Genomic DNA, 55,242 nt, shown 5'->3' on the forward strand with positions numbered 1-55,242 from the left:
CTGCTGCGGCTCCGGCCCGCCCCACTGCGGCCCCGACCCGGCGCCAGCCCGGCCCGGCTCGGCCCACTGCGACGGCGGCTCGCCGCCGGGGCGACCAGGCTGCTCGTACGGCGATGGTGGCTGCTCGTACGACGACGCAGGCTGCTTGTACGGCGATGGTGGCTGGTCCGAGGCCGGGTGCCACGGGTCGGGCTGATCGGACGACGGTGGTTGGCTCACGCCTCTCGCCCTCCTCGACGCGTAGTGACCTCCCCCCGCGGACGTTACCGCCAGCCCGGTAAGGAAGGGCCCCTTCTTATCGCTTTCGGTGTAGGAAGGGCCCCTGCTTAACGCACCCCGCTCGTTGATCGACTCGGTTGGGCTGTAATGGCGGTGTCAAACGGCCCACGACACCGCCATTACAGCCCAACCGAGTCGATCATCAGTGACACCGCCATTACGGGCGGATCGGCGGTCAGCGGTCAGCGGTCAGCCGAGGCGGGTCAACCCGCCGGCGGCGCGTTCGACGATGAGGCAGCGGTCCTCGACGTAGTCGATGCCGGCCTCCTCGGCGATCTGCCGGGCCGGCGGCGACACGATCCCGAGTTGCAACCAGACCGCCGGGGCGCCGATCGCCACCGCCGCCCGGACCACCTCGACGGCGTCGGTGGCCGGTCGGAACACGTTGACCAGGTCGACCGGGTACGGGATGTCGGCCAGTGACGCGTACGCCTGCTCACCGAACAACTCGTCGACCGAGGGGTTGACCGGGATGATCCGCCAGCCGTACCGCTGCATTTCCGCCGGCACCCGGTGTGCGGCCTTGCCGGGATCCCGGGAGGCGCCCACCACGGCGATCACAGCGGCGTCGGCGAGGATCTGCTGAGCGGTACGCATCCCGCGACTGTACCGCCGGCCTACTCCGCCGTCCGCTTGCTCAACCCGCCGAGTGCCGGCATACCTCGACCCCGCCGGTCCCAGCCCATCCGCCGGGCTCAGCCCGCCGTTCGCTGGCTCGGCGGCAGCTCACCTCCGGCCGGCCCAACTCAGAGGAGGGTGAGCTGTTCGGCAGGTGGCGGGGCGGGGATCGGCGACCCACGCCGGTCGTCGACAGCGGAGGACCGGGGCAGGCCGTGCCGCCGGGCGGCGATGCGCACCCGGGCGGTCAGCTCCCGCTGGTACGCCTGCGGCGCGTAGGCCCCCGCCCGGTACAGCTCCCGGTAGTGGGGCACCAGGTGCGGGTGCTCCCGGGCCAGCCAGTGTGCGTACCACTCGCGGGCGCCGGGGCGCAGGTGCAGGGCCAGCGGCGTCACGCTGGCTGCCCCGGCGGCGGCGATGGCCGCGACAGTGGCCTCGATCGACTCTTCGTCGTCGCTCAATCCGGGCAGGATCGGTGCCATCAGCACCCCGACGGCGAACCCGGCGTCGGTGAGCGTCCGGACGGCGTCCAGCCGACGGCGGGGGCTGGGCGTGCCGGGCTCCACCGACCGCCACAGCGCCTCGTCGACGAATCCCACCGAGTACGACACGCCGATCCGGGTCACCTCGGCGGCCTGACGCAGCAACGGCAGGTCCCGCAGGAGCAACGTGCCCTTGGTGAGAATCGAGAACGGGTTGGCGAAGTCCCGGAGCGCCTCGATGATCGGCGGCATGAGCGCGTGCCGGCCCTCGGCCCGCTGGTAGCAGTCCACATTGGTGCCCATCGCGATGTGCGCACCCCGCCACTTCGGCGCGGCCAGCTCCCGCCGGACCAGCTCACCCGCGTTGACCTTGACGATCACCTTGCGGTCGAAGTCCGGGCCGGCGTCCAGGTCCAGGTAGGTGTGGGTGTTGCGGGCGAAGCAGTAGACACAGGCGTGACCACAGCCCCGGTACGGGTTGATGGTCTGTTCGAAGGGCACCCGGGAGGTGCCGGGCACCCGGTTGATGATCGACTTCGCGCGTACCTCGTAGAAGGTCATCCCGGCGAAGCCGGGGGTGTCGAAGGTGCGCACGACCGCGTCGGGCAGGGCCAGCGGCAGCGGCGATGCCGACGGCCGGGGCGGTGCCGACGGGGGAGCGCCCGTGGGCCGGGCGAGGCCTTCCTCGTCCGGTGCGGCGGAGAGGTTGTTCCAGCGCATGGCCACAATTCGAACACGTGTACGACAACGGCGCAAGTGGGTTCGCTCACCTGCCTGATGACGTCGCGCCGCCCGGGTGCAGGATGAAGCCATGGCCACGTCCACCTTCGTCTACGACGGCGACTGCGCGTTCTGCACCCGGTGCGCGCAGTTCGTCGAGCGACGGATTCCCACCGGTGCCCAGGTGGTGCCCTGGCAGTTCGCCGACCTGGCGGCGCTGCGGTTGACCGCCGACGAGTGCGCGGAGGCGGTGCAGTGGGCCGGTGCGGACGGCTCCCGTGCCGCCGGCCCGGACGCCATCGCCCGGCTGCTGGCCGGCAGTTCCGCACCCTGGCGGCTGGCCGGTGCCGTGCTGCGGCTCCCGCCGGTGCGCGCCGCCGCCTGGCCGCTCTACCGCTGGGTGGCCCGCAACCGGCACCGGATGCCCGGCGGCACCGCCGCCTGCGCGGTCCCCACCGCGCCCCGGGACTGACCCACCCGGCCCACCGGGACGCTGCGGGTCGGGCGTCAGTTCGACAGGCCGGCGCAGGCCACGCCGTCGATGGTGCAGGCGGTCGGCGCGGAACTTCCCCACGTCCCGCTGACCCGGAACGTCACCCGGACGGACTGGTTGCCCGGCACCTGCCCGTTGCTGTCGTCGGGGGCGAAGGTCCAGGTCGCCCCGGAGCGGGTGGCGCGGGCCCCGGTGACCGAGGTGACGTTGAGGGAGTCCCGCGGCAGGGTGACGACCAGGCTCCAGCCCGTCACCGCGGTCGACGCGGGGTTGTCGATCGTGACGGCGGCGCCGTAGCTGAACACGCCGGCACCGTCCAGGGCGAAGGTGGCGGCGAGCGGGATCACCGAGGGCTGCGGCACCGGTGCCGAGGTGGTCTTGGCCTTGGGCCTGGTGGACGGCGCGGTACTGGACGGGACGATGGACGCGGCCGGTACCGAGGGCGGGGTGTCGGGCCGGTTCGACGGGGTGGAGCTGGGCGAGGTCTTCCGTGGTGTCGGTGTCGGGCTGGACCGGGTCGACGGGTCCGGGTCGGCGGCGGTCACGCTCTGCCCGGCGGCGGTGCCGGCCTGCGACGGGGCGGCGATGCCGGGGCCCGGGGGCGGATCGACGGCCGAGGACCGGCCGGGGCCCCAGAGCGACACGACGACCGAGACCGCGGTCGCGGCGAGCACCCCGACCGCTGCGGTCAGGACGAGCCAGGTGGAGCGGGAACCGTCGCCCCGGCCGCCGGCCAGCCGCCGCAGCGCCGGCCGGGCGACCAGGAGGCGGCGAAGAAGGACGACGGGCGTGGTCCGTCGGGACTGGTGCGGTGGTGCCGGCACGGCTTCCCCCAGGGATCACGTCGAGTACTCCGGACGGTACCAACAGGACCTCCGGTCGCGCACCGGCCTCCGGTGCCGGTGGACCGGGCTGTGCGCGGTGGACCGGGCGGTGCCGGCGGACCGGGCTAGTCGTGGCGTGGCGGCGACGCCGGTTGGACCGCGCGTGCGTCGGCTCCGGCGGATGGGCCGTCGGCGACTCCGGACAGTTGCCGGCCGGCACCACCACCGCCGGCACCACCACCGCCGGCACCGGCACCACTACCACCGACGACGTCACCGCCACCGCCACCGACGCCGCGCGACCATGGTCGCTGACGCAGCCAGTGCAGCGGGCGGACCCGCTCCAACGGCAGGAAGCTCGCCATCGCCACCAGGTGCGGGGCGAACGAGATGGTGATCGTGGCCATGGTCACCGCGTGGAACGAGTAGAAGAAGCCGACCATGGCCAGCCGCCACCGTTCCCGGAGCACGAAGACCACCGGGCTGAGCAGTTCGAACGCGACGATGCCGAACTGGGCGACGATCAACAGGTGAGGCACCTGCGCGACCAGGTCGGCCAGTTCGGTTCCGCGCCGGATGATCGCCCGGGCCAGCACCGAGCCGGTCAGCCAGTCCAACCCGCCGAAGCGTAGTTTCGCCCAGGCGGCCAGGAAGTAGGTGCAGACCACGGCGATCTGGGTGACCCGCAGCGCCCAGCCGCCGGCCTCGGTGCGGGTCGGGTCGCCGTGCCGGGCGCGACCCACCGTGGGCAGCACGGCCAGTGCGACGAGCAGCCCGAACCGGTCGTGGTCGACCTTGCCGTAGCTCATCGCGACGATCATCCACTCCAGGTAGAGCAGGCAGACCGCCCAGCCGAGCAACCGGGGCAGGCGCCCGGTGGCGGCGAGCAGGGCCAATCCCAGCAGCGCCCAGAAGAGCACGGTCACCAGGGCCGCCGTCGGGGTGGGCAGCGGCAACAGCCGGCCGACGAACAGCGGCTGGTACAGGTCCCCCGGCACGCTGACCCGGGTGCGCACCCAGGGAGTGAAGAAGACCAGGTCCGCGGCGACGAAGAGATAGACCAGGGTACGGAAGGCAGCCACCCGGCCCTTCGGCACCGGCTCGGTCAACCAGCGGATCACTGGCTCGCCTGCCAACGGACGACCGTCTCGTCGGTGTGCCGGCCGGTCGGGCGACCCGCCTCGATGCCGTGCCAGCGGATCACGATCCGGACCTCGGCCAGCTCCGGCGCGTCGGGGTGCCGTTGCGCGTAGGCGTCGGCCACCTCGCGCAGGCGGGCGGGCTCGGCGACGTACCGGCTCTGCTGGCCCTCGATCTCGGCCCGGCGGATCCCGGTGGCGTCCTGGTCGAGGTCGACCAGGGCGCCGGTGCGGTCGACGCCCTCGACCCGGGTGTCCGGCGCCGGCCGGTCCGGCGGGTTGGACGTGGCGTACATCCGGAACGGGCCGAACGGGAAGTGGTCGTCGCTGCCCCAGATGGTGCCGGCCAACAGGATGCCGAGGCCGAGCGCGGTGGCGCCCAGTCGGATCGCGCGGCCCCGGCTGGTCAGTGTCTCCATCGGCGGAGACCATACGCGTTATGCACCCCGTCGGGTACGTCCGTTCGGTCGGTTCGTCCCACTCGACCAGCAGATGTGGTGCTTCGGGTGGCCACGGGGACGTGCGGCGGAGACGGCTCGGGCCGGACCCCGTCGTGGGGTCCGGCCCGAAGCGCAGCGGTTGGTCCGCTCAGTGCTTGTGCTCGGCGAGCTGCTTGCGTACGTCGTCCATGTCGAGCGCCTCGACCTGCTCGATCAGGTTCTCCAGGGCCGACTCGGGCAGGGCACCCGGCTGGGCGAAGACGATGACACCGTCCCGGATCGCCATGATCGTGGGGATCGAGCGGATGTCGAACTTCGCGCCGAGCTCCTGCTGGGCCTCGGTGTCCACCTTGCCGAAGACGATGTTCGGGTGCTTCTCCGAGGAGCGCTCGTAGACCGGCGCGAAGCGCTTGCACGGTCCACACCACTCGGCCCAGAAGTCGACAAGCACGACGCCGTCCTGGCCGGTCACCTCGTCGAAGTTCGCCGTGGTCAGCTCAACGGTTGCCATTGCACTCTCTCCGATCACCGCGGATTGCCTACGTGCCGTGGAACGACGGACAGGTCGGTAGGAATTCCCGGCCCGGCGGGGGCGAAACCCCGACGGGCTGCCCAACGACCGTAAGGCATCGATGCACATCGGTTAATGAGGCTTTGGCTGTTTGCAAGTGCAGGACGCATTTGCGTGACCGGCCGTGATGGGAGCGTTTCCATCACGACACCGCCCCCGACCTGCCGCGACGGGGCGACTCGCATGCTGACGAGCAACTATCTGGGCAGTGGAGATCGCCCGAGAGGTGGATCTTAGCTACTCAGAGTATTGTTACGAAATGATAAATGTGACCCGGGTCTCTGTTGGTTCGGTGGTCGGGTGGGGCAGAATCTTCCCCATCAGAGCGTGGGCGGCGGGTGCCGGGGAGGGCCCCGCCGCTCATTGCGTCCGCAGTAGGAACGCCGGCCTGACGTGACAATTCCTCGGCCGCTCCGCCTGGTCGGCCGCACCCCGGTCACCCCGACGCCTATGCTGGCCTCGGAGGTCATCATGAGCCACCCCGTCGCCGGAGAGCCGCCCGCCACGGGCAGCCGGGTCGCCCCGCCTCCCGGTGGCTACTCCCGCACCGAGTGGGGTCTGCTCACCACCCTGCCCGGGCAGGTCGTGGTGGCCGCCGCGAGCCCAGGGCCGGGCCGTGCCGGTCGGGGTGTCGCCGCGGGGCTGGCCGGCCTGGATGCGGTTGCCGCCGGCCGGGCCTTCGACAGTGACCTGGTACGGGCCGTGGTCGCCACCATCTACGCCCGGCCCGACGAGTCCCCGGCCCGCGTCGGGCACCCGACCGACCCGGCCGACCCGACCGACCCGACCGACCCGACCGACCTGGCCGACCAGGCCAACCCGGCCGACCAGGCCGACCTGCTGGCCGCCTGCCGGGCGGCGGTACGGGTGCTCGACCGGTGGGCTGATCCCGCCGACTCGGCCGCGTACCGGCAGTGGGTGCAGTCGGTCGCGGCCCGGGTCTGCCGGGTGCCGCCGGCCGGTGCCGGCGGGTCCGGGCCCGGCCCCCTTCCGCACCCTGCCGACCTGCGCCTGCTGGACCGGCTGGGCAGGGCTCTGCGACTGCGCTGAGCCAGGCTGCGTACGCTTCTGTGACCGTGACCGGTGAGCAGCTCGAAGTCGGCGTCGGCCCCTGGCCGGGCGACCCGCCGCAGGACCCCCGCTACGACCCCGAGCTGCTCGCCGAGGGCGACCGGCGCAACGTCGTCGACAGGTACCGGTACTGGCGGCGGGAGGCCGTGGTGGCCGACCTGGACGGGCGCCGGCACGACTTCCACGTGGCCATCGAGAACTGGCAGCACGACTTCAACATCGGCACGGTGGTCCGCAACGCCAACGCGTTCCTCGCCGCCGAGGTGCACATCGTCGGTCGACGTCGGTGGAACCGGCGGGGTGCCATGGTGACCGACCGGTACCAGCACGTCCGGCACCACGACACGATCGAGGGATTCGTCGGCTGGGCGGCCGGTCAGCGGCTGCCCGTGGTCGGTATCGATAACCTGCCCGGCTGTCGGCCACTGGAGAGCAGTGTGCTGCCCCGCCGGTGCGTCCTGCTCTTCGGTCAGGAGGGCCCGGGGCTCTCCGCGGCGGCCCGGGACGGCTGTGACGCGCTCTTCTCCATCGCCCAGTACGGCTCGACCCGCTCGATCAACGCGGGGGTGGCCAGCGGTATCGCGATGCACGCCTGGATCCGCGCGCACGCCGGTCCGCCGCCGGCCTGACGGCTGGTCGGTCGAACGGGATCGAGGCGATTCGCGCGCTTGACTTGACGTCGCGTCCCAACGGGACGACGGTGGAGATGTGAGTGTCGCGGTGAGTTGTCCCAGATGCGGCGGGTCGGTACGGCCGCCTGACCTGATGCACGCCGAGTCGCGTTGCGCCAGGTGCGGGCCGGTCCCCCCGTTGCACGTGCCGGAGCGCATCGGCGCCGAGATCGTGGCCAGCGTCGTCGACCGGCTGCGCGCCGACGTCGATCCGCCGCAGCGCCCCGGCGTGCCGCTCTGGTGCCCGTGGCCGTTGCCGCCCGGCTGGACGATCACCGGTGTCGCGTACGCCGGTGACGACCGGGCCGGGATCCGGGCCACCGCGGTGGCCTGCGCCGGACCCGCCCCGCTGACCGGTGGCCCGGCCGATCTGGTCTTCGTCGCCGAGGAGCCCGGCACCGGCCTGGGCACCGGGTTGGCCGGGGTGTCCGGCCCCGACCCGGGTCCGCAGGTGGTCGAGGCGCTGTCGGATCCCGGACCCCGCCATCCCGAGCACCACAGCACCGCGAAGATCAAAGTGGCCGGTCACCCGACTCCACTGTGGGTTGTGGAGTCCGCCACGGACCGAAGCGCGTACGCCGGTGAGGCTCGGGGAATGTGGCTTCATGCGATAGCCTGGCCGGCGAGCGCGGGTCATCTGCTCGCAGAGGACATCGCGCTCTGCGATCTCACCGAGTGGACTCCACCCGAGATCGTGTACGGCGCACCATCTCCCTATCTGCGGGGCGGGGCTTGACAAACCTCCCCCAGTGCCGGAGAAAGGACGCAGATTCACTGTACGACACCTCAATGATACTCTGGGTGCCGCTGCGGTAATGGACCCGGCGCCGCGCGAGAGGATGGCCCGCCATGGTCAAGAAGGTCCTCACCTGGGCCGGAATCGCGTTCCTGGTCTTCTTCGTTGCCTATCGGCCCAACTCGGCGGCAGACGTGTTCAAGTCGCTGGGTGGCGGGATCGTGGACATCGCTGAAGGCTTCGGCGACTTTTTCACCAGCATCGTGGCCTAGCCACCGATGGGTAGCCCCTCGGGTCCACCCTTCGACCCGGACGACCCCGATCGGGAACGCCGCGAGCGGGAGCGCGACACCGAGCCGATCCCTCGCTACCGGGACGACGGCCCGGCACGCGGGTCCGGCGACGGCCCGGTCTTCTCCGACGACATCGGCTACGGAGACGGGCCGCCGCACGCCGGTGAGGCCCGGTCCGGGCAGACCGGGGTCCGCGACCCCGAAGCCGAGTACCAGCGACCGACCATCTCCGAGGAGGAGTTGGCCGGGTTGCGGGTCGACGCCTCCGGCATGCCACTCGGCCCGCGCCGGGTGCTGCCGCTGGAGGATGAGCCCAGCTCGCTGGTGGCGCGTTACCTCTTCCCCACCGAGCGGTACCGGGGCGAGTGGAAGCGGCACTGGATCCACCTCACCACCCCCGTCCTGATCGGGGTGGGCGCCACCTTCATCCTCGGCTACCTCTCCGGGTTCCTCGCCGGGCAGGACGTCAGCGCACTCACCACGGTGGCCGTGCTGCTCTGGTTCGCGGTGATGGGCTGGGTCGCCTGGCGGGTCGCCGACTGGTGGTACGACCGGTTCATCCTGACCAACAAGCGGGTGATGGTGGTCAACGGCATCATCACCCGCAAGGTCGCGATGATGCCGCTGGCCCGGGTCACCGACATGAAGTACGAGCAGAGCCCGACCGGTCGGGCCTTCAACTACGGCACCTTCGTGCTGGAGTCCGCCGGCCAGGACCAGGCGCTCCGCGAGATCAAGAACCTGCCCAACCCGAACGAGCTGTATCTCCGCGTGGTCGAGGAGATGTACGAGCCGCAGGCGGTCGAGGCGCGGCTGGGCAAGGAAGCCGACGAGGCCAAGGCCGACGACGGCGCCTGACGAAACCGGTCCGAACATCCGAGCGGCGGCGGAACCTTCCGCCGTCGCCCGGACCGTCCTGACGTGACAGCCTCAGTGGAACGTGGGGGCGGGGGGAACCGGGTGGCGAGCAGGGACCCGCTGGAGGACGAGTTCCGCGATTTCGTCGCGGCCCGCTCCGGTGCGCTGCTACGCACCGCGTACCTGCTCGCCGGGGACTGGGCCACCGCCGAGGACCTGCTGCAGACCGCGTTGACCAAGACCTACCTGGCCTGGAAACGCCTCGGTGGGATCGACGCGATCGAGCCGTACGCGCGTCGGGTCCTGGTCAACACCTCCACGAGCTGGTGGCGGCGGCGCTGGCACGGTGAGCGCCCCACCGACGTGCTGCCGGAGGCCGCCGCGGTCGACGAGATGGAGCGCCAACTCGACCGGGACGTGCTCTGGCAGCACCTACGGGCGCTGCCCACCCGCCAACGTGCCGTGCTGGTGCTGCGCTACTACGAGGACATGTCGGAGTCGCAGACCGCCGCCATGCTCGGCATCTCCGTCGGCACGGTGAAGAGCCAGACCTCCCGGGCGCTGACCACGTTGCGCCGGCGGCTGGGTGACCAGGCCGTCCCCGACCCCGCCTCCGGGCGCCCGCGCGCGGCGCAACCCACCGGGCAGAGCACCGCCGGGCGCCCGCGCGCGGAGCAGCAGCCCACCGGGCAGACCACCGCCGGGCAACCCGCCACCGGGCAGCCCACCAGCGGGCAGAAACGCGCCGAGCAGCCCGGTGCCGCGCGGGCGGCCCGGGAGCGGTTGCGGGCGGCCACTCAGCCGGCGGTGGCCCGACCGCTGGCCGGGCGACCCGCGACCGTACCGGTGGAGAGCCGATGAGTGGCGTGCCGCAGCGTCCCGCCGTCCCGGCCGGCGAGCGGGAGCCCTCCGTACCGGTGGGCCAGGACGAGCTGGAACGGGCGCTGCGGGAGTCGTTCGCCCGGCAGGCCGACCTGCCCCGCCCGCTGTCCTTCGACCCGGCCGGGGTGGCCATCCGGCGGGCCAACCGGACGTTGCGCCGGCGCACCGTGGCCGGGGTGGCGTTGGCCGCGGTCGCCACGGCGGTGGTCAGCACCGGGGTGGCGCAGCTCGGCGGCACGGCCGGCCCGCCGGACACCCCCGTCGTGGTGCTCGGCGACCCGCCCGGTCCGTCCTCGGCCGCCTCCGCCGGGCCCGTCCGGCCGGCCCCACCGGCGGTCGGCGCGGTACGCGCCGAGACGGACCTGATCGTGGGCACCTCCCTGGGGACCTTCGACGGCGGCCAGATCGAGCTGACCGGTGTCGGCCCGATCGAGCGGGCGCAACGGATGGCCGACGGGGGCTGGTTGGTCGTCGGGGCGCCGACCGCCGCCGGCCGGGCCCTCTGGGCGGTGCAGCCCAGCGGCACCGCCCAGGTGCTGCTCGCCGGGGCCGAGGCGATCGTGGTCGGCGCCGACGGGCGGCGGGTCGCCTGGCGGGACGGCGCGGAGATCTTCACCGCCGGCGTCGTCGGTGGGCAGCTGGTCGCCACCGCCCGGACGGTGGCCGAGGGCGCTGCCACCCCGGTCCGGGTGGTCGGCGACGCCGTGCTGCTCCGCCGGGCCCCGGACCGGCCCGGCCACGCCCTGTGGCGACCGGGCAGCCAGCCGTCGGACGCCGACCGGGCCACCCGGCACATCTACGGGGTACGGCCGGACGGTCGCCTGGTCGGGCAGGTCACCGACGCCTCGACCGGCCGGGGTTGCCTGGCCCTGCTCGATCCCGCACGGGCGCTGGCCGCGCAACGGCTCAGCTGCGTACCCGGGCTCGGTGCCGACGGCCACGGCGCGGTGTCGGCCGACGGGCGTTGGCTGCTCGTCAACGGCGACTCCGACAGCGGTCCGGAGGCCAGGCTGGTGGACCTGGACACCCTCGGGGCGTCGCCCACCGTGCGGGTGGCCGGGCCGGCGCTGACCGGAGCGGTCGCCTGGGCCTCGCCCCAGCTCGCGCTCTACGCCGACGCCACCGGCGCGTTGGTGCGGGTCCGGGTCGACCGGGCGCTGGCCTACCAGCCGGCGACCTCGACCACGCTGGCCGGGACGAGCCCACAGCAACGCCCGGTGGTGGTCACCCCGAGCGTCCCCTGACCTGCCGGGCCCACCGCGCCGGGTAGCGTCGGGCGATGGCCCCACCCACCGCCCGGATCGACCTGCACACCCACTCGACGGCAAGTGACGGCACGCTGAGCCCGGCCGAGCTGGTCCGGTCCGCCGCCGGGGCCGGCCTCGACGTGGTGGCGATCACCGACCACGACACCACGGCCGGCTGGGCACCGGCGGTGGCGGCCCTACCGGCCGGGCTCAGCCTGGTCCGGGGAGCGGAACTCTCCTGCCGTTGGCACGGCGAGGTGCCGGCGGCCCCGCTGCACCTGCTCGCGTACCTCTTCGATCCGGCGGAGCCGGAGCTTTCGGCCGAGCTGGCCCGGGTGCGCGCCGCCCGGCTGACCCGGGCCGAGCGGACCGTGGAGCTGCTGCGGGCCGACGGCGTCGAGGTGAGCTGGGCGGAGGTGCTGGCCGGCGCGGCCGGCGGCACGGTGGGCCGGCCGCACCTCGCGCAGGCGTTGATCCGGGCCGGCCTGGTGGCCACCACCACCGAGGCGTTCGGGGCGCGTTGGCTCGGTGAGCGGTACCGGCTGCCCAAGGAGGACATCGACGTCTTTCGGGCCGTCGCGCTGGTCCGCGCGGCCGGCGGGGTTCCGGTGTTCGCCCACCCCCGGGCCACCCGGCGGGGGCGGACCGTGCCGGACACGCTCATCGCCGAGCTGGCCGCGGCGGGCCTGGCCGGGCTGGAGGCCGACCACGAGGACCACTCGCCGGCCGAGCGCGCGCACGTGCGGGGCCTCGCCGCCGAACTCGGCCTGCTGGTCACCGGCGCGTCCGACTTCCACGGCACCCACAAGACGGTCCGGCTCGGCGCGTTCACCACCGACCCGCAGGCGTACGAGCGGATAGTGGCCGACGGGGTGACGCCGGTCGCTTCCGGCTGACCCGGATCGGTGGCCCCACCGGCGGGACTACGGTGATCGCGTGGACGTCAAGCTCTTCGGTGAGGTCTTCGTGACCCTGCTGGTGATCACCGATCCGCCGGGCATGATGCCGATCTTCCTCGCGCTGACCGGCCCGCTGCCGGCCCGGGAACGCAACCGGGCCGCCTGGCAGGCGGTGGCGCTGGCCCTCGGCGTCATCGTGATCTTCGCGGTGGCCGGGCAGACCCTGCTGGCCTACCTGCACGTCGACCTGCCGGCGTTGCAGGCCGCCGGTGGCCTCCTGTTGGTGCTGGTCGCGCTGGAACTGCTCACCGGCAAGGCCGATGACCCGAGCCAACAGGTCACCTCCAACATCGCCCTGGTGCCGTTGGGCACCCCGTTGCTGGCCGGTCCGGGTGCCATCGTGGCGACCATGCTCTTCGTCCAGCAGGGCGACAACCTGGCCGACTACACGGCGATCGGCGCGGCGATCGTGGCCGTGATGGTGACCGTCTGGATCGTGTTGCGGTTCTCCGGTGGGATCGTGAAGATCCTGCGGCCGGGGGGCATCGAGGTGCTGACCCGGATCGCCGGCCTGCTGCTGGCGGCCATCGCCGTGCAGCTCATCGCGGACGCGGTGGCCGCCTTCGTGACCCAGTACCGCAACCTGGGCTGACCCCGGCGAGCGCGGCGGCGGCAGGACGGTCGTACCCGGATGGCAGGATCGACGAGGTGCGACCACCATCCCCCTCCTCCGGCTCCTCCGGTCCTGCCGGCTCCTCCGGCCGGACCCCCCGTCCCCGGGCCGGGCAGGCCAGGCAGTCCAAGCAGGCCGGGCAGGCCGAGCAGCTCGGCTTCGCGGGCATGCCGGAACGGCTCTTCGTCTGCACCCCCAGCAAGCTCGGCACGTACCTCGACTGTCCCCGGCGCTACCGGTACGCCTACCTCGACCGGCCGGCACCGCAGAAGGGGCCGCCCTGGGCGCACAACTCGCTCGGCGCGAGCGTGCACACCGCGCTGAAGAACTGGTACGCCCTGCCCGCCGACCGGCGTCGCCCCGAGGCGCTCGGCCGGCTGCTCAAGGGCACCTGGGTCCGCGAGGGCTACCGCGACGAGGAGCAGGAGCGGGCGGTGTTCACCCAGGCGCTGGGCTGGCTGGAGTCCTACGTCGGCACCCTGGAGGCGGGCGAGGAGCCGCTCGGGGTGGAACGGGTGGTGGCGGTCAAGACGGCGGTGCTGGCCTTCAACGGCCGGGCCGACCGGATCGACTCCCGACCCGGCCCGAACGGGCCGGAACTGGCCATCGTCGACTACAAGACCGGCCGCACCGGGCTGGACGCCGACGACGCCCGGGGCTCGGCGGCCCTCGCCCTCTACGCGTACGCCGCCGAACGGGTCTTCCGCCGGCCCTGCCGCCGGGTGGAGCTGCACCACCTGCCCACCGGTACGGTGGCCGCCCACGACCACACCCCCGAGTCGCTGGCTCGGCAGGTCACCCGGGCGGAGGAGACGGCCCGGGACATCGTCGCCGCCGAACGGGCGGTGGCCGACGGGTCCGACCCCGACGAGGCCTTCCCGACCACCGCCGGCCCGCGCTGCGGCTGGTGCGACTTCCGGCGGGTCTGCCCGACCGGTTCGCAGGTCGAGGGGCGGGAGCCGTGGGCGGCGGTCGACCGGCTGACCGAGGCCGACAGCTCCCGCTCCTGAGGCCCGGCTCAGCCGGGAGCTGAGGCCTGGTTCCCCCGGTCGCGGCGGCTAGCCGGTCGCGGCGGCGAGGCGGGCCAGCCGCTCCCGGGCGGCCTGGCGGTTCGGGCCCTCGCGCAGGTGGCGCGGTAACGCACCGAGCACTACCCGCAGGGTACGCACGCTGAGGTCAGCCGACCAGGCCGTGGTCGGCAGCCCCAACCCGCCGTACATCCGGCGGGCCCAGGCCGGCAGCAGGCTGATCGCGGTGCCGGCGATGCCGAAGTACGCCCACCGGGGCGGCCCGAGGCTGAGCCCGAGCCGGGCCGGCAGGCTGAGCCGCCACGGGATCGGTGGCGCGGTGAGGAACAGGGCCGTCTCGGCCGCCTCCCGGGTCATCCGAAGCTCACCACGAACCTGCCGGTAGTACTCGGCGATCTCGGCCGCGGTGCCGGGGACGGTTGCCGGATCCAGGCCGACCAGGGCCGCCGCCCGACGTTGCTCGGTGTAGTACCCGTCGACCTCGGCGTCGGTCAGGGCCAGCCCGGCCCGGCGGGCCGTGGTCACGAACGACTCGACCTCGGTCACGTGCACCCACCGCAGCAGGTCGGGCTGGTCGACCCGGAACTCCTCGCCGGTGGACAGGTCCCGGCCACGCAGCCGGGCGTGCCGGGCCCGGACCCGTCGCCCGGCCGCCTCCGCCTGCGCGGTGGTACCCCAGACGACCGTTTCCACGTACTCGGAGGTGCGCACCAGCCGCCCCCACGCGTCGCTGCGGTAGCTGCTGTTCTGCGCCACCCCGGCCATCGCCCGGGGGTGCAGGGTCTGGAGGTAGAGCGAGCGCAGGCCGGCGACGATCAGGATCGGCTCCTCGTGCACCTGCCACGTGACCGAACCCGGACCGAAGAGGCCGAAGTCATCGGAGTCCACCCGACCAAGAGTGCCACGACGCCGGAGGGTGAACCGGGTTGAACCGGACCGGCTCCGCCCGCGTGTACGGCAGTGTCAGGGGCAGCCGGCGGCACGACCACGTACGCTGGGCTGCCGTTACCGCATCCATTGCCGGAGGTGTCGGTGTTCAGGGAGTTTCTCGGTCTGCCGTTGCACGCGCTCGTCGTCCACGCCGCCGTGACGGCCATCCCCGCGTTGGCGCTCCTCGCCGCGGTGTACGTGCTGCGCCCCCGCTGGCGGTCCCGCATGGACTGGGCGGTGGCGCTGCTCGCGGTCGGGTCGCCGATCGTGGCGTTCGTGGCGACCCAGTCCGGTGAGGAGTTGAGCGACGCCCTGGCCGCCAAGGGCTACCCGCAGGACGCCCTCGACCAGATCTACTACCACTCCCAGCAGGGGGACTGGTTGTTCCGCTTCACCGTGGCGCTGGCCCTGGTGACGTTGGCGAAGCTGGTGCTGGACCGGGGCCACGACCGGGTGCGCAAGCTGCCCCCGTGGCTCGGCCGGGTGCTGTCGGTGCTGGTGTTGGTGCTGGCGGTGCCGGTGCTGATCTACACCGTCCGGGCCGGGCACACCGGTGCGGAGACGCTCTGGCAGAACACCTTCTGACCCGCTCCCCAGCGGGCGTCAGAGCAGCGGCGGGCGTCAGAGCAGCAGGCGGGAGCAGAACAGGCAGAGCAGCACCAGCAGCACCACCCCGGCCACCGCGCCCACCCCGTAGGTGACCCGCTGGGCCCGCTGCTCGGCGGTGTCCAGACCGGCCATGTCCTGCGGCGGCAGTCGGCGCGGTGCGGCCGGCTCCAGGCGTACCGGTGGCCGCCAGCCCGCCGGGGGCGCGACCGTGGGCGGCGGCCCGGCGTACCCGGCGGTGGTCGGGTCGGGCCGTCCCGGTGGGTGCTCCGGTCCGGGCGGCGGTGGGTGTCGCCAGTAGTCGTCCTCGGAGCTGGCACCGCTGGGCGTCGTCACGCCGGACGACGCTACCGGAGGTGGTTATGCTTGCGCGGTGAGCACGGTGGATCCGGGGGTACGCGGCGACGACGACCGGGTGGTCGACCTCAGTGAGGACTTCGTCGTGCTGCCCGAGCAGACGGCCGACGACACCGACCGGGGTTGGGGGGAGCGCTCCGGCGGCAACGACGACCGGCTGCTCGCCGACCGGCCGCCGCACTGGGACTGACCCGCCGCGCGCCCGGTTCCGGTCCGACCACGGTCCGACCGTCGTCCGGACGTCGCCCGGGACGCACCTGCCGACCGACACCTGCCGACCGCCCCGGCCGGCAGGGGAGTGCCGGCCGGGGGATCCGGTCAGGACTTGGTGCCGGAGCCGCTGGCCGCCGGGGACTTGCCGGAGCCGCCGCCGTTCGACGACCCACCCGACGAGGATCCGCCCGACGAGCCGCTGCCGGACGAGCCGCTGCCCGAGCCGCCGGTGGACCCGCTCGACGACGAGCCGCCCGTCGACGAGCCGGTGGACGAGTCCGACGAGCCGGACGAGCCGCCGGACGACTCGGACTTGCTCTTGCCGTTGCCGCCGGTCTTGCCCTCCGAGCCGGCGGCGCGGGAGTCCGTGCGGTAGAAACCGGACCCCTTGAACACCACCCCGACGGAGTTGAACACCTTGCGCAGGCGTCCCTCGCACGCCGGGCACTCGGTAAGCGGCTCGTCGGCGAAGGACTGCACCGCCTCGAGTTGGTGTCCGCACGCGGTGCAGGCGTACTGGTACGTGGGCACGATCTCCTCCGGATCTCCGACGGCCGATTGGCACTCGACGCATTCGAGTGCCAATGGTGCGTCATCGGACCCGGGTTCGTCCAGCGGAAGTGTGGGGTGTGACACCCGACGGGTCGGTCAGGGCGTGCCATCCGCCGCCGGGGGTGATCGCCGCCCGTACCGGTCGGTCGTGCGGCTCGGCCGGCAGAGCGTCCAGCAACTCGCCGTCGTGCAGCAGGGCGACGGTCGGCGTGGCCGCCGGCACCCGGGCCAGCGCCCGGTCGTACGAGCCGCCACCCCGACCCAGCCGACACCCGGCGAGGTCCACCGCCAGGGCGGGCACCACCACCAGGTCCGCCCCGGCGACGGCGGCCACCCCGAGCCGGGGGCCGGTGGGCTCGCGCATCCCCCGCCCGGCCACCGCCAGCGAACCGTCGTACGCCGCCCAGTCCAGGTCCAGGTCGGCCAGGAGCACCGGCAGCAGCAGCACGGAGGTGTCCGGCAGCGCGGCCCGCAGCACCTCCGGTAGGTCCGGCCCGCCCGGTTCGGAGCCCACCGGCACGTACCCGGTCATCAGGCGTGGGCGCAGGCGGCGTACCAGGGCGGTCAGCTCGGCCTGGACGCGACCGGCGGCGGCGGAGCGCTGCGCGGCGGTGAGCGACCGGCGGCGGGCGAGCAGGTCGCCTCGCCGGTGTCGCTTCGCCTCAGGCGTTTCTTCTGCTTCATCAGAAAAATCAGGCACGCAACACTCCTGACGCAACGTTGGTCTAACGGTGGCTCTGTGTCAGCATCGCAGCATCGGGCGCGGAACTTCCGGGGGGAAGCGTGACGCTACGCGGGCGATTGACCGCAGCCTTCCTCGCGGTGGTGCTCGGCCCGGTCCTGCTCGGTGCCGTCTTCGTCGCCACGACCCTGGGGGCGGTCGAGCGTAGCCGGTCGGTCGACCGGCTCGGGGTGGCCGCCGCCTCCGTGCGTACCTCGGTGGACGCGCTCTGCCAGCAGCTGCGGGCGGCGGCCGACGTGGTCGCCCTGGCCGCCGCGCCCGAGCGGGCCGGCACCGCCGGTCAGGTGGTCAGTCGGGGCCTGGCCGCCGCCGTCGAGGTCACCGATGCCACCGGCCGGGTCACCTACGCCACCCCGGGCGCACCGCAGGCGCCCTGGCGGGACTGCGCGCAGGACCGACCGGAGCCCGGGCCGACGGCCGCCCTGACCGCCCGGGTCGAGCTGCGCGACCCCGCCGGTGCCGCGCTCGGCAGCGTCGCCGCCGCCTGGAGGGTCGACCCGGAGTTCGTGGCCCGGCTGGCCGCGGTGACCGGCGTCGCGGTCACCCTGCTCGACGGTGCCGGGATCGCGCACACCACCGACGACACCGGGGTACGCGAGGTGACCCGCGCCGTCGGAGACCGGGTCGTGGCGACCTCGGACGGCCGGTACCTGCGCCGGGTGGGGCCGGCGCCGGGCCAGCCGCTGCCCCTGGTGATCTCGGTGTCCGGCGGGCAACCCGCCGGCCTGTACCCGCTGCTGGCCGCCGCCGTGCTGCTGGCGGCGCTGTTGGCGGTGTTGGTCGGCTGGCGGTTGGCCCGGGTGAGCACCCGACCCCTGGTCGAGTTGGCCGCCGCGGTGGACCGGTTCGCCCACGGCGACCTGACCGCGCGGGTGCCGGTGCGGTCCCGGGACGAGATCGGTCGGCTGGCCACCGCGTTCAACCGGATGACCCGGGAGGCCGAGGCCTACGTGCAGGCGTTGACCACCAGCCGGGACCAGTTGCGCAGCCACCTCGCGGTGCTCGGGGACACCCTGGCCAGCACCCACGACCTGCAACGCATCCTGCGGGTCATCCTGCACAGCGCGATCGTGGCCACCGGGGCCCGGGCCGGCGCGGTGCTGCTGCTGGACGGCACCGGCACCCTCGTCGGGCAGTGCACCGAGGGGCTGGACGGGCGCTGGTCCGCCGGCCGGTCCGGTCCGCCGGTGCTGCGCATCCCGATCGGACACGGGGTGATCGGGACGGTCGCGGCGACCGGTGAGCCACGTCGGGGCCGTACCGACCCGTCGGCGGAGGCGACCGGCGAGCCGTACTGCGAGACGTACCTCGCGGTGCCCTTCGCGGTGCCCGAGCCGGCCGGACCGCCCGCGGAGCCGACCTGGCCCGGTGACTGGCCGGCCCGGCCCGGCTGGTCGACCGGGAACGGTCACCACGGCCCGACCGAGCCGAACGGTCTCGGTGGGGCGACCGAGCCGCACGGTCTCGGCGACCCGACCGAGCCGCACGGGCACCCGGTGGCGGCGGGGCCCGGCTCGGGTGGTGCGGCGTTCGGCGTGCTGGCCCTCTACGACCGGCACGGCAGCGACGAGTTCGACGACGACGACCTGGCCACGCTGCGGACCCTCGCCGGGCACGTGGCGGTGGCGGTGGAGAACGTCCGGATGCACGAGGAGGCGCAGCGGCTCTCGCTCACCGATCCGCTCACCGGCCTGTGGAACTACCGCTACCTACGTGAGTCGATCCGGCGGGAGGTGGAACGGGCCAGCCGGTTCGGTCGGATGCTCAGCGTCCTCGCGCTCGACCTGGACCGGTTCAAGGCCGTCAACGACACCTACGGGCACCCGGCCGGGGACGCGGTGCTTGCCGAGTTCGCCCGTCGGCTGCGCGGCGAGATCCGCGAGGTCGACCTGGCCTTCCGCCAGGGTGGGGAGGAGTTCGTGGTGCTGCTGCCGGAGACCGACGCGCGGGGCGCGGCGATCGTCGCCGAGCGGCTCGCCACGGTGGTCCGGGACAGCCCGATCACGGTGGAGACGTACTCCGGGGTGACGGTGCCGGTGTCGGTGACCGTCTCCATCGGCATCGCCGTGTACCCGGACCACGCCACCACCGGGCAGCAGGTGCTCGACTCGGCCGACAACGCTCTCTACGCGGCCAAGGACGCCGGCCGGGACACCTACCGGGTGGCGCAACCACGCTCGCGACCTCCGATGGAGGAGATCGTCGTTCCGGTCCGGGCGCCCGGCGGAGAGGACGGGCCGCCCCGCGCCGCTACGCCCGGCGGCGCGTCTTCCGGGCCACACCCGCCGAGACAGGGCCATGGCCGATAGTCTCGCGACATGTCGGAGCACTCAGTCAACCCCTCATCGGTGACCTCCCCAACCGGCCGTTCCCGCGCGGTCAAGGCCGTCATCCCCGCCGCTGGCCTGGCCACACGCTTCCTGCCCGCCACCAAGGCGGTGCCGAAGGAACTGCTGCCGGTGATCGACCGCCCGGTTCTGCAGTACATCGTCGAGGAGGCCGCGCACGCCGGTATCGGCGACGTGTTGCTGATCACCGGCCGGGGCAAGACATCGATGGTCGACCACTTCGACCGCCGGCCCGACCTGGAGGCCCGCCTGGAGGCCAAGGGCGACACCGAGCGGCTGGCCGCCGTGCAGCGCCCCAGCGAGCTGGCCGAGATCTACACCTGCCGGCAGCCGGAGCAGCTCGGCCTCGGCCACGCCGTCGGGTACGCCGAGTCACACGTCGGCGACCAGGCCTTCGCGGTGCTGCTCGGCGACGAGTTCGTCAAGCTCGACGAGCCGCTGCTGCCGGCCATGCTGGAGCTGCAGGCCCGCACCGGCGGGGTGGTGCTGGCCTTCTTCGAGGTCGACCCGGCCGAGACCAAGCGGTACGGGATCGCCTCGGTGGAGCCGGCCGAGGCCGAGCTGACCGACATCGGTGAGGTCGTCAAGGTCACCGGCATGGTGGAGAAGCCCAGCCCGGACGAGGCCCCGAGCAACCTCGCGGTGCTCGGCCGGTACGTCCTGCCGGGCAGCATCTTCGAGGCGATCCGCCGCACCGAGCCCGGCAGCGGCGGCGAGATCCAGCTCACCGACGCGATGGAGCTGCTGCGCAGCGAGGGTACGCCGGTGCACGCGATCGTCTACCGGGGCACCCGCTACGACACCGGCATGCCGCTGGGCTACCTGCAGACGGTGGTGCAGATCGCCTGCGACCGCGACGACCTCGGCGCCGAGTTCCGCAAGTGGCTTGCCGAGTTCGTCAACTCCGACGCGTCGGGTGGGCCTAGTACATGACCGCTACGGCCGACGCCGAGGCGGCCGCGAACGAGTTGACGCCGCTCGCCGACTACCTGGGCAGTGTGCTGCGCAGGTTACGCGCGCTGCCGCCACTCGACCTCGACCTGACCCAGGCGTACGGCAACGTCCTCGCCGAGGACGTGGTCGCACCGCACTCCTTCCCCGCCTTCGACCAGGCGGCGGTGGACGGGTACGCGGCGCGCTGGGACGATCTGGCCGGTGCCGGCCGGGGCGGCGGGTACAGCCCCGGCAGCGCCCGGGGGCCGGGCCGGACGGTACGGCTCAATGTGGTCGGTGACCTGGGTGCGGCGAGCTGGCGACCGGTCCGGCTGACCCCGGGCGCCTGTTTCTCGGTGGCGGCCGGCGCGCCGCTGCCGATCGCCGCCGACGTGGTGGTGCCGGTGGAGTGGACCGACCAGGGCATGGCCGCCGTGGAGATCTTCCGGGTGCCCAAGCGCGGGTACGGGGTACGCCGGGCCGGGGAGGAGCTGCCCGCCGGCACGCTGCTCGCCCGGGCCGGCAGCTACGTGTCGCCGGCCCTGGTGGCGGTGCTCGCCGCGACCGGGATCGGGCACGTGGTGGTCCGGCCCAGCCCCCGGGTGGTCGTGGTGGCCACCGGTGACGAGCTGGTCGACGTGGGCCGGGGCAGCCAGCCCGGCCAGGTGGTGGACGCCAACTCGCACGCGTTGACCGCCGCCGCGGCGGAGGCCGGTGCGCTGGCGTACCGGGTGGGAATCTGCGACGACGACCCGGAGGGGCTGCGCGGCCTGCTGGAGGACCAGACCCTGCGGGCCGACCTGATCATCACCACCGGCGGCACCGGCACCGGGCCGGGGGACATGGTGCGCCGGATCCTGTCCCGTCGGGAGGGTGGCCGGGCCGGGCCGGTCACCTTCACCGACGTGGCGCTCTATCCCGGCACGGCGCTCGGCTTCGGCACCGTCGGCGCCGAGGAGGTGCCGGTGGTCTGCCTGCCCGGCGAGCCCGGTGCGGCGCTGATCGGCTTCGAGGTGCTCGCCCGCCCGGCGATCAACCTGCTCTCCGGCACCGAGCCGGTGTTCCGCCCCAGCGTGCGGGCCCATCTACTGGAGACGGTCTCCTCGCCGGGCCGGCTGCGCGAGTTCCGCCCGGCCCATGTCGCCGAGCGCCGCGGCGGTGGGTACACTGTGCAACCACTCAGCGGCGGGCCGTACACCCTCTCCGGGTTGGCCGAGGCCAACGGGCTGCTGGTGCTCGGGGAGCGGGTCACCACGGCGGCGGCCGGCTCCACCGTGGACGTCCTCCTCCTGGACCGCCGCCGATAGGGTGTTCGTCGCGAGGGGAGACTGCTGTGTTCAGGCGGGCGCCGGGCTGGCCGGCGGTGCTGACCGACGGGGCCGTGCTGCTGCGGCCGTACCGGCGCGCTGACGCCCTGGCCTGGTCACAGGTCCGTCGGGCGAACCAGGCGTGGCTGGCCCCCTGGGAGTCGGCCATGCCGGGCACCTGGGACGAGCTGAACTCCCCGGACGCGTTCCGCTGGGTGCACCGCGACCAGCGCCGCTCGGCGCGTACCGGTGAGGGGTTGCCCTTCGCGGTCTGCCTGCGCGAGCAGGGCCAGGAACGACTCGTCGGTCACCTGAACGTCGGCAGCATCGTGCGCCGGGCGTTCTGCTCCGGGTACGTCGGCTACTGGGTGGACTCCCGGGTGGCCGGTCGCGGGGTGATCCCGACCGCGTTGGCGCTCGCGGTCGACCACGCCTTCGGCGCGGCCGGACTGCACCGGGTCGAGGTGAACATCCGCCCGGAGAACAAGCCGTCCCGCCGGGTGGTGGAGAAACTGGGCTTCCGCGAGGAGTCGTACCACGTGCGGTACATGCACATCGACGGTGCCTGGCGTGACCACATCGGATACGCCATGACCAGCGAGGAAGTCGCTCTCGAAGGCGGCCTGCTGGCCCGTTGGCACCGGCTGCAGGCTGCCGACCAGTGACCCCCTCGGTCCCGTCGTTGGGTCTGTCCCGATCGGCGCGGCGCGCAATCTTCCTGGTCGGCGGCCCGTAACCTCAGGTAACTGCAAGCTGCGGCAGATGCTGTCCGGCCGCAGGATCTGCACCGCAGGGGGTTGGTTTCGGTGGAAGATCCGGCGGCGGGCCGGCGGTTGCTTCTTTTCTGGTGACGGGAGGGGTGAGGGTGCCGACCTCGGTGCTCCTCGCCGTCCTCGCCGCCGCCGGCCTGCTCGCCCTCGCCCCGGCGCTGGTCCGCCGGTACGACGCCACCGAGCGGCTGGTGGCGGAGCGGGCGCAGTCGACGGCGCGGGTGCTCCAGCGCCGCCGGCGACGTCGCACTGTCCCGGGCCGGCAACCGGTCAACACCACTCGCGCCCTTGTCGTCACACTCAGTGAAGACCCGGTAACGGGTGCCCTGACCGTCCCGGGCACCCGGCCCGACGGTGCCTCCCCGGTCCCGGACTCCGACCGGGGTGCGGTGGACCATGCCTCCGCCGGGACGCCCGGCTCCGACGCCAGCGGTGCCGGGGCCGGTGACCTGGCTTCCGGCGGGGCCGGGGCCGGCGGCGCGGCTTCCGATGGTGCTTCCGCCGGTCGGCGGCGGCCCGGCGGCGGTGCCACCGGGCGGCGCGGGGCGTCCCGGCGGGCCAAGCGGCTGCGGGTGGTGCCGCCGGCCGCCAAGCGGACCCGTCGCCGACCGCCGCGCCGGCACACCCCGGCCGTATACCGCCGCCGCCGGGTGCTGGCCGCCCTGCTGCTGCTCAACTTCGTCGAGCTGATCGGGGTGGTCGTGGTCGGCCCCGGCTTCTGGATCAGCTTCTCGGTCACCGGCACCCTGCTGCTGGCGTACATGGTGCACCTGCGCAGTCGGGCCCTGGCCGAGCGCCGCCGGCGGCGGCTCCAGGCCCGGGAGGCCGCCTGGTTGGCCGCCCGGCAGGCCGAGGTGCGCCGCGAGCAGGCCCGCCGGGCAGCCGCCCGCCGGGAGGCCCAGCGCCGCCTCGCCGCCCAACGCGAAGGGGTACGCCGGGCCGCGATGGGCCTCGACCGCCCAGCCGACCTGCCGGCAGTGGCCAACGGGGGCGGCTCCGTCTCCTACCGCCGTTCCGGCGGCCTGCGCGGCCGCCCGTACCAGTCCGGCCGCAACCCCCACTGAGGTGTAAGGAAGGGCCCCCTGTTAACGCTTCAGGTCTAGCGGGGCACCCTTCTCACCGCCGGCTGGGCGGGACGTGGCCCTCCCGTCGGGGTCAGCACCGCTGGGCTGGCGGCGAGCGCCCCCTGCCACGGGGTGGGCGTCGCGTGGCCTCCGGCCACCGGGGGACGCTGGCGTCGCGTGGCCTCCGGCCACGGGGTGGGCGTCGCGTGGCCTCCGGCCACCGGGGGACGCGGGCGTCGAGCGCCCCGGTGGCTGGTGGGCTTCGGGGGCGTGGGCTGCCGGGATCGTGGCGTACCGGGGGGTGATTCGCTCTTCGGGGGCCGGCCTGTTAGCCTTGTTGCCGGCCCGCCCGGTGTAAGCCGGGCGGTGCTGATGCCGGTCAGCCGGCGGAGGGGCTGTGGCGCAGACTGGTAGCGCACCTCGTTCGCATCGAGGGGGTCAGGGGTTCAAATCCCCTCAGCTCCACCCAGTTCAAGGCCGTTTCCGATAGTCGGAGACGGCCTTTTTCGATCTTCTGTAGCGGTCAAGTGGCAGCAGTCAACAGAGCTCGACCGGGTCACCGGAGCGGATGACGCCGAATTCCAGCGGGCGCGCGTACACCCCGGCGCACGGCAGGGAGCCGACGGCCGGCAGGCGGTTGTGCCGGCTCAGCACCTGCAGCAGCGCGACATCCGGTTCGCCGTCACCATGCCGCAGCGCCGGAATGACGCACCGGGGGGTCGCGATGACGACCTCGGCGACCACGTCGGTGCCGATTCGCAGTCGACGCCCTGGCCAGAGGTTCTCGACGAAACCGGCGCCGGGGTCGGGCACCTCGACGACGATGTTGGGCCGGAAACGTTGGCTGTGCACCGGCCGACCCAGGTGGTCCGTGAGGGCGGCCAGCGTCGCGGTCGTTATCAGGTGCAGGGGCGCGAAGTCGAAGAACGTGCCCGGTGGAGAGCCGGTAGCCAGTTCGGAGCTGACGGTCTCCGCGCTTCGCAGATCGTCATCCGTGCGTACCTGGTCCGGGTCCATCCGCTCGATGCTCGTGTGCGGCGCGGCCCGGTCGAGCAGGCGAACATCCCGGCCCAGCAGCATGGACAGCGCCGGATCGCGGTAGCCGGTCACCGTCACGGTCTCGGTCGTACCGTCGGCCAAGGTCAGCCGGACCGCCGGGGCGCCGGTGGAGTCGGGGGGTGTCAGCGTGGACCGTACCGTCAGCATCTCGCGCCACAGGCGCGGGTTCTTTGCGCTTGCCACCTTGCCGGTGAGGCAGTCGAGCACGGCGAAGGTCCGATCGCCGGCGATGCCGGCCTCGTCCACGTACGCCTGGTCCAGATCCTCGCCCAGCATCGACTTGACCGGGTAGCGCGACAGCTGCCCGACCCTGCCCACCTGGCGGTCACGGCTCATGCCGGTGACACCTCGCGGACCTGCGCCGGCCCGTCCGGCAGATACACGTAACGCTCGAACATCTCCAGATCCTCCAGAGGTTCGTCTGGGGCTTGGCCCGGGGGGCGTACGTCGACGGGGGCGACGTACCGGAAGCGGATCGGATCAGCGATCCGGGTCGAGCAGGGGGAACAGGCGGGCGACCGCCGCGACCGGCGCGGACCCCTGCGGACGGGTCTCGGGCCGGGTCTCGCGGTGGCGGTAGTCGGCCAGGAGATCGCGGATCTTCGCGCCGAGAGCGGTGAGCTCCCTCGGCGTGAGGTAGATGACCTCGCTGAATGCCTGGTCGTGGCGCCAGCGCGGCGGTGCCTGCTCGCGCAGGGCCAGCCAACCACTGTTTGTGGGTAGCCTCGGCCCGCTCTACCCGTCTGAGGTCCGGGCACAGCGGTCGGCGACATTTTTCTGCGCCTCCGAACCGCTTTTTTCAAAGGGCTCCCGGTGGTAGCTGCGTCCTCATTCCGGAATCGTCGCAGTGGCGGTGACCGACCAGTTCGTCGGCGAGCTGCCAGCCATGCCAAATGCGTGCCGGGGGTGGGTGGCCGTCCGGTCAGAGGCCGGCTGCGGCGTCGTACCGGCGGCGTAGGTCGGCCATCTCCGACTCGGTAAGGGCCTCCTTGAGCGCCAGTTGTTCGTACTTCTCCGGGAACATCTCCCGGAGCCGGTCGACGAAGCGGACCTCGCCGGTCCCCTCCACCACCTGGATGCCGGGCGGCTCGGTGGCCATGTCCATGATCAGCGGTCCGGTCAGCTTGACCGCGACGTCCCAGGGGCGATCCTGTTCGGCGACCCCGCAGAAGTGGTAGCCGTAGACCGTCCGCACGTCGGCCAGGACGGTGGCTGTGTCCGGCTCGTGGCCGTAGACGTGGACCCCGCAGATCACCGGGGTGCGGGCCGGTGCGTCGGCAACCTGCTGGGGCTGGTGTCCGGCGTGGTTGTGCTGCCCCGGGTCGGCCTGTTCGAGGATGGTGCGCATCCGGCTGGTGATCTGCGCCCGCAGATCCGGCGGCTCCGGTTCCGGCGCGGATTTCGCCAGTACGGCTGCGCCTGCCGAGACCGCCAGGAGAACCACGGCCGCCCACACGTAGCGGTTCCGGTGCCACCCCACGAAGAAGTTCCGAACGCTCATGATCACCTCGTTGCCGTTCCAGTGCGGCCGTTCCAGTGCGGCCGTTCCAGTGCGTCGACAGCCGTCAGGTGTCTCCGGCGCCCACCCCGGTCGCCGTGACGCGTGGCGTCGAAGTGCGCGATCGGCGCCGCGCCGGCTGCGGAGATCCCACCGCGTGCGCCCCGCCGAATGGCCGACCATCGCTGCCAATGGCGGTGCTCGGCGCCGTGCTCCCGGCCGGCCGTGCCCAGCGCGGTTGCCCAAGCGCCGCGGTGCTGCCCGTAGCCCGCGCGCCGCGGTGCTGCCCGTAGCCCGCGCGCCGCGGTGCTGCCCGTAGCCCCCGCGCTGCCGGCGACGGGAGTCATTCCAACACGTCTGAACCGGCTGTGCAACATAGGCGTCGATCAGTGTGCGGAACGCTGGGTGGTGCGGCTGTCCAGGTTCGCGCCGTGGCGTGCCGGGTGACCGTGCCGAGGTTATGGTTGCGCTCGACGCGGCTGTTTCGGCGACATCATGGGATTGGCGCGCCCAGCAAGATCGAAGGTGCTTTCGGGGATCTCCTATCTCTGTGATGGGTTTGCTCATAAATCCAGCTCAGAGCAGATATATATAGACGATCATTGAACTCTGGGTCGATTGGTGCAATGCTGGCACGGAAGCGCTCCCACACAAGCCCCAGAACGTCGGAGAACGGAGGATCCACCATGGGTTCAGCCAAGCCCGATCAGTCCGGCCGTCGGTCACGGTCGGCTGTCCGCCAGCCCGTTCGAGCGCTCGTCGTGGTGCTCGCCATGCTGGCCGGCACGTTGACCTTCATCGGCCCGGCCCAGGCCCACGGCACGATCGTCGGCCCGGCCACCCGCGCCTACCAGTGCTGGCAGACCTGGGGGAGCCGGCACATGGATCCGGCCATGCAACAGCAGGACCCCATGTGCTACCGCGCCTTCCAGGCCAACCCGGACACCATGTGGAACTGGATGAGCGCGCTGCGGGACGGTCTGGGCGGGCAGTTCCAGGCCCGTACCCCCGACGGGCAGCTGTGCAGCAACGGCCTTACCCGGAACGACAGCCTGAACCAGCCCGGAGCGTGGAAGACGTCCAACCTCGGCCGTAACTTCTCGATCCAGCTGTACGACCAGGCCAGTCACGGTGCCGACTACTTCCGGGTCTACGTGAGCAAGCAGGGGTTCAACCCCGCCACCCAACGTCTGGGTTGGGGGAACCTCGACTTCATCACGCAGACCGGGCGGTACGCACCGGCACAGAACATCTCGTTCAACGTCTCGACCTCCGGCTACACCGGACACCACATCGTCTTCGTCATCTGGCAGGCCTCGCACGCCGACCAGGCCTACATGTGGTGCAGTGACGTGAACTTCACCTGATCCACCCGACACCGGTCACCCTCTGGTGGTCACCGGCCTTCCGGCCCGGGACGTGGTCCCGGGCCGGAAGGCCGGGTCGAGTGCGTTGGTCCGCAGCCGGCCCGCGGTGGGGTGGAACGGCACGGCTCACGGCGGCCGGCCCACGGCCACGTCGCGGCCAGCCGAGCGGCGTAACCAGCGCCACCTTCCCGGCACGTGCAGTGCGGCAAGCGGGTCAACGGCCGGTCAGCTACCAGGTGGAGCCGGATCACCGACCCCGTACAGGTCCCTGCGTCGGGTTCAGGTTCCGGTAGGGGTTGTTCGAAGCGAGTTCCGGCCTCGTGGGGCGTACCTGCGGAGCGGCGGAGGGCGCCGAGGTCAGGCGGTAACTCGCTGCGGCGTGCCGAGAGCTCTCGTTGGTCGCGGGTGGTTGCCCGGGTGCCGCCGCGCTGGCGGTCTGCTGTGTGGCCCGTACCCGTTCCTGCTGCCACCGGTCGGCCCCACTGACCATCAGGTAGGTCTCCAGCGGTGGGGCGATGCTCCGCCGACCATCCTGAGCCGGGGGGTCGTACCTCGGGTCCGTAGGGGCGACGGCCAGCGTGGCGATCTCCGGCCGCTCCCTACCCCGGGAGTCCAGTACGGGCTCCGGCGTCCACCCCGCCCACTGACGGACCTCGGCCGCGTTGTTTCTCACCCTGCCCGTCGGATCGGGGTAGTAGTAGGCCGAGACGCCGCTGAGTCTGCCGTTCTCGTGGAGCCGGGCGAGGCTCTGGTCGAGGCCGATCCAGCTCTTCAACGTACGGGCGACCGCCAGCCTGACCGCGGCGTCCTGGTGTGCGGAGAACTCCGGGCCGCCGAGCGGAGACCGCATGGCCATCATCGCGTACGGACCGTTCGCGAATCCCGGGTGCGTCCACTGCTGGACGGAGTCCGCAGATCCGGGGAGCTGGCTGCCGTACGGGGGTGGATCGATGCCCGTCCACTCGTGCGGGGCGAAGGTCTTGCCCCGTAGGCGGTGCAGTACATCCCGGCCCCTGATCCGTAGGCCGCCGCGCTTGCGGGTCTCCTTGGGTGCGGTCTGCCGGTGCGCCTCGTCGACGAACCGCATCCCGTTTCTCAGGTCACGGTTGGTCTCGCTCCGGTGTTCCGGGTCCCAGCCCCTCGCAAGGTCCTGTCGCAGGATCCAGAGCGCCAGCCGTTCGACCTTGGTGTCGAAGCCAGGCTCGCCCACAAAGGCGAGCGGGTCGTTCTGATCGCCCATGCGCCTGTCCCTACCGAATCGGTACCTGGTCGGCGGTACTACGGTCGGTCGGGGTGGTCGGTTCACCTCGATCTATGGCGGCGGAGCCGGAGCCGTGGTGCGCCGGCCCCGGCCCGCCGCGTTACGGCCGCCAGGAGCCGGAGGTCCGGAACTTGTGCTGGTACTCCAGGGTGCCCTTGGTGTCGGCGACGTTGAAGACCACCGTTCCGCTGCGCTTGGTGCCCTCCGGCAGGTTGTTGCCGGAGGTGAGCGAGTCGCCGCAGCCGGAGATGATGCCGGCCAGGCCGTTGGTGGTGGTGCCGTCCGCGGCCACCCACTCGAAGTAGATCGGGTTGAGCGAGGACGAACCCTTGGTGACCTCGGCGCTCACGTCGGCGATCAGGTAGAGCCCCTTGCTCGGCTTCGGCGAGTAGCTCCGGCACGGCTCGTCGGTCGTCCGGAACTTCGAGACGGTGATCCGCAGTTCACCGTCGTTGTCGGTGAGGATGAGGGTGTCGCCGGCCTTCATGTTGTAGGTCTCGCCGGTGGGTCGGGGCGCGGCGGTGGTCGGCGCGGCGGTGGTCGGCTCCGGCGTCGGCGGTTGGGTCGGCTCGGTGCTCGGGGCGGCGGTGGTCGGTGCCGCGGTCGGACCGGTGCCGCTGGTCTGCTCGTCGTCACCGCCGGCTGCGATGTAGGCGAGGACGCTGCCGCCACAGCAGAGCAGCGCGATCACCGTGACGATCGCGATGATGATCAGCGCCGCCTTGCCGCCCGAGCCACCTGACGACTTCTGCGGCGGACCCAACGGGTACGCCCCGGGCGGGTACCCGGGCGGCGGGTAGCCGCCACCGGGCGGCAGCGGCCCGGCCGGCGGGTACGGCTGACCGGAGGTCGGGTACTGCGGCGCGCCGGAGACCGGCGGCGGGTACTGCGGGGCACCCGAACCCGGCGCGGGGTACGGCTGCCCCGGGTACTGCGGCGCGCCCGACACCGGCGGGTACGGCTGGCCGGGGTACTGCGGCGCGCCGGAGACCGGCGGGTACGACTGGCCCGGGTACTGCGGCGCGCCGGAGACCGGCGGCTGCGGGTAGGGCTGGCCCGAGGACGGGTACTGCTGCTCACCCGAGCCGGGGTACGGCGACTGCTCGCCCGAGGCGGCGTAGTGCGGCGCGCCCGAGGACGGGTACTGCGGGCCACCGGTGCCACCACCCGGCGGGTACTGCGGGCCAGCGGGGCCGCCACCCGGCGGGTACGGGGCCGTCGGCGGCGTCCAGGAATCGCCGCCGGGCGGCGTGGACCACGCGTCGTCGGGCTGCTGCGGGGAGCCGAAGAGGGACGGTGCGGGAGTGTCCGGTTGAGCCCACGGGTCGTTCGGAGGCGGTGGGGCGGCCGTCGGGTCGGCAGGATACGACGACGGCTGGTTGGGGTCCTGCGGCCCGAACGGGGGCTGGGGGTGGCTCACCATACTCCTCGGCGCCTGGGAACGTCTCGAACAGCCTGGACGCTACCGCGCGCAGGCAACCCCCGAATCCTGGTGGTCCACCCGGTGCCAGGTCGTCGGCTGATCGGTTCGAACAGTCGCCGGGTCAGCGGAGGCCGAGGACGGCGGCGGTGCGGACCAGGTCGGTCTCGACGGCGAACCGTCCGCTGATGGTCCGTGGCGGGTCCAGGTCAGCCGCCGCGTCGAGGCGGGCCGGCGCGATCCACGCGGTGAAGGTGCCCGCCTCCGGGTCCAGGTCGATCCGGGCGTCGTGGAAGTCGAGCCAGCTGCCGACGATCGGATGCCAGACCTTGTAGACGGTCTCCTTGGCGCTGAAGATCACCGCCGGCCAGGACACCCCGGCGGGTAGCCGGGCGCACCGCTGCTCCTCCTCGGGCAGGCAGATCAGTCGGCGTACCCCGGCTTCGAGGACCTTGTGCCGTTCGGCGTCCATGCCTACCGACCGGATCTCGGTGGTCCGGGCCGCCGCCGCCGCGCAGTACCCCCGGGTGTGGGTGATCGTGCCGACCACGCCGGCCGGCCAGACCGGGGCCCGGTCCGCCGCGGGCACCGGGGTCGGCGGCAGGCCGAGGGCGCCCATCGCCCGCCGGGCGCAGACCCGGCCGGCGGTGAAGTCCCGCCGCCGGTTCTCCACCGCCCGCTCGCCGAGGCAGGCCTGCTCGGCCGGCAGCAACGTCCCGGTCCAGTCCGCCGGCCCGGCCACCGCGACCGCCACGGTCGGCGGCAGCAGGTCACGCATCACCCACACCCCCGCCCGGGTACGACCACAGCCGGACCCGGTCGACGGCCTGGTCGGTGCGTGGCGCCGGAGTGGGTGGGCCCTGCCCCGCCCGGCTCGTCGCGTCCGTAGTGGAGGGTCGGTGCCGGGTGCTGCGAGCCATGCGGTGACGGTACTGCAGCCGACCGTGGCGGTGGGGGCGCGCGTCCCTGCCGTACGCGTGGGTGCTGCGCCCCGCGCCGAAGAGATGACTGTCCGTTAGGTGCCGGATGTAAACCATATGGCCGTCAACGCATCCGTCGGAAATCTGAAACAAGTTGACCCGTTGTGCCAGTGGTGCATGGTGGTTAAGCTTCCCTTGCGCGCCCCAATCGCCCGCTTCCCCCGTGGCAGGCGATCGGGGCGCGCGTCTTTGTTGGGGCGGAAGCTGCGTGGGACGGAAGCTGCGTGGGGCGGAAGCTGCGTGGGGCGGAAGCCGGTGGCTGTTCCCGGTGAGAAGGGCACCCCGCTCTACCTGAGGCGTTAAGCGGGGGCCCTTCCTTGCACCGGGGTCAGATCCAGCGGCCGTCGAGCCACATCCGGGCGGACCACTCGGCGTTGGTGAGGATCGTCCCGACGAAGATCGGATAGAAGTACGCGAAGCAGAGCGCGACCAGCAGCACGTACGCGCCCACGATGAACGCACCCACCAGCCGCCGGTCGGCCCGCGCCTGCTCGGCCTCGGCGTCCCGCGCCGTCGCGACCCCACCGGCTGCGCCGACCCCACCGGCGGGATCAGCCCCGCCGGTTGCGCCGGTCTTGCCGAGGGCGCCGGGTGGGTCGGCCGGGGTGACGATCGCGCCGAGCACGTACGTCACCGCCAGGACCAGGAACGGCAGGGCCGGGGCGGTGTAGAAGGAGAACATCGTCCGGCCGTCGAGGGCGTACCAGAACCAGGGCAGCAGGCCGAAGGCGACGCAGAGCAGGATCGCCCCGGCCCGCCAGTCGCGCCGGGCCAGGCCCAGCCACGCGGTACCGGCCAGCGCCGGCAGGAACGACCACCACAGCAGCGGGGTGCCGAGCAGCAGCACCTCGGAGGCGCAGCTCGCCGCCCCGCAGGGGCCGTCGCCGGAGTAGTGGAAGGCCACCGGCCGGCCGAGCAGCAGCCACTGCCACGGCCAGGACTGGTACTTGTGCGGCTCGGAGAGGCCGGCGTGGAAGCTGTACGCCGCCATGTGGTACTCGTAGAGGTTCTTCAGCGGGCCGAGGAACGGGGTGTCGCTGAGGCCGGGGGTGTTCGGGTACCGCTCGGCGAGCCGGTAGTAGCCGTGGTCGGTGAGGAACCAGCCGGACCAGGCGGCCAGGTAGGTCAGGCTCATCACCACCGCGGTCAGCAGCAGCCAGGGCAGCTCGGCGCGGAACGCGTCCCGCCACGGTCGGCGTACCCCGGCGGAGCGGCGGGCCCCGACCTCCCAGAGCAACACCAACAGCACGAACGCCGGTACGAAGTAGAGCGCGCTCCACTTCACCGCGATGCCCATCCCGAGCAGCACCCCGGCGGCCAGCCGCCACCAGGGCCAGCTGCGCCAGCCGCCGGCCGGGCGACCGGCCGCACCCGGGCGGGACGGGTCCAGCCCGGCGTCGAGGGCCTGCTGCCAGCGGCGGCGGCGGGCGTCCCGGTCGAGCACCAGCGCCCCGAAGGCGGCCAGTACGAACAGCAGCAGGAAGATGTCGAGCAGGGCGGTGCGGGAGAGCACCAGGTGGAAGCCGTCGAGGGCGAGCAGCAGCCCGGCGGTGCAGCCCAGCACGGTGGAGCGGAACATCCGCCGGCCGATGCGCACCAGCAGCAGCACCGACAGGATGCCGGCCAGCGCCGCCGAGATCCGCCAGCCGAACTCCGGTGCGGTGGTCATCAGCCGACCGGGGACGTTGAACCCCTGCTCGACGTCGACGTACCCGAAGGCCCACTCGCCGGCGCCGATCAGCCACTTGCCGAGCGGCGGGTGCACGACGTACGCCGGGACGTCGTCCTTGTAGTTCCACTCGACGCCCTTGTCGACGAGCTGCCAGCCCTCCCGGGCGTAGTAGACCTCGTCGAAGATCTTGCCCTTGGGGTACGTGATGCCGACCAGGCGCAGGATCGCGGCGATCGCCACCACCACGGCGGTGGCCAGCCAGGAGTGCAGGTCCAGCCGGGCCTCGACGGTGGCCAGGCGACGCCGGACGATGGTGGGGATGCCACCACCACCGCCACTGGCGGTCGGCGCCTCCGGCGGGTCGGGGACCCTGGTGCCGTTGCCCGGTTCTTCCGATTCGGCCTGGCCGGAGCCCGCGCTCTGCGCTGTCGACGCACTCGTCACCCGGCGATCGTAGGCTGCTGGGGTGCCCGGTGGCGCCGGTCGTCCCCGATATTTGGTACATCCGTCGATGAAGGAGCGCGTCCCGTGGGTGAAATGTCGGAAAGTGGACGCCTGGTGCTGCTCGGCGCGCCGCTGGGCAACCCGGCCGACGCCTCCACCCGGCTCCGCGAGGTCCTCGCCACCGTCGACGTGGTCGCCGCCGAGGACACCCGCCGGCTGACCCGGCTCGCCAAGGACCTCGACGTACGCATCGAGGGCCGGATCGTGTCGTACTTCGAGGGCAACGAGGAACGGCGTACCCCCGAACTGGTCGACGTGCTGCGCGCCGGGCACCACGTCGCCCTGGTCACCGACGGCGGCATGCCCAGCGTGTCGGACCCCGGCTACCGGCTGGTCACCGCCGCGCTGGCGGCGGGCGTGCCGGTCACCGCCGCGCCCGGCCCCAGCGCGGTGACCACCGCGTTGGCGCTGTCCGGGCTGCCCAGCGACCGGTTCTGCTTCGAGGGGTTCCTGCCCCGCGCCCCCGCCGCCCGCCGGGCCCGGCTGCGCTCGCTGGCCGCCGAGGAGCGGACCCTGGTGCTCTTCGAGGCCACCCACCGGATCGTCGGCGCGCTCGCCGACCTGGCCGCCGAGTTCGGCTCCGACCGGCCCGCCGCGCTCTGCCGGGAGCTGACCAAGACCTACGAGGAGGTGGTCCGCCGCCCGCTGGGCGAGTTGGCCCGGTGGGCCGCCGAGGCGACACCGCGCGGCGAGATCACCCTGGTGGTGGCCGGTGCCGTGCCGACCGCCGGGCAGCGGCCGGACGACGGCACGCTGCGCGCCGAGGTGGCCGGACGGGAGGCCGCCGGGCTGTCCCGGCGGGACGCGATCACCGAGGTCGCCGCCGAACACGGCCTGCGCCGCCGGGAGCTCTACACCATCGTGCACAGCCCACAGTGAGCTGACGTCGCTCCGGCGGTGACCTGACGTCGGGGGTCCGGCGGTGCCCTGACGCCGGGCTCCGGCGGTGGCCTGACGTCGGGTCACCAGGCGGCGGCGAGGAAGCCCAGGGTGGTCAGCAGCGGGCCGGCGCAGGTGGCGGCCACCGCCCAGCGCCGCAGCCGGGGGTCGGGCAGTCGGGTCGCGCCGCCGAACCGGACCATGCCGGCGGTGCAGCCGGCCACCGCGAGCAGGCCGAGCAGCCACCGCAGGTGCTGCCCGACGCCGGTGTCGGCGTACGCGGTGGTGCCCTCCGGGCCGGTCATCCGGGCCGGCAGCACCGTACCCGGGTCGGTCTGGTCGGCCGGTACGCCGCTGAGCCGTACCCCGTGGGCGACGAACCGCCCGTCGGCGGCGGCGAAGTTGCCCCGGCAACGCTGCGCCAACCCGCCGCCGGTGCACTCGCCCACCACCACGCTGCCCCGGGTCGCGTGCCCCGCCGCCAGCCACAGCGGCCCGACGCTGACCCAGGCGAAGAACGCGGCCAGCAGGCTGAACAGCACCAGGGCGGAGAGGCCGGGCAGCGGATCGGGCGGATGGTTGCTCCGGCCCTCCCGCCGGCGTCGGGTCGAGCCGCCCGGGGACGCGTCGGCGCGTTTCGCCTTCCGCTCGGCCCGGATCGGGGTGCCGTCCCAGTGCACCTCCTCGATCGGCAGCCAGAACGCCTCCTCGGAGTCCGTCGTACCGGGGTCGGCGGCCGGCGCCCGGCGGTGCTGCCGGACGGGCACCCGGCTCGGCACGGCGTCCATCGGCGCACCGGTCGTCGGCTCCGTCTCGACCACCGTCTCGATCACCTGGGTCACCGCGGTCGGGTCACCGCGGCGCTGGGGGGCGACCGCCGGACCGCGCGGCGCAGTCGGCCCGGTGGGCCCCTCGGGTGCCTCCGGCGGCTGGTCGTCGGACTCACGGGCGGTTCCTCTGCCAGTCACGATGTTCATTGGACACCGCCGGAGGGGAGCACCCGGGCAGCTCAGGCCGCGTGTCGGCGACAATTCGGACAGGGTTGGCCCCGGACGGGCCTATTGGTTCGCGGCCACCCGGGGGCGGTCACTAGGCTTGCTGGTCATGAGTCACGTTCTCGCGGCGGTGGCCTGGCCGTACGCCAACGGCCCACGCCACATCGGCCACGTCTCCGGTTTCGGCGTACCCTCCGACGTCTTCGCCCGGTACATGCGGATGGCCGGCCACGACGTGCTCATGGTCTCCGGCACCGACGAGCACGGCACCCCGATCCAGGTGCAGGCGGACAGCGAGGGCGTCAAGCCGCGCGAGCTGGCCGACCGGTACAACCGGGTGATCGTGGAGGACCTGCTCGGCCTCGGCCTCTCCTACGACCTGTTCACCCGGACCACCACCGGCAACCACTACGCCGTGGTGCAGCAGCTCTTCGAGGGGCTGCACCACAACGGGTACGTCGTCACCAAGACCACGATGGGGGCGATCTCCCCGTCCACCGGCCGGACCCTGCCCGACCGGTACATCGAGGGCACCTGCCCGATCTGCGGGTACGACAGCGCCCGGGGCGACCAGTGCGACAACTGCGGCAACCAGCTCGACCCGGTCGACCTGATCAACCCCCGCTCGAAGATCAACGGGGAGACGCCGCAGTTCGTCGAGACCGAGCACTTCTTCCTCGACCTGCCCGCCCTGGCCGACGTGCTGCGCGGCTGGCTGGACACCCGCGAGGGCTGGCGGCCCAACGTGCTGCGGTTCTCCCGGAACCTCCTCGACGACCTGCAGCCCCGGGCCATCACCCGGGACCTGGAGTGGGGGGTGCCGATCCCGCTCGAAGGCTGGCGGGAGCGCGGCGACAAGCGGATCTACGTCTGGTTCGACGCGGTCATCGGCTACCTGTCGGCCTCCATCGAGTGGGCCCGCCGTTCGGGTGACCCGGAGGCCTGGCGGAGGTGGTGGTCCACCGACGGCGCCGGCAAGGACGCCCGGGCCTACTACTTCATGGGCAAGGACAACATCGTCTTCCACTCGGTGATCTGGCCGGCCCTGCTGGCCGGGTACTCCGGCGAGGGGGCCAAGGACGGCGAGCCGGGCGAGCTGGGCCGGCTCAACCTGCCCACCGAGGTGGTGGCCAGCGAGTTCCTCACCATGGAGGGGCGCAAGTTCTCCTCCTCCCGCAAGGTCGTCATCTACGTCCGGGACTTCCTGGAACGCTACGACGCCGACGCGCTGCGCTACTTCATCTCGGTGGCCGGCCCGGAGAGCAACGACACCGACTTCACCTGGTCGGAGTTCCTCCGCCGCAACAACGACGAGCTGGTGGCCGGCTGGGGCAACCTGGTCAACCGGTCGATCTCGATGGCGGCGAAGAACTTCGGCGCGATCCCGCCGGTCGACCCGGCCGGGCTCACCGAGGCCGACGAGGCGCTGCTCGCGGTGGCCCGCGCCGGCTTCGACACGGTGGGCGACCTGATCGCCCGACACCGGCAGAAGCAGGCCATCGGCGAGGCGATGCGGGTGGTCGCCGAGGCCAACCGGTACCTGTCCGACCAGGCGCCGTGGAAGCTCAAGGCCGAGGCGGACAAGCCCCGGATGGGCACCATCCTGCACACCGTCCTGCAGGTGGTCAGCGACGCCAACACGCTGCTCACCCCGTTCCTGCCGCACTCCGCGCAGCAGGTCCACGAGCTGCTCGGTGGCACCGGCGTGCACGCGCCGATGCCCACCATCGTCGAGGTCGACGATCTCGACGCCGGGCCGGCGTACCCGGTGCTGACCGGTGACTACACGGTCGGGGCGCGGTGGGAGTCCGTACCCGTGGAGGCCGGCCGGGCGCTCGCGGCGCCGAAGCCGGTCTTCCGCAAGCTCGACCCGTCGATCGTCGAGGAGGAGCTGGCCCGCCTCGAAGGCTGAGCCGACGCGGCCCCGGGGGTGGTCCCCGGGGCCGCGCTTCGTGGTGCGGTCGGTCAGGCGCGGGCCATCGCCGGCTGTCCGATGAACTCCATGATCGCCCGGTTCACCTCGGACGCGTTGGTCCACGGGATGCCGTGCGGAGCGCCCTTGAGCGTGACCAGCTCGCTGTTGGGCAGCATCGGCTGCAACCGCTGACCGGTCTTGGCGTACGGCAGCACGTTGTCCTGGTCGCCCTGGACGATCAGCACCGGCACGTCGATCCGGGGCAGGTCACCCCGGAAGTCGGTGAGCCAGGCGTCCACCGAGTTCAGGGTGGCGATCGCCGAGGCCCGCGCGCCGATCTGCCAGTGCCCCTGGTACGCCTCCTCGCTGACCAGCTTGCCCTTGTTCTGCTGGTAGTTGAAGAAGGCGTCGCAGAAGGTGGTCAGGTAGGCGAACCGGTCGTCGACGATCGCCTTCTTGAACCCGTCGAAGAGGCTCTGCTCGACCCCCTCGGGGTTGTCGGCGGTCTTCAACAGGTACGGCGCCAACGGCGCGAGCAGCACCGCCCGGTCCACCCGGTCCGACCCGTACGCGCCCAGGTAGCGGGTCACCTCACCGGTGCCCATCGAGTGCCCGACCAGGATCACGTTGTTCAGGTTCAGCTCGGTCAGCAGCACGTCCAGGTCGGCGGCGAAGGTGTCGTAGTCGTACCCGGTGGCCGGCTGGGCGGAGCTGCCGTAACCACGCCGGTCGTAGGTGATCGTCCGGTATCCCGCCGCGAGCAGCGGCCCGACCTGTTTCTCCCAGGTCGCCCCGTTGAACGGGAACCCGTGGATCAACACGACCGGCTGGCCGGACCCGTGGTCCTCGTAGTACAGGTCGATGGGCGCGAGGTTCTCCGCGCCGACGGTGACGAAGGGCATGCGGATCTCCTGATCAACTGGCGTCTCGGACACCCACGCCTACCCGACCCGCCGCCCGTTATGCCGACCCCTCCGTTTGAACCGAACCCGACCGGTGTCCGTTGGAAGGGACTGGGCCGAGAGCACAGGGGTGAAAATGTCGGATACAGATGGGTTGCGCGAGGCGTGGCTGTTGGCGGAGGGAATGGGGGATTATTCAGCCGAGGAGTTGACTAGGTATTTTGGGGATTACCGGGGTGAGGAATATGACCCCGGTGAGCTGGACGGACTCCTTGAGGAGTCGAGGGACCTTCATCCGGAGGGGGCGGGCGAAGGCTACCCGGAAGGCGGGGATCAGCGAAGTGATCCTCTCTCGGTATCCGGGCGGCTAGCGGCCCCGACGGCTTGCGTCGACATTCCTGAGAAAGTGGCCGGGTCTCGCCGAGTTCGTGCCGATCTCGTCTGGGCCGAGCTTCTGAGAAGCCACGCGAAGGGTGACCTGGATCGGACGAAGAAAAAGGTGGTTGTCCAGCATCTGAGTGAGATCAAGGCGGACAGGGCTCGGCTGGGAAGGGCCCAGCTGAAGTTCTTCGACGATCACCCTAATTATGCGGACAAGTACCTTAAAGTTGGCTCGAAGAATCATTCGCTTCTGCAGGATTTCAGGAAGGGTGACTCGACAGCTCCCGTACCCGTACCCATGCCCGTACCTCATACCGGGCGCTCTCGTACTGATTCCGAGTGGGCTGATCTTCTCCTGCAGCGCGCAGCCGGTGCCCAGGTGGACGCCAGGACGAAGAAGACCGTCACCACGCATCTGGCTGATATCAAAAGAGACAAAATCCGGTTGGGGCCTGAGCAGTTGGCGTTCTTCGCTGCTCACCCCGACAGTGCCGAGAAGTACCTCGTCCCCGGCTCGGTCAACCATGCGGACCTTGAGACGTTCAGGAAAACCGGATTGGCGACCAGGGCGCCGAGAGAGATCAGACATCGCGCCGATGCCGAATGGGCCGGGCTCCTCGAAGCCCACGCCACGGACCAGGTGATGACCCCGAGCGACCTGAAGGCCGCCGACACCTACCTGAGTGACATCAAGAGGGGGAAGATTGTCCTCAAGAGGCAGGTGGCGGAGGTGTTCATCGATCATCCCCATTATGCGAATGCCTATCTGCCGTCCGATCACCGGAAGCGGGAGCCTTACGAGGAGTTGAAGAAGGCTCGCGAAACTGTCGCAGCAGAGGGGACGGTGGCGGTGTATCAGGCGGCGCGAGCGACGGTGCCGGGGGCGGTCGCCGGTGTGCCGCCGCTGCGTCTTCCCAGCCTGTCCGGGCCGCCCCTGCTCAGAGGCGATACGGCAGGTCGACGCCCCGGTCGTCGGTGACCTCGGCGGCCGGGCCCACCTCTCGTGGACACCCTGCCTCCCGAGTGGGGACGATCTCTGGGCGGGGAAGAGGCCGGGAGCCCCGGCCCCGGGGGTGGGTGTGTGATCCTCGCCAGGTGATGAATGAGCCGACTGAGTCCCGCAAGCAGCGCGCCGCCCGCCGGGCCGGCGAGTTCCCGCCCGCGCCCGAGCCGCTGCCGGTGGCCGTACCGGACAGCCACACCCACCTGGACATCACGGTCGCCGAGGCCGGCGTACCCCTGTTCGGGTCGGGCGCGCCCGACGAGGCGGCGGCGACGGTCGACACCGCCGCCACCTCGGCGGTGGCCGGGGCCGCCGTGAACGCGGTGGCCGCGACCGGCGCGCTGGCCGCGGTGGATCCGCTGGCCGCCGCCGACGCGGTCGCCGCCGCCGACTCCGGGCTGGTGACCGATCCGGTCGACGCCATCGTGCGGGTCGCCGCCGCCGCCGGGGTGGACCGGCTGGTCCAGGTAGGGGTGGACGTCGAGTCGTCGCGGTGGGGGGCGCGGCTCGCGGCCCGGCACCCGGCGGTGCTGGCCACCGTCGCGCTGCACCCGAACGAGGCCCCCCGGCTGGCCGACCTGGACGCCGCGCTGCGCGAGATCGAGGCCCTCGCCGCGCTGGACGAGGTACGCGGCATCGGCGAGACCGGGATGGACTTCTTCCGCACCGGCGAGGACGGTCGGGCGGTGCAGGAGGAGAGCTTCCGGGCACACATCGCCATCGCCAAGCGGTACGGCAAGACCCTGGTGATCCACGACCGGGACGCGCACGCCGACGTGCTGCGCATCCTGGACGACGAGGGCGCACCCGACACGGTGGTGCTGCACTGCTTCTCCGGTGACGCCGGGTTCGCCGCCGAGTGCGTCCGCCGGGGCTACCTGCTCAGCTTCGCCGGCACGGTCACCTTCGCCAGCGCCCACGCGCTGCGGGCAGCCGCCGCCGTCACCCCACCGGAGCAGCTGCTGGTGGAGACGGATGCGCCGTACCTGACGCCCACGCCGTACCGGGGGCGGCCGAACGCCTCGTACCTGATCCCGCTGACCGTGCGGTCCCTCGCCGCGACCACCGGTGTCGACCTGGCGACGCTCTGCGGCCACCTGTCGGCCAACGGCGAACGCGCCTTCGGCCCCTGGCTCTGACCTGGACGTTCTCTCGAAGCGGGCCTGAACCGAAGTCTGCGGACCACGTAGAGGATGGTGTCTCGTCGCCGCACCCGCCCGGAGTGGTCCATGGAGTCGTCCGCACAATCCGCTGACACCGCCCGACATTCGTTCGAATACACCGCCTACCGCTATCTCATGGCCGGCAGGCGCTGTTCTTTCGCGCCCAGCGACGAGCACGGCCCGGACTCCGGAATGTTCACTCTGCGCATCAATCTCTACCCCCACGAGCAGATCCACGTCGATACCCGGAGTTGGAGCGGGATCAACGCCCTGGAGGTCTACCGGATCGACTCCAGGACGAATTTCCCTGCTGCCTCGGAGATCCACCACATCGAATTCGCCTCGGCCCGGCGGAATCTCCTCACGGCGAAGCTGGTCCAGGATCTGATCGGTCGGCTCAGAACAGCTGGCCTCGATGTCGGGCAGGAAGCAAATCTCGCCGCGTCCGAGAGGCTGCTGGACGCTACGCGTGAGTACAACAGGGTCTATACCGGCCTTCGAGGTGCCGGTGGTGCTGGCCGGGCGACGGGTGTCGCGTCGGCTGCCGCTCTTCCCGTGCCCGGTGGCAGTTCACCTCCACCGAGGAGTGAGTACTCGTGGCCCTCCCCGTACAACCCGAGAGGTGGGGCCGGAGCCGGGCAGCTCCCGGGCGTCGGCAGGCCGTGAGCTAGCGCCTCGGCTCGTGGCGCTGCCTCGGCTTATGGCGCTGCCTCGGCTTATGGCGCTGCCTCGGCTTATGGCGCTGCCTCGGCTTATGGCGCTGCCTCGGTTCGCGGCGGCGCCTCGGTTCGTGGCGGCGTCCCGGTTCGTGGCGGCGTCCCGGTTCGTTGCGTTGTCTCGGTTCGTGGCGGCGTCCCGGCGGTGGTGAGAGGGGTGCCCTGCTATACCGAAAGCGTTAACAGGGGGCCCTTCCTTACCCCTTGAGGTGGGTGAGGAAGGTGTGCCAGGTGGCGGGGGAGAAGGTGAGGGCGGGCCCGGTCGGGTCCTTGGAGTCGCGTACCGCGACCAGGTCGGGCAGATTGTCGGCCACCTCGACGCAGTTGCCGCCGTTGCCGCTGCTGCGGGTGCTGGTGCGCCACCGTGCTCCGGTCAGGTCCATGTCTCGGCCACCTCGCTGATCAGGTCGACTGACTGCCAGTGGGAGAGCGCCTCGGCCCGCACGTTCTCCCAGACGTTCAGTATCGCCGCGATGTCGTCGGCGTCGCTGACCACAGTGCCCTGCAACTGGTTGTCCAGGTAACCGGCCATCTGGTGGTCGTCGGCGGTCGCCAGCACGAACGGCCCGTTCAGCCCGGCGTAGGCCCCGACCGTGGCGGGCACCACCTGGATCCGGACGTGCTCGGCCTGGGCGGCGGTGACCAGCGCGGTCAACTGCTCGCGCATGGTCGCCCGGCCGCCGACCGGGCGGCGTAGCACCGACTCGTCGACCACGGCGGCCAGCCGCGGCGGGTTCTCCGGCCGGGCGAGGATCGCCTGCCGGGCCAGCCGGTTGGCCACGTGCCGCTCGATGTCCTGGCGGGGCAGCAGACCACCGCCGGTGAGCACGGCGCGGGCGTAGGCCTCGGTCTGGAGCAACCCGGGCAACACCGTCGACTCGTACGACCGCAGCAGCACCGCCTCGCTCTCGATGTCCTGCCAGGGACGAAACCAGATGGGCTCCCGACGTCTGGTGGTGTCCGGCCAGATGTCCACGATGTCCCGGCCGAGCGCCTCGGCTGCCGCCGCCCGGTGCCGGGGATGCGGCACCCGGTCCTCCCGCAGCCACCGGGCGGGCGTCTTCGGGTCGACACCGACTCGCTCCGCGAGGGACTCCAAGGTGTGCCCGGTCTCGTGCAGAGCTGCTCGGAGCAGGTCGTTCATGGCTCTCCCCGGGGGTAGCAACGAATATCCACGCACCATATCGCTACGACCTGTAGTTGTCCGGTGACGTGCCGGAAGGTGGTGTCCAGGACGGCGTGGCCGGTGGAGGTCGATCCCCCTGACCCGGCGGTCACGTACGTCACCGGGAGCCGGCGCGGGCCCGCCCTGCCCACGCCGGCTCCCGTCCACCCCGGACGACCGCTGCAGTGAACGATGTCGCACCGGCCGCCGGGCCGGCCGCTGGGAGGAAACGATGCCGCACCCGTATTCGAACCAGCGTCGGTACCGCCTGGCGCACGAGCCGACCCGGCCGGCCTGGCGGTGTCAGGCGTGCGGGACCAGTTGGCCCTGCTCGGCGGCGAAGCTCCGCCTGCTGGGGCGGTTCCGGGCGGACCGGGCGGGGTTGGTGACCCACCTGACCGGCCTCCGGGAGCAGGCCGCGGCCCAACTCGCCGATCTCGGGCAGCCGATCCCGCCGGCGACCCTCGACGATCGTTTCGTCGACTGGGCCCGCCGCCGTGAGTAGCCCGCTCAGCGCGGGCCGCGCCCGGGGTTCGGCTGATTGGGGACGGGTCGGCGTTGGATGGGTGTGCCGGATGTGTTGGTGCCGAGTGGGGCGTCCGGGCGGACCTGGTTTCGTAGCCGTGCTTCGGCCATGCGGGCCACGTCGGGTGTGGCCGTCGTGGGGTTCGACTGACCGGGGACGGGTCGACGTTGGATGGGTGCGCCGGAGGCGTGGGTGCCGAGGGGTGCGTCCGGGTGGGTCTGGTGGCGTAGTCGCGCTTCGGCCATGCGGGCCACCCCGGCCACGTCTGGCCTGCGGGCCACGCCGGCCACGTCTGGCCTGCGGGCCACGCCGGCCACGTCTGGCCCGCGGGCCACGCCGGGCACCACCGTTGTGGGCAACGCCGGGCCGGGGACGGGTCGGCGCTCGATGGGTGTGCCGGAGGCGCGGGTGCCGAGTGGGGCGTCCGGGCGGACCTGGTTTCGTCGCGGCGCTTCGGCCAGCTGGGCCACGTCGGGCACCGCCGCCTGTCGCGGGCGGTACTCCGGCAGGTTGATCCGGTCGTACTCGGCCTCGGTGATTCGACGTTCCCCCGGGCTGGGGTGCGCCAGGTACGGGGGAGTGCTGGCTACGTGGAACGTGCTGGGCCGGCTCGGACCCGGCACGAACGTCGCCGGATCGCTGCGGTCCGCGGGGCGGATCTCGACACTGCTCAACCAGGCGTACCGCGCGTTCAGTTCGGCGAGGCGCTGATCGGTGTGCAGGTTCCTCGGCGCCCAGCCGGCCCGGTGCCAGGCGTTCAGCTCGTGGTCGTCGATGGCGAACCGGTGTGGTTCGGTCATGCGCCGGCCCACCGCGACGGAGACGTGTCCGCCCCGTTCGATCCGGTAGTTCCGTGGATTCCTCGCCCAGAGCCGACTGAACGTTCGGGGATGGATGATCATCGCCGGGACGCGGATGCGGTCGTTCTTCTGGGGTTGTCGTCCCTGGCTCCGGCATCTGTCCAGGTAGGCCCGGGCGGCGAGGGCGTAGACGTCGGAGCTGTACTCCAGTCTTCGCGTGCCTACCCGGACGAAGCGGGCGCTTCCCTCGGGCAGCAGGCCGTCCGATTCGAGTAGTCGGCGCACCCGGACGGGCATGGTCGTAGGGCCCAGCCACTGGGCGCTCTCCTGGTTGGTCCAGTCACCGAGGGCTCGCAGGGCCCAGTTGTCGGCGGTGGTCGTACGCCAGTCCCGGACGTTGTCGACGGTGAGCCCACTGCGGCGTGCGGTCAGGTAGTGGCCGGTGAAGGCGATCCAGTCGGCATCGTTCCAGGTGTTCACGAGGACCCTCCTGTTGGTGTCATCAGGTGCGCCCGGAACGGGCGGTGCCGGGGCGGGGCAGGGAGGCCGGAGAGGTTGGCCGGCTCGGGGCAGACGACGGTGCGACGGTGGCCGAGCCGGCTGCGCCGTGCTGGGGTGACTGGAGGTTCGCCGCCTGGTCGACCTGGAACGTCGACGTCGGAGTCGGGGCAGTCAGGGCGGGCGGCTGCCGTCGTGGGTAGTCCGGCGGCGTTCCCTGGGTCGACTCCGGATTCTGCTGTCCGGTGGGTGCGTTGAACGCGTACGCCGGCAGGGTCAGCGGTTGGTTGTCGGCGTCCCGGGGCTGCGGGAGCCGCGGGGTGGGCGGGCGGGTCTGCTGGTACGGCGGCGGAGCGTCCGGCGTGCCGAGCGTCACGTACGTGGTCGGTCGATGCGGGCTGGGGACGAACGTCTCCGGACGGTCGGGCTGTGCGGGCACCTGCATCGTGTTCTTCGCCCAGTCATAGCGCAGGGCGAAATCCGAGTCCGGTGGCACGTTCCTCGGTTGCCAGCCGGCGGCGATCCAGGTCCTCAGTTGGTGATCGTCGATGTCGTGGAGGTGGGGCCGCTCCAGCCGGTCGCGGATGTCGATGCTCATCGACTGCCGCTCGACCCGGCGGATCCCGTTCTCGCTGTTCCAGGCGTGGCTGACCGTCCGCGGGTAGACCACTGTGCCCTGGATGCTGATGTTCGTCGGTCCCCGGCTGTCCGGGCGGGAGCCCTGCCCACCCTGCCGGGAACTCTCGCCCGCGGGAACGGCACCCCGGCCCGCCTGGGCCGGACCGTCACCACCCTGGCGGGAACTCTCGCCCGCCTCGGCCGGGCCGTGGCCGTGCGGGGCGGGGGCCCGGGCGCTCTTGTCCCGAGGCCGGTCCGCCGGTGAGGGCTGTGCCGCCGTGGCCGTGGGTGGCGGCGGTGCCGAGTACCGTGCCAGGTGGGCCTTGCCGGCTGCGGCGTAGGCCGCGGAGCTGTACTCGTAACGGTGGGTGTAGTACCGGGCGAAGACGGCTGTTCCCGCCGGTAGGAGGCCGTTGTCTTCGAGACGTTGGCGGATGGCGGCGGGCATCCTCGCCGGGCCGAGCCAGTCCTTGCTCTTCGGGTCGACCCACCCGCGTAGGGCCCGCAGGGCCCACCGGTCCTGCGGGGTCATGAGCCAGTGCGCGCGGTCGCCCCGGAGGCGACCCTCAGCATGGGCAGCCAGGTAGTGCCGGGTGAACGCGATCCACTGCTCGTCGGTCCAGGCGTTCGCCGTCTCGGCGCGGGGGGTGGGATCGACGGGTATCCCGGTCGGTCGGGTGGGCTGGCGGGGTACTCCGGTCGGTGGGGTGGGCTCGACTGGCGTTCCGGTCGGTCGTGGGGGCATCGTGGCTGGTCCTTCCGGCTCTGCGCGCTTCTGCTGACTGACGGGCACGACGAGCGACCGTTCGGAAATGTGACCCGTGTCATACCTTCTCCTGGCCGCCCGCCGACGTCGTGTCGGGGCAGTTCGGGGCGGGCCGGATCCGCTCGGGTCGAGCCGCTCGGGCCGGTGAGAGGGGAACCCCGCTATACCGGATGCGTTAATAGGGGGCCCTTCCTTTCCAGAGGGTGAGCCGTAGGCTGTCGGGTCATGGCCGTAGACCTGCTCGGACCGGCGCAGATCCGGGAACTCGCCGCCCGGTTGGGCGTGGCACCGACGAAGAAGCTCGGCCAGAACTTCGTGCACGACCCGAACACGGTGCGCCGGATCGTCACCGCCGCCGGGCTCACCCCGGACGACGTGGCGCTGGAGGTCGGCCCGGGGCTCGGCTCGCTCACCCTGGCGCTGCTCCCGGTCGCCGCCGGGGTGCACGCCGTGGAGATCGACCCCACGCTGGCCGCCGCGCTGCCCGAGACCGCCGCCCGGCACGCCGGCCCGTACGCCGACCGGCTGACCGTGCACCGGGCCGACGCGCTCCGGGTCACCGCCGCCGACCTGGGCGAACCCGGCCCGACCGCGCTGGTGGCGAACCTGCCGTACAACGTCGCCGTGCCGGTGGTCCTGCACCTGCTGGCCGAGCTGCCCACCCTCCGGCACGGCCTGGTGATGGTGCAGAAGGAGGTGGCCGACCGGCTGGTCGCCGGTCCCGGTTCCAAGGTGTACGGCATCCCGTCGGTCAAACTCGCCTGGTACTCCCGGGCCCGTTCCGCCGGCCGGGTGCCGCCGAACGTGTTCTGGCCGGTGCCGAACGTCGACTCGGGGCTGGTCGCCTTCACCCGACGCGAACCGCCCCGACCCGACGTACCCCGGCAGCGGGTCTTCGCCGTGGTGGACGCGGCGTTCGCGCAGCGCCGTAAGACCCTGCGCGCCGCGTTGGCCGGATGGGCCGGCGGCGCGGACCGGGCCGCCGCCGCGCTCACCGCCGCCGGGGTCGACCCCAGCGCGAGGGGTGAGTCACTCACCGTCGAGCAGTTCGCCGCCATCGCCGCGTCGGCCCCGACCGGTACGCCGGCGGCCCACTAGGCTGTCGCGGTGCCGGTCTCGCACGAGCCCGGCGCGTGCAGCAGAATCCGCAGGACGAGTACGCGGGTCACCTGGTGACCCGCCCACCTGGTCGGCAGCCGGCTACCCGCCGACCGCCGACTCCGCCGAGGAGTTGACCGTGGAGAAGCCGTTCGACATCCGGCAGTGTTTCCGGGGTCTTCCCCGGTGACCGAGGCCTGGCGACCGGACGAGGACGAGCAGCGTCGACGTGGGGCCAGCGGCCCGGTCCGGGTACGCGTCCCCGCCAAGGTCAACCTGCACCTCGGGGTGGGGCCGCTGCGTCGGGACGGCTACCACGAGCTGAACACGGTCTACCACGCCATCTCGATCTTCGACGAGCTGACCGCGCGGCGGGGTGACACGCTCAGCCTCACCATGGAGGGCGAGGGCACCGGTGAGCTGGCCCTGGACGACTCCAACCTGATCATCCGGGCGGCCCACGCCCTCGCCGGGTACGCCGGGGTGCTGCCGCACGCCCGCCTGCACCTGCGCAAGCAGATCCCGCTCGCCGGTGGGCTGGCCGGTGGCAGCGCCGACGCCGCCGCCGCGCTGGTGGCCTGCGACACCCTCTGGGGCACCGGGCTGTCCCGGGAGGAGTTGGCCGAGATCGCCGCCGACCTCGGCTCGGACGTCCCGTTCCTGATCCACGGCGGTACCGCGCTGGGCACCGGCCGGGGCGAGGCGGTCAGCCCGGTGCTGGCCCGCCCCACCACCTGGCACTGGGTGGTCGCCATCGCCGACGGTGGCCTCTCCACCCCGCAGGCCTACCGGGAGCTCGACCGGCTGCGCGAGGCCGGCTCGGCCGGCCCGCCGTTGGGCAGCATCGACGGGCTGCTCGCCGCCCTGCGCCAACGTGACCCCCGGGTGCTGGCCGCCGCGCTCGGCAACGACCTGCAGGACGCCGCGCTGGTCATGCGGCCCGCGCTGGCCGCCACGCTGAAGGCGGGCGAGGCCGCCGGTGCGCTCGGTGGCATCGTCTCCGGCTCCGGCCCGACCTGCGTGTTCCTCGCCGCCGACGCCGCCGACGCCGAGCGGATCGCCGTCGAGCTGGAGAACGCCCAGGTCTGCCGGGAGGCCCGGGTCGCCCACGGCCCGGTGCTGGGCGCCCGCGTCACCTGATCCGGCCGCGTACCCTTGGGGCCCAGGCGTCCCGTGGTGCTGCCGGCACCGGGACGCCTTGATCATGGGAGGTACGTGGGGTGGCCAACATCGTCAACCTGGACCGGGTGTCGAAGGGATACGGCGCGGCCGGGCCGTTGCTCACCGACGTGTCCCTCGGGCTGGACGACGCCGACCGGATCGGGGTCGTCGGGCTCAACGGCGCCGGCAAGTCGACGCTGCTGCGGCTGCTGACCAAGCAGGAGGAGCCGGACGACGGCCGGGTCACCCACCGTCGTGACCTGCGGGTGCTCTGGCTGCCGCAGGCGCTGACCCTCGACCCCGGGGCCACCGTCCGGGACGTCGTGCTCGGCACCGCGTGGCTGGCCGAGTCGATGGGCGCAGAACACGAGTGGGCCGGTGACTCGGGGGTGCGGGCGATCCTCGACGGGCTCGGCATGCCGCACCTCGGCCTGGACCAGCCGGTCGGGCCGATGTCCGGGGGCGAGCGCCGTCGGGTGGCCCTGGCCGCGCTGCTGGTCCGCGACGCCGACCTGCTGATCCTCGACGAGCCGACCAACCATCTCGACGTCGGCGGGGTGGACTGGCTGGCCCGGCACCTGGTCGGGCGCAAGTCCGGCGCGCTGGTCGTGGTCACCCACGACCGGTGGTTCCTGGACGCGGTCTGCACCGACACCTGGGAGGTCGGCGACCAGACCGTCCGGGCGTACGAGGGCGGTTTCGCCGCCTGGACGCTGGCCCGCGCCGAGCGGGAACGGGTCGCCGCCGCCACCGAGGCCCGGCGGCAGAACCTGCTCCGCAAGGAGATCGCCTGGCTGCGCCGGGGCCCGCCGGCCCGTACCTCCAAGCCGCAGTTCCGCATCGACGCCGCCAACGCGCTGATCGCCGACGTGCCGCCGCCGCGCGACACCATGTCGCTGCAACGGTTGGCCACCAGCCGGCTCGGCAAGCAGGTGTACGACCTGGAGCACGTCCGGCTGCACGCCGGGCCGAAGGAGATCCTGCACGACACCACCTGGCAGGTCGGCCCCGGTGACCGGATCGCCATCCTCGGCGCGAACGGCGCCGGCAAGACCACCCTGCTGCGGATGCTGGCCGGCGTGACCCGCCCCGACGGGGGGCGCTTCGCCGTCGGCTCCACCGTGCGGCCGGCCTTCCTCAGCCAGGAGCTGGCCGAGCTGCCGACCCGGCTGCGGGTGCTGGAGGCCGTCGAGGAGGTCGCCCGCCGGGTGCAGCTCGGCGACCGGGAGATCTCCGCCGCCCAGCTCGCCGAGGTCTTCGGCTTCGACGACCGGCGGCTCTGGACCCCGGTCGGCGACCTCTCCGGTGGGGAACGCCGCCGGTTGCAGCTGCTGCGGTTGCTCGCCGCCGAGCCGAACGTGCTGCTCTTCGACGAGCCCACCAACGACCTGGACACCGACACCCTGGCCGCCCTGGAGGACCTGCTCGACTCCTGGCCCGGCACCCTCGTGGTGGCCAGCCACGACCGGTACCTGATCGAGCGGGTCACCGAGTCGACGTACGGGATGTTCGGCGACGGCCGGCTGGTGCACCTGCCCGGCGGGGTGGACGAGTACCTCGCCCGCGCCGTCGACCGGCGGCAGACGCCGGTCGCCACCGCGACCGGTGGGGCGGCGGCCGGCCCGACGGCGGCCGGCATGTCCGCCGCCGAGGCCCGTACCGCGAAGAAGGAACTGAGCCGCCTGGAGCGGCAGATCGGCAAGCTGGACCAGCGGGAGGCCGTACTGATGGACTCGCTCGCCGCGCACGCCACCGAGTACGCCAAGGTCGCCGAGCTGGACGGGGAGCTGAAGGAGGTCCGGGCGGAACGGGAACGCACCGAGGAGGCCTGGCTCGCCCTGGCCGAGCAGGTGCCCGGCAACTGACCCGGCCGGCCCCGGGTGGGGGTGTGCGGCGTCACAGCTCGACATGCGGGACAATCGTCGGCGACCCCGCACCCGAACGGCGTTGGAGACTCAGCCATGGCCCACACCCCCGTCAACCATCCCGCGCGGCCGATCTACCGGGCGCTGGGCGCGCTCACCGGTCTGTACTTCGTGGTCTTCGGCGGGCTCGGTCTGGTCGCCAGCGCCGGTGGCGAGCTCCTCGCCCGCGACGACACCAAGGTCCTCGGCCAGGGGACCAACCTCGGCTTCTCGCTGTTCAGCCTGGTGGTCGGGGTGGCCGTGCTGGCCGGCACCGCGCTCGGGCGCAACCGGGACGTGGCGATCCACGGCTGGCTGGCCTACCTCCTGATGGCGGTCGGCCTGGCCGGCCTGGCCTTCCTGCAGACCGAGGCGAACGTCTTCAACTGGACCATCACCACCGTCATCGTGGTGATGTCGCTGGCGCTGGTCCTGCTGATGGTCAGCATGTACGGCAAGGTCGGCACCGACGACGAGCACGAGGCCTGGCAGAAGGCTCGACTGGTGCTCTGAGGGCGCGCCGGGGCCGATCGGTCGGTTCGCCGGACGCCGCCGGACGCGACGGGTGACAATTCGCTCGAATCGTCACCCGTCGCGGAGGTCACGTCATGGCGCACTTCCCGGTGAACCACCCGGCCCGCCCGCTCTACCGGGTCTTCGCCGGCCTGGTCGGGCTCTACATCCTGGTCTTCGGCTGCTGGGGGGTCGTGGTGACCTGGGGGGAGCCGTTGTTCGACCGGGGCTCGATCTGGGTGCTCGGGTTGCGCACCAACCTCGCCTTCTCGCTGGTCTCGGTGCTCTTCGGTATCGTCCTGCTGGTCGGGGCCTCCCGCCGCGGCAACCTCGGGCACTACATGAACCTGACCGCCGGGGCGGTCTTCATGGTCACCGGACTGGCGATGATGTCGGTGCTGCAGACCGAGGCGAACATCCTCAACTTCTCGATGTCCACGGTCGTCGTCTCGCTGCTGTTCGGGCTGCTGCTGCTCGCCACCGGCCTGTACGACAAGATCGGCCCGGAGGAGCACGCCGAGGCCCTGCGGCACAGCCGCAACCACCCGGTCGCCGACACCGGCTCCCGCTGACCCACCCCGGGCCCGGTCCACGCCCACCCCGCGCCCGGTCGACGCCCGGCCCGCGTCAGGCCGGGGCTCAGTGGTCCCGGGGGGTGATCAGGCCGGGGGTGGCCTCCAGGTGCGACAGGCCGTTCCAGGCCAGGTTCACCAGGTGGGCGGCGACCGTCTCCTTGCCCGGCTGGCGCGCCTCCAGCCACCAGCGCCCGGTCAGCGCGACCATGCCGACCAGCGCCTGCGAGTAGAGCTCGGCCAGCTTCGGGTCGTACCCCCGGTGGGAGAACGCCGTACCCAGGATGTGTTCGACCTGGTGTGCGACGTCGTTCATCACGCTGCTGAAGTTGCCGGTCGCGGACATCAGCGGGGCGTCCCGGACGAGTACCCGGAAGCCGCTGGTCTCCTCCTCGATGTAGGCCAGCAACGCGAGGGCCGCCTGTTCCAGCAGCTCGCGGGGGTGCCCGGCGGTCAGCGCGGTGGTGATCCGGTCGAGCAGCGCCCGGACCTCCCGGTCCACGACCACCGCGTAGAGCCCCTCCTTGCCGCCGAAGTGCTCGTAGACCACCGGCTTGGAGACCTTGGCGCGGGCGGCGACCTCCTCTATCGAGGTCGCGTCGAAGCCGCGCTCGGCGAACAGTTGGCGACCGATCGAGATCAGTTGTTCCCGGCGTTGGGCGGCCGACATCCGTACCCGGGAGGTGCCCCCCACCGCAGCTCGTCGTCGTCGCGTGCCGCTCTCGTCGGGTTCCGGAATGCCCTTGGTGCCGTGCCCGTCTCGGTCTACCACCCGGCAATCCTGCCAGGTGCCGCCGGATCCGTCGGGACCGTCGTCGCCTTCCGGCCGGCTGTGCCGGGCCGGGAAACGTCGTACCGGCCGCCTAGCGTGTCGACCATGGTCGATGACGTCGCCGCCGAGGTCCGCCGGCTCCGCTCCGAGGAGCAGCTCTCCGTCCCGCAGATCCGCGCCCGGACCGGCCTCGGCCGCAACCGGGTGCACGAGCTGCTGCGCGGCGTCCCACCGCCGGACTGGACCCGCCGGCCCAACGCTCGGGACGACCTGCGCGCTGAGGCGGAGGCGCTGCGGGCCGAGGGGCGGACGGTCCCCGAGATCGCAACTCACCTGGGCGTCAGCAAGTCCACCGCCCACACCTGGGTGGCGCACATTCCGCTACCGCTTGACGGCCCTGCAGCCGAGCGACGTCGGGCCCACGCCCACCAGATGAACGAGGCCCGGTGGGCGCGGTACGAGAAGGACCGGGAAGCTGCCCGGGTCGACGTGCGGGAGCGGGCGGCCGAGGTGGTGGGTGTGCTCAGCGAACGAGACCTGTTGCTGCTGGGTGCCGCGATCTACTGGTGTGAGGGGACGAAGTCCAAGCCGTGGCGGCGCGACGACCGCCTCCAGTTCGTCAACACCGATCCAGGGCTACTGTCGATCTTCCTGGCGTTCCTGGCTGCCTGACGGCGTCGCGCGGACCACACCGGCATATCGGGGTGAGCATTCACGAGTCGGCGGACGCCGAGGTGGCAGCCAGGTGGTGGGCCGCTCGCCTCGACCTGCCCATCGGCAGGTTCCAGCGCCCCACCCTCAAGAAACACAACCCGAAGACGGTTCGTCGCAATGTCGGCGGGACCTATCACGGCTGTCTGGTGATCACCGTGCCGAACAGCAGTGAGCTCTACTGGCGGGTTGAGGGTATGATCGCCAGGCTGTTCCGGATTTCCGGTGGTGCATCTCGGTAGTTGCAGGGGAGTGCATGGCTTGACTTCCGATGGGATGTGGGGTAACGGCAACCCGCAGGCCTTTGGAGCCTTGAGCTCCTGGTTCGAATCCAGGCATCCCAGCTCATATCGGACAGTTGGTATAAGTCGACAGGTCGGCTGGCGGGGCTGTCGCCGGTGGTTAGAGTGGCGGCGAGACTGTCCGCCGTACCGACGGGAGCCCTGTCGTGCCCCAGCCCCTCCTCCGCACCGTCGTCGTGCTCGCCGCCGGTGAGGGCAAGCGGATGAAGTCGGCGCTGCCCAAGGTCCTGCACCCGCTGCTCGGCCGGACTCTGCTCGGGCACGTGCTGACCGCCGCCGAGCCGCTGGCCGCGGACCGTACCGTGGTCGTGGTGGGCCACGGCGCCGACCAGGTCCGGGCGCACCTGACGGAGGTGGCCCCCCAGGCCGACGCGGTGCTCCAGGCCGAGCAGCTCGGCACCGGCCACGCGGTCCGGATCGCCCTGGACGCGGTCGCGGACGCGGCCGGCACCGTGGTGGTCATCAACGGCGACGTACCCCTACTCCGTCCCGAGACGGTCGCCGCGCTGGTCGAGGCGCACGAGGGCGCGGGCGCGGCGGCGACCGTGCTCGCCGCCGAGGTGCCCGACCCGACCGGTCTGGGCCGGATCGTGCGGGACGCCGCCGGCCGGCTGGAACGCATCGTCGAGGAGCGTGACGCCACCGCCGAGCAGCGGGCGGTACGGGAGATCAACGCCGGCATCTACGCCTTCGACGCGCTCCGGCTGCGCGACGCGCTGGGCAAGCTCTCCACCGACAACGACCAGGGCGAGGAGTACCTGACCGACGTCTTCGCCCTGCTCGTCTCCACCGGTGAGCCGGTGGCCGTGCACGTGGCCGTCGACCACACCGAGACGCTCGGCTGCAACGACCGGGTCGAGCTGGCGGCGCTGCGCCGGCTGCTGCGCGACCGGGTCAACGAGGGCTGGATGCGTACCGGGGTCAGCATCCTGGACCCGGCGACCACCTGGATCGACGTGACCGTCGCGGTGGACCGGGACGCGGTCATCGACCAGAACACTCAGCTGCGCGGCGGCAGCGTGGTCGGTGCCGAGGCGGTGGTCGGCCCGGACGTGACGCTGATCGACACCGTCGTCGGCGCGGGGGCCAGCGTGTTGCGCAGCCACGCCGTGCAGGCCGAGGTGGGCCCGGGGGCCAGCGTCGGGCCGTACGCCTACCTGCGGCCGGCGGCGAGACTTGCCGAACGGTCCAAGGTCGGCACCTTCGTCGAGGTCAAGAACTCCGAGCTGGGCGTGGGCGCGAAGGTGCCGCACCTGTCGTACGTGGGGGACGCGACGATCGGGGCGAAGGCCAACATCGGCGCGGCGACGATCTTCGTGAACTACGACGGGGTGAACAAGCACCGGACCACGGTGGGGGAGGCGGCCTTCGTGGGCTGCGACACCAGCCTGATCGCCCCGGTCGAGGTGGGCGCCGGGGCGTACGTGGCGGCGGGGAGCGCGATCAGCCAGGACGTGCCGCCGGGGGCGCTGGGGGTGACCCGGGCACCGCAACGCAGCATCGAGGGCTGGGTGGCCCGGAAGCGGCCGGGCACCGCCTCGGCCGCTGCCGCCGAACGCGCTGCCGCTGCGGGCGGGGAGTCGATTTCCGTCGATGAAGGTCAAACGGTCGAGGATGCGCCGGGCGACGCCCGGTAGGCAAGCGAAGGTGAGCGAATCCACGGGGGCGGCCAGCCGGTGGGTCTGGCGGCCGACGGGGTAGATACTGCAACCGAAGAAGTCTCGGCCAACCCACCGCCGGGCACACCGACCAACGGGAGCAGACGGGCCATGGGCAGCATCGTCGCCGAAAACCGCAAGAGCCTGATGCTTTTCTCCGGACGTGGTTTCCCGGAGCTCGCCAGGGAGATCGGCGAGGTGCTCGGCGTCGCGCCGACCCCCGCCGACGCGTACGACTTCGCCAACGGCGAGATCTTCGTACGGTTCAAGGACTCGGTGCGTGGTTCGGACGCCTTCGTGGTGCAGTCCGTCACGCACGGGGTCAACACCTGGGTCATGGAGACCCTGATCATGGTCGACGCGCTGAAGCGTGGTTCGGCCAAGCGGATCACCGTCGTCCTGCCCTTCTACCCGTACTCCCGGCAGGACAAGAAGCACCGCGGCCGGGAGCCGATCTCGGCCCGGTTGATCGCGGACCTGCTCAAGACCGCGGGGGCGAACCGGATCCTCACCGTGGACCTGCACACCGCGCAGATCCAGGGCTTCTTCGACGGCCCGGTGGACCACCTCTTCGCCATGGACATCCTGGCCGAGTACGTGGAGCGTAAGTTCGCCGGCCGGCCGATGACCGTGGTGGCGCCGGACTCCGGGCGGGTCCGGGTGGCCGAGCGCTGGACCGACCGGCTCGGCGGCTGCCCGCTGGCCTTCATCCACAAG

At 72.4% G+C, this 55,242-nt stretch carries 58 protein-coding genes and 2 tRNA genes (2 of these 60 only partly in view); 36 read left to right on the forward strand and 24 right to left on the reverse strand.

What is annotated here, in order from left to right; all coding sequences use genetic code 11:
* From ACN28G_RS00830 to ACN28G_RS00840, 3 genes are all read right to left on the reverse strand, one after another.
* Positions 1-219 carry the beginning of a DUF4190 domain-containing protein gene (locus ACN28G_RS00830; protein ID WP_421478150.1) on the reverse strand. Its footprint begins 324 nt before the window's first position, so the window shows 219 of its 543 coding nt (coding positions 1-219); the start codon lies at positions 217-219; the stop codon falls past the left edge of the window.
* 249 nt (positions 220-468) lie between these two features.
* Positions 469-876: a CoA-binding protein gene (locus ACN28G_RS00835; protein ID WP_421478151.1), complete on the reverse strand. Its 408-nt coding sequence runs from the start codon at positions 874-876 to the stop codon at positions 469-471.
* A 149-nt stretch (positions 877-1,025) separates the two neighbouring features.
* A complete protein-coding gene (locus ACN28G_RS00840) occupies positions 1,026-2,099 on the reverse strand; it encodes an Rv2578c family radical SAM protein (RefSeq protein ID WP_421478152.1) in 1,074 nt (357 codons plus the stop codon).
* A 91-nt stretch (positions 2,100-2,190) separates the two neighbouring features.
* On the opposite strand from ACN28G_RS00840, the gene ACN28G_RS00845 reads away from it, so the two are divergent.
* On the forward strand, positions 2,191-2,571 hold the full coding sequence (locus ACN28G_RS00845) for a thiol-disulfide oxidoreductase DCC family protein (RefSeq protein WP_421478153.1): 381 nt from the start codon (positions 2,191-2,193) through the stop codon (positions 2,569-2,571).
* A 35-nt stretch (positions 2,572-2,606) separates the two neighbouring features.
* On the opposite strand, the gene ACN28G_RS00850 is transcribed toward ACN28G_RS00845, so the two are convergent.
* The 4 genes from ACN28G_RS00850 to trxA form a co-directional block, all read right to left on the reverse strand.
* Positions 2,607-3,416, reverse strand: a complete 810-nt coding sequence (locus ACN28G_RS00850; protein WP_421478154.1) for a cellulose binding domain-containing protein — start codon at positions 3,414-3,416, stop codon at positions 2,607-2,609.
* A 125-nt stretch (positions 3,417-3,541) separates the two neighbouring features.
* Positions 3,542-4,552: an MFS transporter permease gene (locus tag ACN28G_RS00855; protein WP_421478155.1), complete on the reverse strand. Its 1,011-nt coding sequence runs from the start codon at positions 4,550-4,552 to the stop codon at positions 3,542-3,544.
* On the reverse strand, positions 4,534-4,974 hold the full coding sequence (locus ACN28G_RS00860; protein WP_091434490.1) for a hypothetical protein: 441 nt from the start codon (positions 4,972-4,974) through the stop codon (positions 4,534-4,536). Before ACN28G_RS00860 ends, ACN28G_RS00855 begins: the two co-directional genes overlap by 19 nt.
* A 169-nt stretch (positions 4,975-5,143) precedes the next feature.
* On the reverse strand, positions 5,144-5,506 hold the full coding sequence (trxA, locus tag ACN28G_RS00865; protein WP_091434492.1) for a thioredoxin: 363 nt from the start codon (positions 5,504-5,506) through the stop codon (positions 5,144-5,146).
* 531 nt (positions 5,507-6,037) lie between these two features.
* Here trxA and ACN28G_RS00870 point away from each other — a divergent pair.
* The 10 genes from ACN28G_RS00870 (at position 6,038) to ACN28G_RS00915 (ending at position 13,906) form a co-directional block, all read left to right on the forward strand.
* On the forward strand, positions 6,038-6,616 hold the full coding sequence (locus ACN28G_RS00870) for a hypothetical protein (protein ID WP_421478156.1): 579 nt from the start codon (positions 6,038-6,040) through the stop codon (positions 6,614-6,616).
* A 26-nt stretch (positions 6,617-6,642) separates the two neighbouring features.
* The gene (locus ACN28G_RS00875) at positions 6,643-7,266 is read left to right on the forward strand and encodes a TrmH family RNA methyltransferase (RefSeq protein ID WP_091445916.1); all 624 of its coding nucleotides are present in this window, start codon (positions 6,643-6,645) and stop codon (positions 7,264-7,266) included.
* A gap of 91 nt (positions 7,267-7,357) precedes the next feature.
* The gene (locus ACN28G_RS00880) at positions 7,358-8,044 is read left to right on the forward strand and encodes a DUF6758 family protein (RefSeq protein WP_342341782.1); all 687 of its coding nucleotides are present in this window, start codon (positions 7,358-7,360) and stop codon (positions 8,042-8,044) included.
* Between the two features lie 113 nt (positions 8,045-8,157).
* A complete protein-coding gene (locus tag ACN28G_RS00885; RefSeq protein WP_169807035.1) occupies positions 8,158-8,316 on the forward strand; it encodes a hypothetical protein in 159 nt (52 codons plus the stop codon).
* A gap of 6 nt (positions 8,317-8,322) precedes the next feature.
* A complete protein-coding gene (locus ACN28G_RS00890) occupies positions 8,323-9,195 on the forward strand; it encodes a PH domain-containing protein (RefSeq protein ID WP_421478157.1) in 873 nt (290 codons plus the stop codon).
* 102 nt (positions 9,196-9,297) lie between these two features.
* A complete protein-coding gene (locus ACN28G_RS00895) occupies positions 9,298-10,056 on the forward strand; it encodes a SigE family RNA polymerase sigma factor (protein WP_421478158.1) in 759 nt (252 codons plus the stop codon).
* Positions 10,053-11,321, forward strand: coding sequence for a hypothetical protein (locus ACN28G_RS00900; protein ID WP_091434501.1), 1,269 nt, complete (start codon positions 10,053-10,055; stop codon positions 11,319-11,321). Before ACN28G_RS00895 ends, ACN28G_RS00900 begins: the two co-directional genes overlap by 4 nt.
* 35 nt (positions 11,322-11,356) lie before the next feature.
* Positions 11,357-12,220 (forward strand): PHP domain-containing protein, encoded by an 864-nt coding sequence (locus ACN28G_RS00905; RefSeq protein ID WP_421478159.1) that lies wholly within the window; start codon positions 11,357-11,359, stop codon positions 12,218-12,220.
* 40 nt (positions 12,221-12,260) lie between these two features.
* Complete coding sequence (locus ACN28G_RS00910) at positions 12,261-12,875, forward strand: MarC family protein (protein WP_091434505.1); 615 nt, start codon at positions 12,261-12,263, stop codon at positions 12,873-12,875.
* A 188-nt stretch (positions 12,876-13,063) separates the two neighbouring features.
* Positions 13,064-13,906, forward strand: coding sequence for a RecB family exonuclease (locus tag ACN28G_RS00915; RefSeq protein ID WP_421480835.1), 843 nt, complete (start codon positions 13,064-13,066; stop codon positions 13,904-13,906).
* A 48-nt stretch (positions 13,907-13,954) separates the two neighbouring features.
* On the opposite strand, the gene ACN28G_RS00920 is transcribed toward ACN28G_RS00915, so the two are convergent.
* Entirely contained in the window at positions 13,955-14,812 is an 858-nt protein-coding gene (locus ACN28G_RS00920) for an oxygenase MpaB family protein (protein WP_421478160.1), read from the reverse strand.
* Between the two features lie 144 nt (positions 14,813-14,956).
* On the opposite strand from ACN28G_RS00920, the gene ACN28G_RS00925 reads away from it, so the two are divergent.
* On the forward strand, positions 14,957-15,439 hold the full coding sequence (locus ACN28G_RS00925) for a DUF2231 domain-containing protein (protein ID WP_421478161.1): 483 nt from the start codon (positions 14,957-14,959) through the stop codon (positions 15,437-15,439).
* 36 nt (positions 15,440-15,475) lie between these two features.
* Here ACN28G_RS00925 and ACN28G_RS00930 read toward each other — a convergent pair whose 3' ends face one another.
* Positions 15,476-15,796, reverse strand: coding sequence for a hypothetical protein (locus ACN28G_RS00930; RefSeq protein WP_421478162.1), 321 nt, complete (start codon positions 15,794-15,796; stop codon positions 15,476-15,478).
* Between the two features lie 37 nt (positions 15,797-15,833).
* Between ACN28G_RS00930 and ACN28G_RS00935 the strand changes: the two genes are divergently transcribed.
* Positions 15,834-16,007 (forward strand): hypothetical protein, encoded by a 174-nt coding sequence (locus tag ACN28G_RS00935; RefSeq protein WP_175440444.1) that lies wholly within the window; start codon positions 15,834-15,836, stop codon positions 16,005-16,007.
* A 128-nt stretch (positions 16,008-16,135) separates the two neighbouring features.
* Here ACN28G_RS00935 and ACN28G_RS00940 read toward each other — a convergent pair whose 3' ends face one another.
* Together ACN28G_RS00940 and ACN28G_RS00945 are read right to left on the reverse strand one after the other, a co-directional pair.
* The gene (locus tag ACN28G_RS00940) at positions 16,136-16,561 is read right to left on the reverse strand and encodes an FmdB family zinc ribbon protein (RefSeq protein WP_421478163.1); all 426 of its coding nucleotides are present in this window, start codon (positions 16,559-16,561) and stop codon (positions 16,136-16,138) included.
* 61 nt (positions 16,562-16,622) lie between these two features.
* Positions 16,623-17,282: a 5-formyltetrahydrofolate cyclo-ligase gene (locus tag ACN28G_RS00945; RefSeq protein WP_421478164.1), complete on the reverse strand. Its 660-nt coding sequence runs from the start codon at positions 17,280-17,282 to the stop codon at positions 16,623-16,625.
* A gap of 83 nt (positions 17,283-17,365) precedes the next feature.
* On the opposite strand from ACN28G_RS00945, the gene ACN28G_RS00950 reads away from it, so the two are divergent.
* The 6 genes from ACN28G_RS00950 to ACN28G_RS00975 all read left to right on the forward strand — a co-directional run bounded on the left by ACN28G_RS00950 (position 17,366) and on the right by ACN28G_RS00975 (position 24,211).
* Positions 17,366-19,633 (forward strand): diguanylate cyclase, encoded by a 2,268-nt coding sequence (locus ACN28G_RS00950; RefSeq protein WP_421478165.1) that lies wholly within the window; start codon positions 17,366-17,368, stop codon positions 19,631-19,633.
* A gap of 9 nt (positions 19,634-19,642) precedes the next feature.
* Positions 19,643-20,605 (forward strand): UTP--glucose-1-phosphate uridylyltransferase, encoded by a 963-nt coding sequence (locus ACN28G_RS00955; protein ID WP_091434518.1) that lies wholly within the window; start codon positions 19,643-19,645, stop codon positions 20,603-20,605.
* The gene (glp, locus tag ACN28G_RS00960) at positions 20,602-21,912 is read left to right on the forward strand and encodes a gephyrin-like molybdotransferase Glp (protein WP_091434520.1); all 1,311 of its coding nucleotides are present in this window, start codon (positions 20,602-20,604) and stop codon (positions 21,910-21,912) included. The genes ACN28G_RS00955 and glp overlap by 4 nt, the downstream gene beginning before the upstream one ends.
* A 56-nt stretch (positions 21,913-21,968) precedes the next feature.
* Entirely contained in the window at positions 21,969-22,577 is a 609-nt protein-coding gene (locus ACN28G_RS00965) for a GNAT family N-acetyltransferase (protein WP_091445923.1), read from the forward strand.
* 194 nt (positions 22,578-22,771) lie between these two features.
* On the forward strand, positions 22,772-23,746 hold the full coding sequence (locus ACN28G_RS00970) for a hypothetical protein (protein ID WP_421478166.1): 975 nt from the start codon (positions 22,772-22,774) through the stop codon (positions 23,744-23,746).
* 391 nt (positions 23,747-24,137) lie between these two features.
* Positions 24,138-24,211: transfer RNA gene (locus tag ACN28G_RS00975), tRNA-Ala, on the forward strand.
* 72 nt (positions 24,212-24,283) lie between these two features.
* Here the strand turns inward: ACN28G_RS00975 and ACN28G_RS00980 are convergent.
* Both ACN28G_RS00980 and ACN28G_RS00985 read right to left on the reverse strand, forming a co-directional pair.
* Positions 24,284-25,141 (reverse strand): MOSC domain-containing protein, encoded by an 858-nt coding sequence (locus tag ACN28G_RS00980; RefSeq protein ID WP_217628772.1) that lies wholly within the window; start codon positions 25,139-25,141, stop codon positions 24,284-24,286.
* Between the two features lie 586 nt (positions 25,142-25,727).
* Positions 25,728-26,306 carry a hypothetical protein gene (locus ACN28G_RS00985; protein ID WP_091445927.1) on the reverse strand — a complete coding sequence of 193 codons (579 nt, stop codon included), beginning with the start codon at positions 26,304-26,306 and terminating at the stop codon, positions 25,728-25,730.
* A gap of 758 nt (positions 26,307-27,064) precedes the next feature.
* On the opposite strand from ACN28G_RS00985, the gene ACN28G_RS00990 reads away from it, so the two are divergent.
* Complete coding sequence (locus ACN28G_RS00990; RefSeq protein ID WP_091434522.1) at positions 27,065-27,670, forward strand: lytic polysaccharide monooxygenase auxiliary activity family 9 protein; 606 nt, start codon at positions 27,065-27,067, stop codon at positions 27,668-27,670.
* 247 nt (positions 27,671-27,917) lie between these two features.
* Here ACN28G_RS00990 and ACN28G_RS00995 read toward each other — a convergent pair whose 3' ends face one another.
* The 4 genes from ACN28G_RS00995 to ACN28G_RS01010 all read right to left on the reverse strand — a co-directional run bounded on the left by ACN28G_RS00995 (position 27,918) and on the right by ACN28G_RS01010 (position 33,447).
* On the reverse strand, positions 27,918-28,910 hold the full coding sequence (locus ACN28G_RS00995; protein ID WP_091434524.1) for a hypothetical protein: 993 nt from the start codon (positions 28,908-28,910) through the stop codon (positions 27,918-27,920).
* A gap of 121 nt (positions 28,911-29,031) precedes the next feature.
* Positions 29,032-30,351: a hypothetical protein gene (locus tag ACN28G_RS01000; RefSeq protein WP_421478167.1), complete on the reverse strand. Its 1,320-nt coding sequence runs from the start codon at positions 30,349-30,351 to the stop codon at positions 29,032-29,034.
* Between the two features lie 124 nt (positions 30,352-30,475).
* Positions 30,476-31,129 (reverse strand): 4'-phosphopantetheinyl transferase family protein, encoded by a 654-nt coding sequence (locus ACN28G_RS01005; RefSeq protein WP_421478168.1) that lies wholly within the window; start codon positions 31,127-31,129, stop codon positions 30,476-30,478.
* Positions 31,130-31,659: 530 nt separating this feature from the next.
* A complete protein-coding gene (locus ACN28G_RS01010; RefSeq protein WP_091434528.1) occupies positions 31,660-33,447 on the reverse strand; it encodes a dolichyl-phosphate-mannose--protein mannosyltransferase in 1,788 nt (595 codons plus the stop codon).
* Between the two features lie 93 nt (positions 33,448-33,540).
* On the opposite strand from ACN28G_RS01010, the gene rsmI reads away from it, so the two are divergent.
* Entirely contained in the window at positions 33,541-34,386 is an 846-nt protein-coding gene (gene rsmI / locus ACN28G_RS01015) for a 16S rRNA (cytidine(1402)-2'-O)-methyltransferase (protein ID WP_421478169.1), read from the forward strand.
* Between the two features lie 83 nt (positions 34,387-34,469).
* Here rsmI and ACN28G_RS01020 read toward each other — a convergent pair whose 3' ends face one another.
* Positions 34,470-35,363 carry a hypothetical protein gene (locus ACN28G_RS01020; protein ID WP_229688141.1) on the reverse strand — a complete coding sequence of 298 codons (894 nt, stop codon included), beginning with the start codon at positions 35,361-35,363 and terminating at the stop codon, positions 34,470-34,472.
* A 127-nt stretch (positions 35,364-35,490) separates the two neighbouring features.
* Between ACN28G_RS01020 and metG the strand changes: the two genes are divergently transcribed.
* Positions 35,491-37,293: a methionine--tRNA ligase gene (gene metG, locus ACN28G_RS01025; RefSeq protein ID WP_091434533.1), complete on the forward strand. Its 1,803-nt coding sequence runs from the start codon at positions 35,491-35,493 to the stop codon at positions 37,291-37,293.
* Between the two features lie 53 nt (positions 37,294-37,346).
* On the opposite strand, the gene ACN28G_RS01030 is transcribed toward metG, so the two are convergent.
* The gene (locus ACN28G_RS01030) at positions 37,347-38,198 is read right to left on the reverse strand and encodes an alpha/beta fold hydrolase (protein WP_091434534.1); all 852 of its coding nucleotides are present in this window, start codon (positions 38,196-38,198) and stop codon (positions 37,347-37,349) included.
* A gap of 154 nt (positions 38,199-38,352) precedes the next feature.
* Between ACN28G_RS01030 and ACN28G_RS01035 the strand changes: the two genes are divergently transcribed.
* From ACN28G_RS01035 to ACN28G_RS01045, 3 genes are all read left to right on the forward strand, one after another.
* On the forward strand, positions 38,353-39,558 hold the full coding sequence (locus tag ACN28G_RS01035; protein ID WP_421478170.1) for a hypothetical protein: 1,206 nt from the start codon (positions 38,353-38,355) through the stop codon (positions 39,556-39,558).
* 119 nt (positions 39,559-39,677) lie between these two features.
* The gene (locus ACN28G_RS01040) at positions 39,678-40,721 is read left to right on the forward strand and encodes a TatD family hydrolase (RefSeq protein WP_421478171.1); all 1,044 of its coding nucleotides are present in this window, start codon (positions 39,678-39,680) and stop codon (positions 40,719-40,721) included.
* 90 nt (positions 40,722-40,811) lie between these two features.
* Entirely contained in the window at positions 40,812-41,411 is a 600-nt protein-coding gene (locus ACN28G_RS01045; RefSeq protein WP_091434540.1) for a hypothetical protein, read from the forward strand.
* A 247-nt stretch (positions 41,412-41,658) separates the two neighbouring features.
* Here ACN28G_RS01045 and ACN28G_RS01050 read toward each other — a convergent pair whose 3' ends face one another.
* Together ACN28G_RS01050 and ACN28G_RS01055 are read right to left on the reverse strand one after the other, a co-directional pair.
* Positions 41,659-41,844, reverse strand: a complete 186-nt coding sequence (locus tag ACN28G_RS01050; RefSeq protein WP_421478172.1) for a DUF397 domain-containing protein — start codon at positions 41,842-41,844, stop codon at positions 41,659-41,661.
* Positions 41,835-42,605, reverse strand: a complete 771-nt coding sequence (locus ACN28G_RS01055) for a Scr1 family TA system antitoxin-like transcriptional regulator (RefSeq protein WP_421478173.1) — start codon at positions 42,603-42,605, stop codon at positions 41,835-41,837. Before ACN28G_RS01055 ends, ACN28G_RS01050 begins: the two co-directional genes overlap by 10 nt.
* 253 nt (positions 42,606-42,858) lie before the next feature.
* On the opposite strand from ACN28G_RS01055, the gene ACN28G_RS01060 reads away from it, so the two are divergent.
* On the forward strand, positions 42,859-43,131 hold the full coding sequence (locus ACN28G_RS01060; RefSeq protein ID WP_091434548.1) for a hypothetical protein: 273 nt from the start codon (positions 42,859-42,861) through the stop codon (positions 43,129-43,131).
* A 5-nt stretch (positions 43,132-43,136) separates the two neighbouring features.
* Here the strand turns inward: ACN28G_RS01060 and ACN28G_RS01065 are convergent, their stop codons facing one another.
* Together ACN28G_RS01065 and ACN28G_RS01070 are read right to left on the reverse strand one after the other, a co-directional pair.
* Positions 43,137-44,432, reverse strand: coding sequence for a hypothetical protein (locus ACN28G_RS01065; protein WP_421478174.1), 1,296 nt, complete (start codon positions 44,430-44,432; stop codon positions 43,137-43,139).
* Between the two features lie 22 nt (positions 44,433-44,454).
* On the reverse strand, positions 44,455-45,813 hold the full coding sequence (locus ACN28G_RS01070) for a hypothetical protein (RefSeq protein WP_091434553.1): 1,359 nt from the start codon (positions 45,811-45,813) through the stop codon (positions 44,455-44,457).
* A gap of 246 nt (positions 45,814-46,059) precedes the next feature.
* Between ACN28G_RS01070 and rsmA the strand changes: the two genes are divergently transcribed.
* The 5 genes from rsmA to ACN28G_RS01095 all read left to right on the forward strand — a co-directional run bounded on the left by rsmA (position 46,060) and on the right by ACN28G_RS01095 (position 51,082).
* Positions 46,060-46,932, forward strand: a complete 873-nt coding sequence (gene rsmA / locus ACN28G_RS01075; protein ID WP_421478175.1) for a 16S rRNA (adenine(1518)-N(6)/adenine(1519)-N(6))-dimethyltransferase RsmA — start codon at positions 46,060-46,062, stop codon at positions 46,930-46,932.
* A 186-nt stretch (positions 46,933-47,118) separates the two neighbouring features.
* Positions 47,119-48,072: a 4-(cytidine 5'-diphospho)-2-C-methyl-D-erythritol kinase gene (locus ACN28G_RS01080; RefSeq protein ID WP_091434557.1), complete on the forward strand. Its 954-nt coding sequence runs from the start codon at positions 47,119-47,121 to the stop codon at positions 48,070-48,072.
* A gap of 80 nt (positions 48,073-48,152) precedes the next feature.
* Positions 48,153-49,958 (forward strand): ABC-F family ATP-binding cassette domain-containing protein, encoded by a 1,806-nt coding sequence (locus ACN28G_RS01085; RefSeq protein ID WP_421478176.1) that lies wholly within the window; start codon positions 48,153-48,155, stop codon positions 49,956-49,958.
* A gap of 96 nt (positions 49,959-50,054) precedes the next feature.
* Positions 50,055-50,510 carry a DUF4383 domain-containing protein gene (locus ACN28G_RS01090; RefSeq protein ID WP_091434561.1) on the forward strand — a complete coding sequence of 152 codons (456 nt, stop codon included), beginning with the start codon at positions 50,055-50,057 and terminating at the stop codon, positions 50,508-50,510.
* A gap of 95 nt (positions 50,511-50,605) precedes the next feature.
* Positions 50,606-51,082 (forward strand): DUF4383 domain-containing protein, encoded by a 477-nt coding sequence (locus ACN28G_RS01095; protein WP_421478177.1) that lies wholly within the window; start codon positions 50,606-50,608, stop codon positions 51,080-51,082.
* 67 nt (positions 51,083-51,149) lie between these two features.
* On the opposite strand, the gene ACN28G_RS01100 is transcribed toward ACN28G_RS01095, so the two are convergent.
* The gene (locus ACN28G_RS01100; RefSeq protein ID WP_091445933.1) at positions 51,150-51,821 is read right to left on the reverse strand and encodes a TetR/AcrR family transcriptional regulator; all 672 of its coding nucleotides are present in this window, start codon (positions 51,819-51,821) and stop codon (positions 51,150-51,152) included.
* Between the two features lie 138 nt (positions 51,822-51,959).
* On the opposite strand from ACN28G_RS01100, the gene ACN28G_RS01105 reads away from it, so the two are divergent.
* The 5 genes from ACN28G_RS01105 to ACN28G_RS01125 form a co-directional block, all read left to right on the forward strand.
* A complete protein-coding gene (locus ACN28G_RS01105) occupies positions 51,960-52,526 on the forward strand; it encodes a helix-turn-helix domain-containing protein (RefSeq protein ID WP_421478178.1) in 567 nt (188 codons plus the stop codon).
* A gap of 32 nt (positions 52,527-52,558) precedes the next feature.
* On the forward strand, positions 52,559-52,807 hold the full coding sequence (locus tag ACN28G_RS01110) for a hypothetical protein (RefSeq protein WP_421478179.1): 249 nt from the start codon (positions 52,559-52,561) through the stop codon (positions 52,805-52,807).
* Positions 52,808-52,837: 30 nt separating this feature from the next.
* A tRNA-Gln gene (locus ACN28G_RS01115) sits at positions 52,838-52,909 on the forward strand.
* Between the two features lie 161 nt (positions 52,910-53,070).
* Positions 53,071-54,504, forward strand: a complete 1,434-nt coding sequence (gene glmU / locus ACN28G_RS01120; protein WP_421480836.1) for a bifunctional UDP-N-acetylglucosamine diphosphorylase/glucosamine-1-phosphate N-acetyltransferase GlmU — start codon at positions 53,071-53,073, stop codon at positions 54,502-54,504.
* Positions 54,505-54,636: 132 nt separating this feature from the next.
* Positions 54,637-55,242, forward strand: the 5' portion of a protein-coding gene (locus tag ACN28G_RS01125; protein ID WP_421478180.1) for a ribose-phosphate diphosphokinase. It continues 375 nt past the right edge of the window; only the first 606 of its 981 coding nucleotides appear in the window; it begins with the start codon at positions 54,637-54,639; its stop codon lies beyond the right edge, outside the window.

Source organism: Micromonospora sp. WMMA1923 (assembly GCF_049179195.1).
Lineage (GTDB): Bacteria > Actinomycetota > Actinomycetes > Mycobacteriales > Micromonosporaceae > Micromonospora > Micromonospora yangpuensis.

Coding starts and splice junctions, on each gene's coding strand:
- ACN28G_RS00835 (WP_421478151.1), bottom strand. CDS start 876: ATGCGTACCGCTCAGCAGATCCTCGCCGACGCCGCTGTGATCGCCGTG.
- ACN28G_RS00840 (WP_421478152.1), bottom strand. CDS start 2,099: ATGCGCTGGAACAACCTCTCCGCCGCACCGGACGAGGAAGGCCTCGCC.
- ACN28G_RS00845 (WP_421478153.1), top strand. CDS start 2,191: ATGGCCACGTCCACCTTCGTCTACGACGGCGACTGCGCGTTCTGCACC.
- ACN28G_RS00860 (WP_091434490.1), bottom strand. CDS start 4,974: ATGGAGACACTGACCAGCCGGGGCCGCGCGATCCGACTGGGCGCCACC.
- trxA (WP_091434492.1), bottom strand. CDS start 5,506: ATGGCAACCGTTGAGCTGACCACGGCGAACTTCGACGAGGTGACCGGC.
- ACN28G_RS00870 (WP_421478156.1), top strand. CDS start 6,038: ATGAGCCACCCCGTCGCCGGAGAGCCGCCCGCCACGGGCAGCCGGGTC.
- ACN28G_RS00885 (WP_169807035.1), top strand. CDS start 8,158: ATGGTCAAGAAGGTCCTCACCTGGGCCGGAATCGCGTTCCTGGTCTTC.
- ACN28G_RS00890 (WP_421478157.1), top strand. CDS start 8,323: ATGGGTAGCCCCTCGGGTCCACCCTTCGACCCGGACGACCCCGATCGG.
- ACN28G_RS00900 (WP_091434501.1), top strand. CDS start 10,053: ATGAGTGGCGTGCCGCAGCGTCCCGCCGTCCCGGCCGGCGAGCGGGAG.
- ACN28G_RS00905 (WP_421478159.1), top strand. CDS start 11,357: ATGGCCCCACCCACCGCCCGGATCGACCTGCACACCCACTCGACGGCA.
- ACN28G_RS00915 (WP_421480835.1), top strand. CDS start 13,064: ATGCCGGAACGGCTCTTCGTCTGCACCCCCAGCAAGCTCGGCACGTAC.
- ACN28G_RS00955 (WP_091434518.1), top strand. CDS start 19,643: ATGTCGGAGCACTCAGTCAACCCCTCATCGGTGACCTCCCCAACCGGC.
- glp (WP_091434520.1), top strand. CDS start 20,602: ATGACCGCTACGGCCGACGCCGAGGCGGCCGCGAACGAGTTGACGCCG.
- ACN28G_RS00980 (WP_217628772.1), bottom strand. CDS start 25,141: ATGAGCCGTGACCGCCAGGTGGGCAGGGTCGGGCAGCTGTCGCGCTAC.
- ACN28G_RS00985 (WP_091445927.1), bottom strand. CDS start 26,306: ATGAGCGTTCGGAACTTCTTCGTGGGGTGGCACCGGAACCGCTACGTG.
- ACN28G_RS00995 (WP_091434524.1), bottom strand. CDS start 28,910: ATGGGCGATCAGAACGACCCGCTCGCCTTTGTGGGCGAGCCTGGCTTC.
- ACN28G_RS01005 (WP_421478168.1), bottom strand. CDS start 31,129: ATGCGTGACCTGCTGCCGCCGACCGTGGCGGTCGCGGTGGCCGGGCCG.
- rsmI (WP_421478169.1), top strand. CDS start 33,541: ATGTCGGAAAGTGGACGCCTGGTGCTGCTCGGCGCGCCGCTGGGCAAC.
- ACN28G_RS01020 (WP_229688141.1), bottom strand. CDS start 35,363: ATGAACATCGTGACTGGCAGAGGAACCGCCCGTGAGTCCGACGACCAG.
- metG (WP_091434533.1), top strand. CDS start 35,491: ATGAGTCACGTTCTCGCGGCGGTGGCCTGGCCGTACGCCAACGGCCCA.
- ACN28G_RS01030 (WP_091434534.1), bottom strand. CDS start 38,198: ATGCCCTTCGTCACCGTCGGCGCGGAGAACCTCGCGCCCATCGACCTG.
- ACN28G_RS01040 (WP_421478171.1), top strand. CDS start 39,678: ATGAATGAGCCGACTGAGTCCCGCAAGCAGCGCGCCGCCCGCCGGGCC.
- ACN28G_RS01045 (WP_091434540.1), top strand. CDS start 40,812: ATGGAGTCGTCCGCACAATCCGCTGACACCGCCCGACATTCGTTCGAA.
- ACN28G_RS01050 (WP_421478172.1), bottom strand. CDS start 41,844: ATGGACCTGACCGGAGCACGGTGGCGCACCAGCACCCGCAGCAGCGGC.
- ACN28G_RS01055 (WP_421478173.1), bottom strand. CDS start 42,605: ATGAACGACCTGCTCCGAGCAGCTCTGCACGAGACCGGGCACACCTTG.
- ACN28G_RS01060 (WP_091434548.1), top strand. CDS start 42,859: ATGCCGCACCCGTATTCGAACCAGCGTCGGTACCGCCTGGCGCACGAG.
- ACN28G_RS01070 (WP_091434553.1), bottom strand. CDS start 45,813: ATGCCCCCACGACCGACCGGAACGCCAGTCGAGCCCACCCCACCGACC.
- rsmA (WP_421478175.1), top strand. CDS start 46,060: ATGGCCGTAGACCTGCTCGGACCGGCGCAGATCCGGGAACTCGCCGCC.
- ACN28G_RS01090 (WP_091434561.1), top strand. CDS start 50,055: ATGGCCCACACCCCCGTCAACCATCCCGCGCGGCCGATCTACCGGGCG.
- ACN28G_RS01095 (WP_421478177.1), top strand. CDS start 50,606: ATGGCGCACTTCCCGGTGAACCACCCGGCCCGCCCGCTCTACCGGGTC.
- ACN28G_RS01105 (WP_421478178.1), top strand. CDS start 51,960: ATGGTCGATGACGTCGCCGCCGAGGTCCGCCGGCTCCGCTCCGAGGAG.
- glmU (WP_421480836.1), top strand. CDS start 53,071: ATGAAGTCGGCGCTGCCCAAGGTCCTGCACCCGCTGCTCGGCCGGACT.